This is a genomic window from Amycolatopsis sp. NPDC006131 (genome assembly GCF_040614175.1).
GTDB lineage: Bacteria > Actinomycetota > Actinomycetes > Mycobacteriales > Pseudonocardiaceae > Amycolatopsis_E > Amycolatopsis_E tucumanensis.
Genome location: NZ_JBEXTX010000012.1, coordinates 55,869 through 108,854, shown reverse-complemented (window position 1 = coordinate 108,854; position 52,986 = coordinate 55,869). Strand labels below are relative to the sequence as shown.

Genomic DNA, 52,986 nt, shown 5'->3' with positions numbered 1-52,986 from the left:
GACCTGGAGGCGCGGACGGAGGTCGTCGGGTTCGTCGACATGGTCGGCTACACGCGGGTGACCCGCCGCGCCCCCACAAAACACGCGAAACGCAAACGGCTCGCGCTCTCCGCGAGCACGAGCCTCCGATGCGTGGAGCTGAGGGGAATCGAACCCCTGACCTCTGCCTTGCAAAAGCAGCGCTCTACCAATTGAGCTACAGCCCCGGACGCGGGCCCCCAAGCCCGCGGGAAGTTCAGTTGTTCGTGCCTGCCTCGGCGGCCTTCGCCGGCGCGCTGCCGTTCGTCGAGACCGCGGCCAGCGGGCGCTCGGTCGGGGCGGTGGCCTCGCGCCACAGGTCGGCCTCAGCCTTCGCGTCTTTGTTGCGCTTGATCACGAACAGCACCCCACCCGCGACGACTGCGAGCGCCAGCAGCTTCTTCACGTTCAGGCCCCTCTTCGACGGTCCGGCTGACCTCACGATGCTACTGCACCCGCCAGGGGGAGGTTCGCGCGGTGCGGACGGCCGCGAGCTGTAATGCAGGTCACATCCACTTCGACTTCCTCTGGTGGTTCGCGCCACGTCCACCGTCCGCCCGCGAAAGCAGGAAGTCATGAACCCCTTCGACGTGGAGACCTTGCGGCGGTCCCTCGACGGCGCCGCCCTGACACCCGGCGATCCGGGCTACGACCAGGGCCGCGCCGTGTGGAACGGCCTCATCGACCGCCATCCCGCGGTCATCGTCCAGCCGTCCGGCCCGCGGGACGTCGCCACGGCGCTCGCGACCGCCCGGAACTCCGGGCTGGAGGTGGCCGTGCGCGGCGGCGGGCACAACGTCGGCGGGGCCGCGGTCGCCGATGGCGGCCTGACCATCGACCTGAGCAGCCTCGACCAGGTCGTGGTCGACCCCGGCAGCCGCACCGCGCGGGTCGGCGGCGGCGCGCGGTGGCGACAGGTCGACACCGCCACCCAGGGGCACGGCCTGGCGACCGTCGGCGGCACCGTCAGCGACACCGGCGTCGCCGGCCTCACCCTCGGCGGCGGCTTCGGCTGGCTCACCAACCAGTACGGCCTGGCCTGCGACAACCTGCTCTCCGCGGAGGTCGTCCTCCCCTCCGGCGACGTGCTGCGCGCGTCGGACACCGAGAACACCGACCTGTTCTGGGCCCTGCGCGGTGGCGGCGGGAACTTCGGCGTCGTCACCGAGTTCGAGTTCCGGCTCCACCCGGTCGGGCCGATCATCCAGCTCGGGCTGTTCTTCTGGGAGGACGACCGCGGCGCCGAAGCACTGCGGCACATGCAGGGGATCGTCGAATCGTTGCCGCGGAAAGCCGGCGCCATCATCGCGGCGCTGAACGCCCCGCCCGCCGATTTCGTGCCCGAGGAACACCACTTCCGCCCGGGTTACGCGCTCCTCCTCGCCGGTTTCGGCCCGGAACCGGAATTCGGCGAAGCCGCGCAGCAGGTCCGCACCGGTCTCGCGCCGCTGTTCGAGTTCACCATCCCGATGCCCTACGTCGCGCTCCAGCAAATGCTCGACGAAACCGCGTTGCCGGGCATCCTCGCCTACGAGAAAGCGCTTTACCTGGACCGCTTCTCGGAGCCGGTCATCACCGCGGTCACCGAACGGATGCCGCTGCGGAGCTCGCCGATGTCGTTCCTGCCCAACATGTTCGCGGGCGGCGCGTTCACCGAGGTCGCCGACGACGCCACGGCGTTCGGCGGCGCCCGGAACCCCGTGGTGCTGTTCAGCATCGCCGCGCTGGCCACCGACGCGGACCTCCTCGCGCGTGACCGGCAATGGGCCCGGGATCTGTGGGACGCCGTGGCGCCGCATTCGTCCGGCACCGGCGGCTACGTCAATTTCATGACCGACTACGAGGACGACCGCGTGCGCACGAGTTTCGGGGCCGCGAAATACGCGCGGCTGGCCCGGATCAAGGCGCACTACGACCCGGAGAACCTGCTGCACCGCAACCCGAACATAAAACCCGCACTCGCACCCGCGTGAGTGATTAGCGCCCCTGCCACCCGGGTAGCCGATTCGTGACGGTGACGAAGGAGGGGCAGGAATGACCGACAAGGAAGACCGTCAGGAAGGCATCAAGGGCGCGGTCGAGGGCCTGAAGGGCAAGGTCAAGGAGACCGCGGGCACGTTCCTGGGGAACGCCTCGGCGCAGCGGGAAGGCCGCGCGCAGCAGGAGAAGGCGGACGCGCAGCAGCGGGTCAGCGAGAAGGAAGCCGAAGCCGACCGGGCGCGGGAGGAAGCGGCCCTCGGTGAGGCGCGGCAGCGCAGCGAGCAGTAACACACCCCGAGACACGGCCAGGTCAGACGCGGCACAGTTCCCCGTCTGTCCTGGCCGTTCCACGTGGAACCAAGGTTGACCTTGTCCCTGGGGCAAGCCCCACAGTCGCTTCCGCCGGGCAAAATGCCTGGTACGAGGAGGGCGACATGGGACTGCTCACAATCGGGGCGTTCGCCCGCGCGGCGGGACTGTCCCCGAAGGCCTTGCGGCTCTACGACGACCTGGGCCTCCTCCGGCCCGCGTCGGTCGACCCGGTGTCCGGCTACCGGCGGTACTCGCCGGACCAGCTGGAGCGGGCCCGCCTGATCGGTTTGCTGCGCCGGACCGGGATGCCGCTGGCGCGGATCTCGCTGGCGCTGTCCAGCCCCGATCCGGCAACCGAGGTCCTCGCGTACTGGCGTTCGGTCGAGGCCGACGTCGCGGCGCGCGGGCGGCTCGTCGCCTTCCTCGTCGAGCAACTGTCCGGAAAGGACACTGCGATGACGGGACTCATCCACGCCGCACGCGCCGACCGTGGTCTGGTGCGGGAATCGAACCAGGACGCCGCCTACGCCGGGCCGCACCTGCTGGCCGTCGCCGACGGGTTCGGCCAGGGCGGGCACCAGGCGAGCGTCGCCGCGATCGAGGCCGTGCGGCCGCTGGACTCGCTGACGAGCGGCGATCCGCTGGCGGCCCTCGGCGAAGCGTTCCGCGTGGCCGGCGCCGCAGTCCGAAACCTCGAGGACGCCGGCACCACGCTGACCGCGCTCCTGTGGTCGGGTTCCCGGCTCGGGGTCGTGCACGTCGGCGATTCGCGCGCGTACCTGCTGCGCGCAGGCGAGCTGCACCAGCTGACGCAGGACCACGTGCAGGGCACCGCGATCCCGGCGACGCTGGTCAAGGCCTTGCACCGGCAGCCGGCCGAGCCGGATCTGCTGCTGCGCGACGGCCGGAACGGCGACCGGTACCTGCTGTGCTCCGACGGCCTCTACAACGCGGTGCCGGCCAACGTGCTGCACGCCGAGCTGCGGGCGGCCGCCACCCCGGGCGACGCCGTCGGCACGCTGGTCGACCTCGCGAACCGGCGTGGCGGCCCGGACAACATCGCCTGCGTGGTCGCCGACGTCGCGGCTTAGGCGCCGCGGACGGCCTGGACGTCGAAGCGGAGCTCGACCGTCGAACCGACCACGACCAGGCCCTTCGCGAGCGTCTGCTGCCAGTTGATCGTGAAGTCCTCGCGGTGCAGCTCGGCCTTCGCGACCGCGCCGAGGCGCTCGCCGTTCCACGACCGCAGGCCGAGGTAGCTCGCGTCCAGGCGCACGCCGCGGCTCGCGCCGCGCAGGTTGAGCGTGCCGTCGATCTGCCAGCGGTCCCCGGCCACGCGCTGGGCCCGGTCGCTGAAGAAGTGGATCTTCGGGAAGCGTTCGACGTCGAGGAAGTCGGGCGAGCGCAGGTGCTCGTCCCGCTTCTCGGCGGCGGTGTCGATGCTGGCCGCGTCGATGACGACCTCGATCGACGAGTTCTCGATCCGCTCGCCGACGGTGACGCTGCCGTGGAAGCGCGTGAACCGGCCGTGGACGCGGGACAGACCGATGTGCCGCGCCACGAAGCGGATCGACGTGTGGTCCGGGTCGATCACCCAGCGGCCCGGGCCCGGCAGGCGGACGCTCGCGTCGGGGTGCAGCTCGACGTCACCCAGGGAGGTGTGGTCGCCGCTGGCGACGTCGACGGTGTGGGTGGCCTCGCGGTAACCGCCCGCGGTGATCGTCACCTGGTAGGTGCCGGTGGCCGCGGTGACGACCACCAGTCCGTAGTCGTCGGACACCGCCCGGAACACCCGCGGGCTGCGCTTGTGTCGGAGGACCATCTCGGCGCCGGCCAGCGGGTTGCCCGTCTCGTCCCGCAGCCGGGCGCTCACCAGGCCGGCGCCGGCCGCGAAGGTGACGGGCTCCCCCTGCCGGCCGTCACGTCGACGCAGGCGGCTGAACATCGGAGGCGCTCCCATCGGTCGGTGGTCCGCAGGCGACCATAACCAGCCGAACGGCGTTCCGTGACCCGGTCGTTACCAGAGTCACCGCTCCGGCACCGCTGAATCACCCCATCCAGTCGAGGCAGATGACGCAGGCGTCGTCCTTGGGGTGCCCGGCGGCGGCATCGACAACGGCCCTGGTCATCGCCTGCACCACGGCACGCGGGTGCAGGTCGGCGGTCTCCCGCGCCAGCCTGCGCAGGTCCACCGACGCCGCCTCCCGCTCCAGCATCCCGTCGGTCAGGAGGAACAGCCGGTCACCCGGGCGCAGGTCGACGACCTGAACCTCGTGCGGCTTGTCCTGCAGGCCGGTGCCGAAGGGGGTGTCGCGGTGCAACGGCAGCTCGCGGACATGGCCGTCGCGCAGGAGCAGCGGGAGCGGGTGCCCGGCGTTGACGACTTCGGCACGGCCTTCGGCCAGCTCGAAGCGGAACAGCTGACCGGTCGCGTAGGGGATCTTCGCGTGCTCCCGCACGGCCCGGTCGGCCTCCGCCGCCTGGTCGGCGAGGGACCGGTTGGCGCGGCGGGCGCCGCGCAACGCGCCCATGAGCAGGGTCGCGACCAGGCCGGACTGGACGTCGTGGCCGACCGCGTCGGTGATCGTCAGGTTCAACGTGCCGTGGTCGAGGGCGTAGTCGTAGGTGTCGCCGCCCACGTCGTCGGCGGGCACCAGCGCGCAGGCGAGCGTGAACTCCGGGGCCTCGCAGCACGGGGCAGACGGCAGCAGCTGGTGCTGGATCTCGGCGGCCAGGCTCACCTGGGTGGTGCGCTCGCCCCACTCGTAGAGATCGGTGAAGCGCCGGTCGGTGACGATGAGGTAGGCGAGGGCGTGGGCCACCTCGCCCACCTGCTCCACCACGTCGGGGCGGGGGACGGTCGTTTCGAGCAGACCGATGGCGTCGCCGCGGTGCGTGACGGGCACGATGACGCGCCCCTGGTCGTGGAACGGCTCCTGGCTGTAGAGGACGCGCTCGTAGACGGTGCCGGCCAGGTCGACGCGGTCGGCGTCCGCGCCGTGCAGGGCTGTGCCGTGAAGCCGGACGAGCGCGCGGGCCACGAGGTCGACGAGCAGGAACGAGGTGTCCGAGGCGGCGAACCGCTCGGCCAGGTAAGCCGCGACCACGTCGACCGAGCGAACCGGAGAGGCCCGCTCAGCGGCGGCGAGCACCGCCGCAAGACCGGACGGGACATCGGACATCGCCGGCTCCCTCCCTCGGTGGCGGTGGATACCCGCTCAGACCGGCCGGTTAACCCTCCAGCGGCGGGTCCTGTCGGATGCACGGTGGCTCGTTCGTAGAAGATGTGAAGCTCGGCACCAGGCCGGGCCACGTGGGAGGAGCTCCACCGATGACGGGTGGTTCGACACACGAGATCAGGCCGTTGCGGTTCGGCGTCGTCGCGCCGATCAGCACTGACATGCCGGCTTGGCGTGATCAGTTGCGCGGGCTGGCCGACAGTGGTTTCTCGACGGTCCTGATGCCCGACGTGCCGCAGTGGCAGCCGGCACCGGGCCCGGCGCTCGCCATGGCGGCGACGATCACCGGCCTGCGCGTGGGCACCTGGGTGTACGCGTCTCCGGTGCGGCCCGCGTGGATCACGGCGTGGGAGGCGCACTCGCTGTCCGTGCTCACCGAGGGGCGGTTCGAAATGGGCATCGGCACCGGCCGGCCCGGGATCGCCGACCAACTCCGTGAGCTGGGTCTGCCGCTCCCTCCGGAGGGCCAGCGGTGGAGCCAAGTGCGTGACGTCGTCGCCGCCCTGCGCGAGCTCGACGGTCCGGACCTGCACACGCCGGTGGCCATGGCCGTGCGCGGCCCGAAGGCACAAGCGCTGGCGGCTGAACTCGCCGACACGGTGACCTTCGTGATGCCACAGATCGAGACGCGGGCGGCGACGGTGCAACGGGTGGAAAGCTTCGACAACCGTCGCGGTGCGGAACTGGCGTTGCACGTACCCGTGGTCGGCGACTCGGTCGCCGCGTTCATGGCCGGACCCGACACCGACCCCGCCGCCGTCCGGGCCGCGGACTCGCTCGCGTTCCTGCCCAGCGATCCCGCCGCCGCGGCCGAGGAAATCCAGCGGCGACGCGAGGAGATCGGCTTCTCCTACTTCGTGTTCGGCGCTGACGCCGCCGGTGCCCTCGCGCCAGTGGTCGCCGAGCTGGCGGGACGGTAGGCAGCCAAAAAAGCTCAGCCCCCGTTTCCTCTGGTTGGGAGACGGGGGCTGACCTGTTGTGGGCCCAGGAGGACTTGAACCTCCGACCTCTTCGTTATCAGCGAAGCGCTCTAACCGCCTGAGCTATGGGCCCTCGAACGGAGAGAAGACTACAACATGCCTTCTACTCGCGTTCCGACAGGGTCACCTCTAGGCCTCCGGCCAGGTCGGCGGACACGTTGTAGATGAACGCGCTCACCGTGGCCAGCGCCGAGAGCAGCACGATGTTGATCGCGCCGAGGATGGCCGCGATGCCGAACACCCGGCCGGCGCTGATGAGCGGTTCGTTGGTCACGCCGGCGCCCTCGCCGGACACCAGGGACGAGTAGGTGCCGTTCAGCTTGTCCCACACGCCCATGCCGTCGAGCACCGTGTACAGCACGCCGACGGCCACCAGCCACACGAAGAACAGAGCGACACCGAGAACCAGCGACAGCTTCAGCACCGACCAGGGGTCGAACCGCTTGATCTGCAGGCTCGCCCGGCGCGGGCCGCGGCCGGGGCGGCGCAGTGCGCTGGGCGTCGAACGTCCCTTGGTGCCGGCACTGGCGACGCTCACCGTTTCCTGCCCCCTCAACCCTGACAACGCGTCGTCGCGCGCCGCGGGGTTGCCGAACAGACCCTGCGCCGCCGAACCGGTGACGGCCGGCTGGTCGTCACCGTTCGAGTACAACACAGTTTTCTCGGCCTGGCCTTCCGACGACCACCCGTCCCGGTAACCGCCTGCCTTGGGGTCGGTCGTCGTGCCCTGACCGGCGTCGCGGCTCAGCCGCTGCCAGGGCGGCGTGCCCGCGTCACCGGTCTGCGCACCGTGCTGTTCGGGGTTCTCCGGTGTCGTCACTTAGCTCTCTTCCGAGACGGGTTCTTCGGTTCCTCCGTTGCCTTCACCATTACCGACGCCCGAGGGCTCATCAGCGTTGCGTGCGACCGCGAGAAGAGTCGTACCCTCGCCCAGGTTGATCAACCGCACGCCCTTCGTCTGCCTGCCCGCCTTGCGCACCTGGTCCGCGGGCGTGCGGATGACGCCGCCGCTGGAGGTGATGGCGTAGAGCTCGTCGTCGGCGTCGACGATGAGCGCCCCCACCAGCCTGCCACGCTTGCGGTCGTGCTGGATGGTCAGCACACCCTTGCCGCCGCGGCCCTGCACCGGGTAGTCCTCGATCGGCGTCCGCTTGGCGTACCCACCGTCGGTGGCGACCAGCAGGAACTTGTCCGGCTTGACCACGTTCAGCGCGAGCAGCTCGTCGCCGTCGTTGAACCGCATGCCGAGCACACCCGACGTCGGGCGGCCCATCGGGCGCAGCGTCTCGTCGGTGGCGTGGAACCGGATCGACTGGCCCTCGGCCGACACCAGCAGCAGGTCGTCCTCCGGGCCGGCGAGCACCGCCCCGACCAGCTCGTCGCCCTCGCGCAGGTTGATGCCGATCAGGCCGCCGGAGCGGTTCGAGTCGAACTCGCTCAGCCGTGTCTTCTTGACCAGGCCCTTCTTCGTGGCCAGCACCAGGTACGGCGCGACCTCGTAGTTCGGGATCTCGATGATCTGCGCGATCGTCTCGTCCGGCTGGAACGCCAGCAGGTTCGCGACGTGCTGACCGCGGGCGGCGCGGTTGGCCTCGGGCAGCTCGTACGCCTTCGCGCGGTAGACGCGGCCCTTGTTCGTGAAGAACAGGATCCAGTCGTGCGTCGAGCACACGAAGAAGTGCTGGACGATGTCGTCCTGCTTGAGCTGCGCGCCCTGCACGCCCTTGCCGCCGCGGCGCTGCGAGCGGTACAGGTCGGTCTTGGTGCGCTTCGCGTAGCCGGTGCGTGTGATGGTGACCACCACGTCCTCGACCGCGATCAGGTCCTCGACCGAGACGTCGCCGTCGAACGGGATGATCTGGGTGCGCCGGTCGTCACCGAACTTGTCGACGATCTCGGTCAGCTCGTCCTTGACGATCTGCCGCTGGCGCTCCGGCTTGTCCAGGATGTCCTGCAGGTCGGCGATCTCCAGCTCGATCTTCGCCAGTTCGTCGACGATCTTCTGGCGCTCCAGGGCAGCCAGGCGGCGCAACTGCATGTCCAGGATCGCGGTGGCCTGGATCTCGTCGATGTCCAGCAGCTCGATCAGGCCGGTGCGCGCCTCGTCGACCGTCGGCGACCGGCGGATCAACGCGATGACCTCGTCCAGCTGGTCCAGCGCCTTGACCAGACCACGCAGGATGTGGGCGCGTTCCTCGGCCTTGCGCAGGCGGAACCGGGTCCGCCGGACGATGACCTCGATCTGGTGCTTGACGTAGTGCCGGACGACCTGGTCCAGCCGCAGCGTCCGCGGCACGCCGTCGACGAGCGCCAGCATGTTGACGCCGAAGTTGTACTGCAGCTGGGTGTGCTTGTAGAGGTTGTTCAGCACGACCTTGGCGACCGCGTCCCGCTTGAGCGTGACCACGATCCGCATGCCGCGACGGCTGTTGGACTCGTCGGCGATGTCCGCGATGCCGGTCAGCTTCCCGTCCCGCACCAGGCTGGCGATGTTCTCCACCAGGTTGTCCGGGTTGACCTGGTAGGGCAGCTCGGTGACGACCAGCGTCGTGCGGCCGCGGGCGTCCTCCTCGACCTCGACCACCGCGCGCATGCGGATCGAACCGCGGCCGGTGCGGTAGGCCTCCTCGATGCCGGAGGTGCCCAGGATCAGGCCCTTCGTCGGGAAGTCCGGGCCCTTGATCCGCTGCATCAGCGCGGCCAGCGTCTCGTCGTCGCCGGCCTCCCAGTTGTCCAGCGCCCACACGACACCCTCGGCGACCTCGCGCAGGTTGTGCGGCGGGATGTTGGTCGCCATGCCGACCGCGATGCCCGACGTGCCGTTGACCAGCAGGTTCGGGATCCGCGACGGCAGGACGTCCGGCTCCTGCGTGCGGCCGTCGTAGTTGGGCGAGAAGTCGACGGTCTCCTCTTCGATGTCCCGCAGCATCTCCATGGCCAGCGGGTCGAGCCGCGACTCGGTGTACCGCATGGCCGCCGCGGGGTCGTTGCCCGGCGAGCCGAAGTTGCCCTGGCCGTCGATCAGCGGGTACCGCAGCGCCCACGGCTGGGCCAGCCGCACGAGGGCGTCGTAGATCGCCGAGTCGCCGTGCGGGTGGTAGTTGCCCATCACGTCGCCGACCACGCGCGAGCACTTGTTGTACCCGCGCTCCGGCCGGAACCCCGAGTCGTACATCGAGTAGAGGACGCGGCGGTGCACCGGCTTGAGGCCGTCCCGCACGTCCGGCAGCGCGCGCGACACGATCACGCTCATCGCGTACTCGATGTACGAGCGCTGCATCTCATGCTGGATGTCGACCGGCTCGGTGCGGTCGTGTTCCGGCGGCAAGGTTTCCGTCATGGGGTCCTTCTACTGACGAATGGGAAAAGGAGGCGGGGGCGCGCTACACGTCGAGGAAGCGGACGTCCTTGGCGTTGCGGGTGATGAACGAGCGCCGGGCTTCGACGTCCTCGCCCATCAGGACGCTGAACAGCTCGTCCGCCGCGGCGGCGTCGTCCAGCGTGACCTGCAGCAGCAGACGGCGGGACGGGTCCATCGTGGTCTCCCACAGCTCTTCGGCGTTCATCTCGCCGAGACCCTTGTACCGCTGGATGCCGTCTTCCTTCGGCACCTTGCGGCCGGCTTCGGCGCCGGCCGCGAGCAGACCGTCGCGCTCCTTGTCCGAGTACGCGTACTCCGGCTCCGACCGCGGCCACTTGATCTTGTAGAGCGGCGGCTGCGCGAGGTAGACGTGGCCGTGCTCGATCAGCGGGCGCATGAACCGGAACAGCAGCGTCAGCAGCAGGGTGCGGATGTGCTGGCCGTCGACGTCGGCGTCGGCCATCAGCACGATCTTGTGGTACCGCAGCTTGGAGAGGTCGAAGTCGTCGTGGATGCCGGTGCCCAGCGCGGTGATCAGCGACTGGACCTCGTTGTTCTTGAGCACCCGGTCGATGCGGGCCTTCTCCACGTTGATGATCTTGCCCCGGATCGGCAGGATCGCCTGGAACCGCGACTCCCGCCCCTCCTTGGCCGACCCGCCCGCGGAGTCACCCTCCACGATGTAGAGCTCGCACTCCTCCGGGTTGGTCGACTGGCAGTCCTTGAGCTTGCCGGGCAGTCCGCCGATCTCCAGCGCGCCCTTGCGGCGCACCAGGTCGCGCGCCCGGCGGGCGGCCATCCGCGCCTGCGCGCTGGACAGCGCCTTGTTGATGATCGTCTTGGCTTCGCTCGGGTTGCGCTCGAACCAGTCGGACAGCCACTCGTTGGTCTTGGACTGGACGAACGACTTGGCCTCGCTGTTGCCCAGCTTGGTCTTGGTCTGGCCCTCGAACTGCGGCTCGGCCAGCTTGATCGAGATGATCGCGGTCAAGCCCTCGCGCACGTCGTCGCCGGAGAGGTTCTCGTCCTTCTCCTTGAGGAGTTTCTTGTCCCGCGCGTACGCGTTGACCACGCGGGTCAGCGCAGCGCGGAAGCCCTCCTCGTGGGTCCCACCCTCATGGGTGTTGATGGTGTTGGCGAAGGTGTGCACCGACGGCGTGAACGAGTTGTTCCACTGCATCGCGACCTCGACCTCGAGGCCGTCGCCCTTGGCGTCGAAGCAGATGATGCTGGAGTGGATCGGGTCCTTCGAGCCGTTGATGTGCTTGACGAAGTCCTCGAGCCCGCCCGGGTAGTGGTAGACGCGCTCCTTGACCCGCGCCTGCTTGCCGTCGGCGTCGGCCTCGGTCTCCGCCTCGGTGACCCGCTCGTCGCGCAACGTGATGCTCAGGCCCTTGTTCAGGAAGGCCATCTCCTGCAGGCGGCGCGAGACCGTCTCGGTGTTGTACGTCGTGGTCTCGAAGATGTCCGGGTCGGCCCAGAAGGTGGTGGAGGTGCCGGTGCCCTCGGCGGGGCCGACCTCCTCCAGCGGGCCGGGCTTGGAGTGGTCGTAGTGCTGGCGCCACTTCTTGCCATCGCGGGAGACCTCGACGTCGAGCGCCCTGGACAGGGCGTTGACGACGGAGACACCGACGCCGTGCAGACCGCCGGACACCGCGTAGCTCTCGCTGTCGAACTTGCCGCCCGCGTGCAGCACGGTGTGCACGATCTCCAGCGTCGACTTCTTGTGGACCGGGTGCTCCTCGACGGGGATGCCGCGGCCGTCGTCGACCACGCGGACGCCGCCGTCGGCGAGGAGGGTGACCTCGACCTTCGTCGCGTAGCCAGCCATGGCCTCGTCGACCGAGTTGTCGACGACCTCCCAGATCAGGTGGTGCAGACCGCGTTCACCGGTGGAACCGATGTACATGCCTGGCCGCTTGCGGACCGCCTCGAGACCCTCGAGCACCGTGATGGAGGACGCGTTGTAGTCGTTCTGCTGAGCTGCCACGAGCCTGCTTTCTCCTCAGTCTTGCCCAAGGGACTCCCCCACTGCCCTCCAGTCTACTTGGCCAGCTCCGCTGACATGCCGCAAGGACACCCCTGATTTCGTCACAGAGGCCCGAACGCGAGCGTCGCCGGGTCCGGCGCTATCCGGCGGGGGTCGAGCCGCGATACGACGCGCTCAGTCACCCATAGGTGTCGCGCGGCCCGCGACCGGGCACGTGCCGCGGGCCCTTCCGCCAGCTCGGGGCGGTCGGGCCGTGGATGCGCATGCGCTTGACCACACCGTGCCCCACCCCGGCGGCGATCTTGGCGATGAGCTGGCTCTGCAGCAGGCGCAGCTGCGTGGCCCACGCTGTCGAGTCGGCGCGGACGGTGAGCTCGCCGTCCTTCAGCGTCACCGGCTGGGCGTGCTCGGCGACGTCCTCGCCGACCAGGCGGGCCCACTCGCCGAAGACCCGGCTGCTGGTCACGCGCTCCTGCCAGCCGCGTTCGGCGACCAGCCGCCCGACGAGGCGGCCGAACGGCTGCGGGTCGCGGGCGTCCGGACCGGCTCCCGACCAGCGGCGCCGGCGCGGGCTCTGGCCGCCGAGCTCGAACTTCCGCCTGCCCGGCTCGGTGCCCCTGGCGTCGGCCTTGGCGCGAGCGGCGGCCAGTGCGGAGCGGACGAGATCACGTCCGGTAGTGTTCCCGTTCGGCCCAGCCGGGACGTCACCGTCCGTGTCTGATCCACTCTTCTGGGGAGTCTGCGCCGCTTGTGGCGCGGTTGAAGATCGCTCGTTTGGCCGCTTGGTCACGCGGGGCGATAACGCGTTCACCGTGTTATCCACACTATCCACAGAGTTGTCCCCAGATCGGTGGGTAACTCCTGTGTCGCCGGTCACTCGCCGTGGCTCATCAGGCCGTTCGTCATCAGGCACTGCGCACCTCCCCGTCGGCGACGGTGAACCGGACCCCGGCGAGTTCCGCTGGCACGTCCTCGTCCACCGCCGCGGTGACCAGCACCTGTTCGGCACTCGCGGCCACCTCGGCCAGCCGTGATCGGCGCCGCCGGTCGAGCTCGGCGAAGACGTCGTCGAGCAGGAGCACCGGCTCACCCGCTTCCCGCCGCAGCAGCTCGTAGGACGCCAGCCGCAGCGCGAGGGCGAACGACCAGGATTCCCCATGGCTCGCGTAGCCCTTCGCGGGGGCCTCGCCGAGGATGATTTCCAGCTCGTCGCGGTGCGGCCCGACCAGGCTGATCCCCCGTTCCAGCTCCTGCTGCCGGACCTGCGCCATCGCCTCCACCAGGATACCGGTGAGGACCTCCGGTTCGGCGCGTTTCCCGTCCGGAACCCCGTACCCCTCGGGCAGTGCCGCGCCGAGGCTGGACCGGTACGAGATCTTCGCCGGCCGCGAGTCGGGCGCCACCCCGGCGTAGGCCGCGGTGGTGTGCGGCCCGAGGTCGGCGACCAGGTCGAGCCGCGCGGCGAGCAGCTGGGCGCCGACCACCGAGAGGTGGTTGTCCCACACCTCCAGGGTCGACAGCGCGTACGGGTCGTCGCGCGCCGCGCCCTTCTTCTTGCCCGCCGTCTTCAACAACGCGTTGCGCTGCTTGAGGATCCGCTCGTAGTCGGCGCGCACCCCCGCGTATCGGGGCGCGCGCTGCACCAGCAGCTCGTCCATGAACCGGCGGCGCTCACCCGGGTCGCCGCGCACCAGCGCCAGGTCCTCCGGGGAGAACAACACGGTGCGCAGGATCCCGAGGATGTCCCGCGGCTTCCCGACCGCGCCCCGGTTGACCCGGGCGCGGTTCGCCCGGCCGGGGTTGATCTCCAGCTCGACGGTCAGCTCGCGGTCCTCGTTGACCACGGCCGCCCGCACGAGTGCCCGCTCACAACCGTGCCGCACCAGCGGGGCGTCCGTCGCGACCCGGTGCGACCCGAGGGTCGCCAGGTAGCCGATCGCCTCCAGCAGGTTGGTCTTCCCGCGGCCGTTCTGGCCGACGAGGACCGTCGGTCCGGGGGTGAGCGGCAGGTCAGCGTGCTCCCAGGAGCGGAAGTCGGTGACCTGCAGGTGCCGTATGTGCACGGCTGGGTGCCTACTCGCCGGCCTTCTTCACGGCGTGGCCGCCGAACTGGTTGCGCAGCGCCGCGACGGCGCGCATGGCGGACGAGTCCTTCCGCCGCGAGGCGAACCGCGCGAACAGGGCGGCCGAGATGACCGGCGCCGGCACCGCGTGGTTGATGGCCTCCTCCAGCGTCCACCGGCCCTCGCCGGAGTCCTCGACGTAACCCTCGAGGTCGTCCAGCTCCGGGTCCTCGTCCAGCGCCCGCACCAGCAGGTCGAGCAGCCAGGACCGGACGACGGTGCCGCGCTGCCAGCCCTTGATCACGGCCGGCACGTCCTCGACGACCTTCGCGGCCTCGAGCAGCTCGAAGCCCTCGGCGTAGGCCTGCATCAGGCCGTACTCGATGCCGTTGTGGATCATCTTCGCGTAGTGGCCCGCGCCGACCGAGCCGGCGTGCGAGAAGCCCTCCTCGCGCGGGCCGTCCGGGCGCAGCGCGTCGAAGATCGGCATGGCGCGCTCGACGAGCTCCTTGTCGCCGCCGACCATCAGGCCGTAGCCGTTCTCCTTGCCCCACACGCCACCGGACACACCGCAGTCGAGGTAGCCGATGCCCTTCGCGGACAGCACCTCGGCGTTGTGCTTGTCGTCGGTGAACCGGGAGTTGCCGCCGTCGATCACCAGATCGCCCTCGGCGAGCAGCTCACCCAGCTCGGCCACCGTCTCGCGGGTCGGCCCGCCCGCGGGGACCATCACCCAGACGATCCGCGGGGCGTCCAGTTTGGACACCATGTCGGCGAGCGAGGTCGAGTCCGAGACCGCCTGGTTGCGGTCGAAGCCGACCACCTCGTGCCCGGCGGCGCGCAGCCGCTCGCGCATGTTGAAGCCCATCCGGCCGAGGCCGACCAGTCCCAGCTGAACCATGGAACTCCCCTTCGTGCTTTCTCCGTCGCGGTCAGCCGGGTAGGCGGACCGGCATCAGTAGATAGAGGTAACCAGGAACGACCTGGCCCTGCTCATCGGCCGGCTTGATCAAAGCCGGACGGTTCGGGGTGGTGAAGGTCAGCTCGGCGCGGTCGTGGTGCAGCGCGCCCAAGCCGTCGACGAGGTAGCCCGGGTTGAACGCGATCGTCACCGGCTCGCCTTCGTACTCCACCGGCAGCTCCTCTTCGGCGCTGCCCTCGTCGTCGCCGCCGGCCGACAGGCGCAGCGAGTTGTCGCCGAACTCCAGCCGGACCTGGGTACCCCGCTCCGCCACCAGCGACACACGTTTGATCGCCTCCGAGAGCGGGGACACCTCGATCACCGCGCGGGAGGAGTGCTGGTTCGGGAGGAGCTGCCGGTATGGCGGGAACTCGGCGTCGAGCAGCCGGGTGGTCGTGTAGCGGCCGTTGCCGGACAGGCCGAGCAGGCCCTCGCCGCTGGCGAGCCCGACGGACACCTTGTTGCCCGCGGTGCCGAGCGACTTGGCCGCCTCGGCGAGGGTGCGCGCCGGGACGAGCACCGCGGCGTCGGCCAGACCCTCGGCGGGCTCCCACGCGAACTCGCGCATCGCCAGGCGGAAGCGGTCGGTGGCGACGAGGGTGAGCGAGTTGCCGGAGATCTCCAGCCGCATGCCGGTCAGCATCGGCAGGGTGTCGTCCTTGCCCGCCGCGACGGCGACCTGGGTGACCGCCTGGCCGAACGCCTCACCGGCGACCTCGCCGGCGAACGTCGGCTGGGCCGGCAGCTGCGGGTAGTCCTCGACCGGCATGGTCGGCAGGCTGAACCGGGCGCTGCCGCAGGTGATGGAGGCGCGGGAGCCCTCGACGGAGATCTCGACCGGCTGGGCCGGGAGCGCCTTGGTGATGTCGGCGAGCAGCCGCCCGGACACCAGCAGCCTGCCGCCGTCGGCGATCGTCGCCGGGACGCCGACCGTCGCGGAGACCTCGTAGTCGAAGCCGGAGACAGTGAGCGCGTCGGTGGAGCCGTCGGATCCGGCGTCGAGCAGCACCCCGCCCAGGACCGGGACCGGTGGCCTCGACGGCAGGCTGCGTGCCACCCACGCGACGGCGTCCGCGAGCCCGTCGCGCTCGACGCGGATCTTCATGTGCCCATCCTTTCGACAGCCGAGCCCCTCATCGCGGCCCGAGAAGATCGACAAACGTCCCCGGGCAGGCCTCGAGCAGCGCGCTGGCCAGGGATCTCGCAGTGTGGTGTGGCCCGGTGCCGATGTCGCCAACGACGAGCGGGCTGGGTGTGGATACCCACGTTAGAACGTGAGCGGCACCGGCGTCACTCGGGGCAGCCCATCGATTTGTCGATAAGACGATCTCGTCCGGAGCTCTGTCCCCATGTCCACAGCCCCCTGTTTTTCTCCGAAGGACTTCTTGAGAAAAAACCAAGGGCAGTGACAGTAATAGGGGCTGTGGATTCTGGGGACTACTGCCGTCGTCGCAGGTCCGCTCGCGCGGCGGGGTGTGGACATCTGTGGAGTACTACCGGTGGACAACTCGGGCCGTCCGTGGACAACTTCGGGCGCTCCCCAACTGATCCACAGTTGTCCCCAGCTGTCCACAGAACTGTCCCCAGTTGTGGGGATGTTCGTCCCCATGGCCGCGCACAGACGCGGTCGCCGTGGAACCAACCCAGTGGGTGACCGCGCTCGCGTCGATCGATGCGTTCTCGTTACTGGGATCACAGATTCCGCGCCGCAGCGCGGCCCGCCGCGGCCGCACTCGCTGTCACACAAGCGATCCCGGCCCACGCGGCGAACGGCAGCCGCTCGCCGAGAACAAGCGCGCCGGCCACTCCCGCCACTGCCGCTTCGAGGCTCTCCAGCACCGCGACCGTGCGCGGTGGAACCCGGCGCAGCGCGGCGAGATCGAGCGAGTACGGGATCACGGCCGACAGCACCGCGACGCCGAATCCCGCCAGCAGCAAGGAAGGCCGCCACACCGGCGCGGTCACGCCGAAGGGCAGCGCGAGGATCGCGGCCACCGTCACCGCGAGCGCGAGCATCGATCCATCCGGGACACTCGCGCCGACTTTCCGGCTCAGCACCAGGTATCCGCCCATCGACACGGCGGACAGCAGAGCGAGCGCGACTCCGGCCGCCGGAAGCGTCGTCCCGGACGGCGAATGGAACAGCCACACCCCGAAGGCCGCGACCAGAGCGAAACCGACGTCACGCGCACGCCGTGCCGTCGCCACCGCAACTCCCAGCGGACCGAGCAACTGCAACGCGCTCGCCACGCCCAGTGGCAGGAAACCCAACGCCGGGTAGATCAGGTTCATCCCGGCGATCGCCACGCCGAAACCCAGCACCGGCGGCAGGTTCCGGCGCGACGGCAACGCCGGGCGGTGGATCGCCAGCAGCACGAGCGCGGCGAAGGAGAGCCGCAAGGCGACCACCCCGCCGGGGCCGGCCGCGGCGAAGAGCTGCTTCCCGAACGCCTGCCCGGTCTGCACGCTGACGACGCTGCCGAGGACGAGAAGTGCGGCTCCCATGCCGTCGAGTCTTGGCGCGGACCCGGTGAAGATCCATCGAGACTTCGTGCACGGAACTCTTTAGCCTCCACTACATGATCGACCTCCGGCGCCTGAGCGTCCTCCGGGTACTGGCCGAGCACGGCACCGTCACGGCCGCCGCGGAGGCGCTGCACCTGACCCCGTCGGCGGTCTCGCAGCAACTCCGGTTGCTCGCCAAGGAGGTCGGTGTCGAACTGCTGCGCCGCGATGGGCGGCGCGTCCGGTTGACCCCCGCCGCGGTGGTGTTGCTCGAGCACGCGGATTCGCTGTTCGCGCAATGGGAACGGGCGCGGGCCGACCTGACCGCGGGCGAAGAGGTCGGCGCCGTGCGCATGTGCGGCGTCTCGTCGACGGTCGCCGCGTTGCTCGGTCCTGCGGTCACGCGGCTGCGGCAGGAGCACCCGCGGCTGACGGCGCGCGTAATAGAAGAGGAAAGCGCTGACTGCTACGAGCTGTTGCTCGCCGAGGCGGCCGACATCGCCGTCGTGCTGCCCACGCCCGAAGCGCCGCCCGTCGACGACCCCCGCTTCACGCAGTGGCCGCTCCTCGACGACCCGCAGGACCTCCTCGTCGCCGCCGGGCATCCGCTGACGCGGCAGGACGCGGTGGAACTCGCCGACGCCGCGCGTGAACCGTGGATCGTGAAGCCGCGCCACAACGACACGTACACGCTCCTGCAAGCCGCTTGTGCCGCCGCCGGTTTCACGCCGCGCATCGCGCACGAAGCCAAGGAGTGGTTCGCGGTGTCCGCGCTCGTCGCCGCCGGGCTCGGGGTGTGCCTCGTGCCGCGGCTCGCTCCCCTGCCACCGCAGCACGAGGTGGTTCGGATTCCGTTGCGCGGCAACCCGCGTCCGTCGCGGCGCATCGTCGGCTGCGTCCGGCGCGGGAGCGAGGAGCAGTGGTCGATCGCCCGCGCGATCGCGGCGATCGAAGCGGTGTGCGCGGAGCGGGCTACTGACGGGCGCGCTGTTTGATGCGCGCGGTGAGTTCCTGCACCTGGTCGTAGATCCGCCGGCGCTCGGCCATCTCCTTGCGGATCTTCTTGTCCGCGTGCATGACCGTCGTGTGGTCGCGGCCGCCGAACGTCTGCCCGATCTTCGGTAGCGACATGTCCGTCAGCTCGCGGCACAGGTACATCGCGATCTGCCGCGCCGTGGCAAGGGCTTTCGTCTTGCCGGGGCCGCACAGGTCGTCGACCGTCACGTCGAAGAACTCGGCCGTGGTGGCCATGATCGTCGGCGCGCTGATCTCCGGCGCCTGCGAGTCCGGGATCAGGTCGCGCAGCACGATCTCGGCGAGACCGACGTCCACCGGCTGCTGGTTCAGCGACGCGAACGCGGTGACGCGGATGAGCGCGCCCTCCAGTTCGCGGATGTTCGCTTCCACGCGCGAGGCGATGAACTCGAGCACGTCACCCGGCACGGCCAGCCGGTCCTGCGCCGCCTTCTTGCGGAGGATCGCGATGCGCGTCTCCAGTTCGGGCGGCTGGATGTCGGTGATGAGGCCCCACTCGAACCGCGTGCGCAGCCGGTCCTCCAGGGTCTCCAGCCGCTTCGGCGGCCGGTCCGAGGACACCACGATCTGCTTGTTCGAGTTGTGCAGCGTGTTGAAGGTGTGGAAGAACTCCTCCTGAGTACCTTCCTTGCCCTCCAGGAACTGGATGTCGTCGACGAGCAGGATGTCGATGTCCCGGTAGCGCCGCTGGAACGCCACCTTCCGGTCGTCGCGCAGCGAGTTGATGAAGTCGTTGGTGAATTCTTCGGTCGAGACGTAGCGCACGCGCATGCCGGGGAAGAGCCGCTGAGCGTAGTGCCCGACGGCGTGCAGCAGGTGCGTCTTGCCCAGCCCGGATTCGCCCCAGATGAACAGCGGGTTGTACGCGCGGGAGGGCGCCTCCGCGACGGCGAACGCGGCCGCGTGCGCGAAGCGGTTGGACGCGCCGATGACGAACGTGTCGAACGTGTACTTCTCGTTGAGCCGCGTCTTCGACGTCTCCGGCTGGGCAGGCGCGGTGTAGGGCTGGCCCGCGCTCGGCTGGCCGGAGAACATCGGCCAGATCTCGTGCGCGGCGGCCAGGGCCTCGCCCTCTTCGTCGACTTCCTCGTCGCCGTCGTCCTCGGGCAGGACGGCCTTCACCGGTTCCGGCGGGTGCGCCCGGACCCGCCGCAGCGGCGGGAGCATGCCGTCGTCGAGCGGCGGCATCTTCGGGGGCATCACCGGCGCCTCGGCCGCGGCGACGGGCGCCGTTTCCACCCGGGCGGGTGACGGGTACGGGGCGGGCGGCGGAGGAGGCGGGGTCACCTCGGCGGTGTCGACCTTCACGGCCAGCGAGACGGGACGGCCGAGCCGGCGCGAGAGCGCGTGCGTGATCGGGTCCCGCAGGGCGCGCTCGATCGCTTCCTTGGCGAAGTCACTCGGGGCGGCGAGCAGGGCCGTGCCGTCGAGCAGGCCGATCGGGCGGGTGACTCGCATCCAGGCCCGCTGCTGAGGCGAAAGCGTGCCGTCCGACAGCTCCCGGACCACCTGGTCCCAGACCACGCCCAGATTCAACTGGTGCTCGGACACCGACTTCGTCCCCTCCCCTCGTCACCCCGGACGACCCCACCGACCTCGAAGAACACCCGAGCCGGGCGCCTGGCTCACTCACACGAGCGGCGCCTCGCAGCCCCCTGGTCACCGCGCGCAGCAAGTATCCACAGAGTTGTCCACAACTGTGCACTAATGTACGGCGGCCCGCAGTCACTCCACCTGCGGGTGCGAACCTACGCCAGCCAGAGCCTCCACACCTTCTTACGGCGGCGCCGAGCACCTCGAACGGGTGACCCAAGAGGAGACACGCTAACAAAGGCCCGTGCCGTGCCACAAGGCACCGCGGGAGCCAGGATGGCATGCCTCACGTGGCGTCGCCACTCGGTCCCCCGCTGTGGTTGAGGGGGCCGGTTGCCGGGCCGGTGAGCGGGGTGCGTACTCTCGATAAGTCTCCCGCGCGCGACGGGTTTGTTCGCATGCGCGCGATTCGAGACACCCCCGAGCTGATCGGTGGCTCCAGCTTGCCGCCGAGTATGTCGAGACCAGGAGTTAGCAGTGAGCAAGGGTAAGCGCACCTTCCAGCCGAACAACCGTCGACGCGCCCGGACCCACGGCTTCCGGCTGCGGATGCGCACCCGCGCCGGTCGCGCGATCCTGTCGGCCCGCCGTCGCAAGGGCCGCGAGAAGCTGTCCGCCTGATAGCGCCGTTCCGAGGCGCGACGTGCTGCCCCGTGCCGCCCGGTTGCGGCGCAGTGAGGACTTCCGCGAGGTCATGCGCAGGGGTGCTCGGGCAGGTCGGCGCCGCCTCGTGGTGCACGCGGTTCAGTCCACCGACCCGTCCGCGGGAACGCCGCGGGCGGGTTTTGTGGTGAGCAAGGCCGTGGGCAACTCAGTTGTGCGCCACCGGGTGACCCGGCGCCTGCGGCATCTCGTCATGCAGCGCCTCGGAACCGTGCCGCCCGGCAGTTCGTTGGTCGTGAGGGCCCTGCCGCCGGCGGCCACCGCGTCCAGTGCCGAACTCGGTGCCGATCTGGACGCGGCGCTGAAACGGCTGAGCCTGCTCCCGGGCCGCCCATCCGACGGCCCGGCGACACCCCGGCCGGACACGGCCGCGGACATGAGGGGCCACGCCGGTGAATGACGCCAGCACCGATGCACCGCGGAAGGTCGAGCGCCCTGGGCCGGTCGCCCAGGTGTTGTTGCTCCCGCTGCGGTTCTACCGCCGTTTCATCTCGCCCTACCTCCCGCCGAGCTGCCGCTTCTACCCCAGCTGCAGCACGTACGCGGTCGAGGCTCTGACCCGCTTCGGCGCCGCGAAGGGCAGTTACCTCGCCCTCCGACGGCTGCTGCGCTGCGGCCCGTGGACGATGCCCGGCCGCGACCCGGTGCCTGAGGTGTTCTCGTGGCGCCACCAGAGACCTGGTTTGTCAACCGAGGAGTAGCTCAGTGCTCGACTTCATCTACTACCCCGTGTCCTTCATCCTGTGGTGTTGGCACAAGGTCTTCGGGTTCGTCTTCGGGGCCGACAACGCGATCACCTGGCTCCTGGCGATCATCTTCCTGACCTTCACGGTTCGCGGCATCATGTTCAAGCCGTTCGTGAACCAGGTCCGGTCGATGAAGAAGATGCAGGAGTTCGCGCCGGAACTGAAGAAGATTCAGAAGAAGTACGCGAACGACCGCCAGCGCCAGGCGATGGAGATGCAGAAGCTCCAGAAGGAGCACGGCGTCAACCCGCTGGGCAGCTGCCTGCCGATGCTGCTGCAGATCCCGGTGTTCATCGGTCTGAACTGGGTGCTGCGCGCGTTCTCCATCCAGCCCGCGGACGGCAGCCCGAAGACGGAGAACTACTTCTTCGACCAGGCCGGCGTCGAGTCGTACGTGCACGCGAAGCTGTTCGGCGTCAACATCGGCGACGCCATCCACAACGCTTCGATGCTGGGTGGTCAGGGCGGCGGCTGGCACTGGCACGTCGCGCCGGTCGCGATCCCGCTGATGATCCTCGCGTCGGTCCTGACCCACCTGACCGCGCGGCACTCGGCGCAGCGGCAGAACCTGAACCCCGAGGCGATCACGCCGCAGACGCAGATGATGCAGCGGCTGACGATGTACATCTTCCCGCTCGGTGTTCTGGTGTTCGGTGCGTTCTTCCCGATCGGCCTGCTCGTCTACTGGCTCGCGAACAACGGCTGGACCCTGATGCAGCAGCGCCTGGTCTACACGCGCATCGACAAGGAAGAGGCGCAGAAGAAGGCCGAGGCCGCCGAGAAGCGCAACTCGCTGGCGCCGCGCCCGGGTGCGAAGCCGAAGCCGGGCCAGAAGCCGGTCCAGCCGAAGAAGACGGACGACGGTGACGGCGCGGCCGACAAGCCGGCCGCCGACGGCAAGGCGACCGGGCAGAAGCCGGGCTCGAAGGCCGGCTCCCCGCACCGCTTCCCGCAGCAGGGGCAACGCCCGCAGAACGGCTCGGCGCAGAAGCGCAAGAAGCCTTCGCAGGGCGGCAAGAACTCAGGACAGAAGGGCTCGGGGCAGAAGCGCCGCTGAGCGCTGGAGCCCGGTGAAAGGAGATGACGATGGCGGAGACGGTCGAAGCGATCGACGCTGACGACGAGGCGCCGGCTGCGGAGGCGACGGGTTCGTCGACGGAGGACCTGCTGGTCCGCGAGGGCGACATCGCGGGCGACTACCTGGAGCGGCTGCTGGACCTGCTCGACTACGACGGGGACATCGACCTCGACGTGGAGAGCGGCCGCGCGATCGTGAGCATCGACGGCGGTGACGATCTGGAGAAGCTGGTCGGCGGACGCGGCCAGGTGCTCGAGGCGCTGCAGGAACTGACACGGCTCGCGGTGCAGCAGGAGACCGGCACTCGGAGCCGGCTGATGCTCGACATCGCCGGCTGGCGGGCCGGCCGCCGCGCCGAGCTGAGCGAGCTGGGCCGCACGACGGCCGAGACGGTCAAGGCGACGGGCGAGAAGGTGCGGCTGCAGCCGATGAGCCCGTTTGAGCGAAAGGTCGTCCATGACGCGGTGGCCGCCGTGGGCGGCGTCAAGAGCGAAAGCGAGGGCGAGGAGCCCAAGCGACGTGTCGTGGTGATGCCGGACGCGTAGGCGTTCAGGTTTCTCGGAAGGCGGCCCACTTCGGTGGGCCGCCTTTTTTATGTCCGCGATTTGGAGCGGTGGTCTTTGGCGGTGGCGACGAGGTGTGCCGCCGTAGGCGCGTCAGAGCGGTGGCTCTTCCTGTGCCCGCAGTCCGATCGGCGGCCCGCTCGCGGCTCGCTGCGAAACGGCCGCGGCGGTGGTACCGCGCGGGTTGGCGAGTCTCGCGGTGGCTCCGCTCGACACGGCGCCGCGCATTGCGCGGATGCGAGACGCTCGGAAGGTTGCTCACTTCGTGCGGGTCGGGCGGCGGCAGGCGGGCGGGGTCGGGTCTATGACTGTGCGTTGGTTTCACGTGGAACCAGCCGCTGACACTCCTCGGGGCAGTTTCACGTGAAACCCTCCACAGTTGCGGTCCGCCTCCCCGCGATGATGTTCGCGTCGTGGAGAATCGGGGGCGTTGGTCGTTTCACGTGAAACCCGAGGAGTGCTAGTGGTGCCGGTGCCCGACGTGGCGGGGCGAGTGTTCGGCGATGGCCTCGATAAGGCCGTCGCCTTCGCTGAGATGCTCGAGCGGTTCGGCGTCGAGCGGGGGTTGATCGGGCCGCGTGAGGTGGAGCGGCTTTGGGATCGGCACCTGTTGAACTCCGCCGTCGTCGGTGAGCGGATCGCGAACGGCGTCCGGGTGATCGACGTCGGGTCCGGCGCCGGCTTTCCCGGGGTGCCGCTCGCCATCGCGCGGCCGGATCTGGAGGTCGTTCTCGTCGAGCCCATGGCTCGGCGCGCCGACTGGTTGAACGAAGTCGCCGAGACCATCAAACTGGACGTCACCGTCGTCCGCGGCCGGGCGGAGGAGAAGGCACTCCGGGATCGCGTCGGGACCGCGGACGTCGTCACCTCACGGGCCGTCGCTCCGCTCGCGCGATTGGCGGGCTGGTGCCTCCCCCTCGTCCGGGAGGGTGGCATGATGCTCGCAGTCAAGGGAGCTAGTGCCCGGGACGAAGTTGCCCGTGATGCGAAGGCGGTTGCCCGCGTCGGTGGGGGTGCTCCAACGGTCTCTGAATGCGGGGTCGGCGTGCTCGAAACGCCGACGACCGTGGTGCGGGTGGAGCGCGTACGAAGTGCCCGTCGCCCGCGCCGTGCGGGATGACAGGATGGCGTACTGGATGGCTTGTGGAGGCCAGATCAGCATGATGCGACCCATGTTCCACGTGAAACCAACAGCGTCGATTGCGGAAAGGTGGCTCGGCCGGTGACCCCGCCTGCGTCAGACTGGACCCCCATTGCCGAAGAGGCCGAGCGCGCCGCCCGCGTGCTGCACCCGGACCCCAACTCCCTCCCCCGGCCCGATCAGCGCCGCGTGCTGACCGTCGCCAACCAGAAGGGCGGCGTCGGCAAGACGACCAGCGCCGTCAACCTCGCCGCGGCCCTCGCGGTGCACGGGCTCAAGACCCTCGTCATCGACCTCGACCCGCAGGGCAACGCCAGCACCGCGCTCAACGTGGACCACCGCTCCGGCACCCCCTCCATCTACGACGTCCTCCTCGGCGACCTCCCCCTGGGCGAGGCGATGGCCGTCAGCGAGCAGTCCCCCAACCTGTTCTGCGTCCCCGCGACGATCGACCTTGCCGGCGCCGAGATCGAGCTCGTCGAGATGCCCTCCCGCGAATCGCGGCTGAAGGAGGCGCTCACCGGGGAGGTGGTCGACCAGCTCGGCGTGGACTACGTCTTCATCGACTGCCCGCCCTCGCTCGGCCTCCTCACGGTCAACGCGATGGTCGCCGCCCGCGAGGTGCTCATCCCGATCCAGTGCGAGTACTACGCACTCGAAGGCCTCGGGCAGCTCCTCAGCAACATCGAGCTGGTGCAGAAGCACCTCAACCCCAGCCTCTCCGTCTCGACGATCCTCCTCACCATGTACGACGGCCGCACCAAGCTGGCCGACCAGGTGACCGCCGAGGTGCGCGACCACTTCGGCGACGTCGTCCTCAAGACCGTCATCCCCCGCAACGTGAAGGTGTCCGAGGCGCCCAGCTACGGCCAGACCGTGCTGGCGTACGACCCGGGTTCGCGGGGCGCGATGAGCTACGTCGATGCGGCTCGCGAACTCGCGGAGCGTGGCAGCAGCAACGGATCGAGGAGGGGCACGTTATGACCGAACGCAGGGGTGGCCTGGGGCGTGGCCTGGCCGCGCTGATCCCGACCGGACCGCCCGCAGGCGAGAACACCCCCAGTGCGCCGGCTCGCCCGGAGGCGCCGTCTCGCAACGGTGACAAGGACTGGTTCGCGGCCAACAGCGAGGTCGTCCCCAGCGGTGAGGTGGCCGGCGCCGTCTACCGCGAGATCCCGACGAGCTCGGTCAAGCCCAACCCGAAGCAGCCGCGGCAGGTCTTCGACGAGGACGCCCTCGCCGAGCTGGAGCACTCGATCCGCGAGTTCGGCCTCATGCAGCCGATCGTCGTCCGCGAACTCGGCGGCGGCGAGTACGAGCTGGTCATGGGCGAGCGTCGTCTGCGTGCGTCCCAGCGGGCCGAGCTGGAGAACATCCCGGCCATCGTCCGGCAGACCGCCGACGAAGCGATGCTGCGGGACGCGCTGCTGGAGAACATCCACCGCGTCCAGCTGAACCCGTTGGAAGAGGCGGCCGCCTACCAGCAGCTGCTCGACGAGTTCGAGGTGACGCACGAGGAGCTCGCCTCCCGCATCGGCCGCAGCCGCCCGGTCATCACCAACACCATCCGGCTGCTCAAGCTCCCCCTCCCCGTGCAGCGCCGCGTCGCCGCCGGGGTTCTCTCCGCCGGGCACGCCCGGGCGCTGCTCTCGCTCGAAGATCCGGAGCAGCAGGAGGAGCTCGCGACGCGCATCGTCGCCGAGGGGCTCTCGGTCCGCGCGACCGAGGAGGCGGTGACTCTCAAGAAGAGCGAGGCGCCGGCCAAGCCGAAGGCCGCTCCCCGCAAGGCGATGCAGGCGCCCGGTCTCCAGGATCTGGCGAACCGGCTGTCGGACACCTTCGACACCCGCGTCAAGGTTGACCTCGGCCGCCGGAAGGGGCGCATCGTCGTCGAGTTCGGCTCGATCGACGATCTGGAGCGAATCGTCTCGATCATGGACCCGAATCGGGCAAATCAGGCGCTGCGAACCGATGAGGAATGACACCAGGTCGTTTCGTCACGGTGATGATTTGATCTGACAACACTGAGGGCCACCTCCCGCTCGGGAAGGCGGCCCTCAGTGGTTCCGGGGACGTGTCAGGCGGACCGGCGGATCGCCCGCGCGACGAGATCGGCGAACACGGCGCCGAGCGACGTGCCCGCGGTCTCGATCGCCATCGGCACGGTCGACGTCTCGGTGAGGCCCGGCGACGAGTTAACTTCGAGGAACTGGACCGTGCCGTCGGCGGTCACGATCGCGTCGGTCCGGGAGATGTCCCGCAGACCGAGCAGCTTGTGCGCGGCGACGGCCAGCTCGCCGACTGCCTTGGCGGACGGCTCCGGCAGCCGGGCCGGGGCGAAGAAGTCGGTCAGCCCCGCGGTGTAGCGCGAGGTGTAGTCGTAGACACCGCTCTCCGGCACGATCTCCACGGCGGGCAGCGCCTCCGGCTCCCCGTCCCGCTCGACGACCGCCACCGCGACCTCGACACCCTCGACCAGCCGCTCCGCCAGCACGGTGTCGCCGTACGCGAAGCAGCCCACCATCGCGGCGGGAAGCTCGGCGGCGTCCCGCACGACCTGGGCGCCCAGCGCGGACCCGCCCTGGTCGGGCTTGAGGATCAGCGGAAGGCCCAGGTGGTCGACGATCGCATCCAGCACGCCCTGCGCGCCCAGCTCCCGGAAGGTGCTGTGCGGCAGCACGACCCAGTCCGGGGTCGCGTACCCGGCGGCGGACAGCACGGCCTTCGCGGTCGGCTTGTCCCACGCCCGGCGGCACCCGCGCGAGCTGGTGCCCACGTACGGCACCTTCAGCATCTCCAGGACGGTCTGCACCGATCCGTTCTCGCCCTGGCCACCGTGCAGTGCCACGACGGCCGCGTCGGGCCGCTCGGACCGCAACCGGTCGAGCAGGCCCGCGTCGGTGTCCCACTCCTCGACGGTCAGCCCCTGCTCCCGCAGCGCGGCGGACAGCCTGCGGCCGGACCGCAGCGAGACATCGCGTTCATGCGAAAGCCCGCCCGCGAGAACGGCGACGGTCGGCATAACCACGCCGGCACTCTCCTCAATCAACAGTCTAAATAGGACTCAGCAGCGCGGCGATCAGGCCGTGTCCGGCGACGGCGTCTCCGGGCCGGGGATCGCGCGCATGCTGACGTTACCGAACGTGCGCACCAGGTCCATTTCGGACTCGAGCACCGCGGCCAGGCGTCGCACGCCCTCCTTGATCCGCTCGGGCGTCGGGTAGCAGTACGACAACCGCATCTGCCTGCTGCCGAAACCGTCGGCGTAGAAACCGGTTCCGGACGCGTACGCGACCCGGGCAGTGACGGCGCGCGGCAGCATCGCCTTGGTGTCGACACCCTCCGGCACCGTCACCCACACGTAGAAACCGCCATCCGGGTGCGTCCAGCTGCAGCCGGACGGCAGGTGCTGCTCCAGGGCGGAGAGCATCGCGTCCCGCCGCTCCCGGTAGTTCTCGCGGAAGGTCTTAATCTGGCCCTTCCAGTCGTGCGTGGCCAGGTACCGCGACACGATCATCTGGTTGAGGCTCGGCGGGCACAGCGTGGCCGACTCCGCGGCCAGCACCAGCTTCTCCCGCACCGCGTGCGGCGCCAGGACCCAGCCGACCCGCAGGCCGGAGGCGAACGTCTTGGAGAACGAGCCCAGGTACACGACGTTGTCCGGGTCGAGCGACCGCAGCGCCGGGTAGGTCTGGCCGTCGAAGCCGAGCAGTCCGTACGGGTTGTCCTCGACCACCAGCACGCCGTGCGCCCGGCAGATCGCGAGGATCTCGGCGCGCCGCTCGACCGCGAGCGTCACGCCGGCCGGGTTGTGGAAGTTCGGGATCGTGTAGAGGAACTTGACCCGCTGCCCGGCCTTCTCGGCGGCCGCGAGTGCCTCCCGCAGCGCCTCCGGCACCAGTCCCTGGTCGTCCATCACGACGTGCACAACCTTCGCCTGGTACGCGGCGAACGAGCCCAGCGCGCCCACGTAGGACGGCCCCTCGGCCAGCACGACGTCGCCCGGGTCGCAGAACAGCCGGGTGACCATGTCCAGGCCCATCTGGGAGCCGACGGTCACCACGACGTCGTCGGAGTGCGCGTTGATGCCCTCCATCGCCATGACCTCGCAGATCTGCTCGCGCAGCACCGGCACGCCCTGCGCGGAGCCGTACTGCAGCGCGACCAGGCCGTCCTCCGCGATGATCTCCCCCACCTGCGAAGACAGGCTGTCCAGCGGGAGCGCGGCGAGGTTCGGCATGCCGCCGGCGAGCGAAACCACCTCCGGGCGGCTGGCCACCGCGAAGAGAGCTCGGATCTCCGACGCCGTCATGCCTGCCGTGCGGGCGGCGTAACGGGCGAGGTGGGGATCGAGGTCTCGGCGGCCAGTGTGCTCGGGTGGATTCGCAGTCATCGCACTTCGCTCTGTCGAATGGTCAGTTTCCCGAGTGTAACCACTCGTCCTTGTGATATTCCCGGCCTTCCGGCGCGGGTCACAGACGCCTATCCTCAAATGCGGCCGAGCAGGCTGCGGCGGTACGCCACGCCCTGCTCCACGTCGGGCCGGCCGCCGCGAAATCCGGGGAGGGGATCAGGTGTCGCGTCGAGTCGTGGGCGTCACCCTCGACAACCTGGAACACCTGCCCAAGAACTGCCGCCGGTGCGTGTACTGGGAGCTCGCGCCGCACCTGCGCGCGCAGGCGGAGGAGTTCGGCCAGACCGAGGTCGAGAAGGAGGCCTGGGTCTCCTCGGTGCTGCTGGAGTGGGGCTCCTGCGGCCGCATCATCTACAGCGACTCGCTGCCCGTCGGGTTCGTGTTGTACGCCCCGCCGAACCTGGTGCCGCGCTCGGTCGCCTTCCCCACGTCCCCGCCCAGCGCGGACGCGGTGCTGCTGACGAGCTTCCAGGTGCTGCCCGAGTTCCGCGGTGGCGGGCTGGGCCGCACGCTCATCCAGGCGGTCGCCAAGGACATGACGCGCCGCGGTGTGCGCGCGATCGAGGCGTTCGGCGACGCGAGCCCGGACGACGCCGACAACGAGCTGCTGGGGCACACCTGCGTGGTCCCGGCCGACTTCCTCACCGCGGTCGGGTTCAAGACCGTGCGCCCGCACCCCAAGTGGCCCAGGCTGCGCCTGGAGATCCGGTCGGCGCTGTCCTGGAAGGAAGACGTCGAAGCGGCGCTGGAGCGGCTCCTCGGCCAGGTGACCATCACCACAGCCGAACCCAGCACAGCCCGCGCGTAGACGGAGTTATCCACAGAAACGGTCCACAAGGCAGCAGTTGTCCACAGGCTTCTGTGGACAACTGCTGTGAACGAGTGGGCTTATTCGGCCTTCGCCAGCTCGTGGGCGAGCACGTCGGCGAACGTGAACGTGCCGGTCGGCTGGTCGCCCTCACCGAGCAGGTACAGGCGCTTGACGGCGATCAGGATGCCCTCGGCGACGATGTCGCGGAACGTCGGGTCGGACAGCTTCGCCCGGTCGCCGGGGTTGCTCAGGTAGCCGATCTCCATCCGCACCGCAGGGCACCGCGTCAGCCGCAGGATGTCCCAGGTCTTGGCGTGCGTCCGGCAGTCCAGCAGACCGGTGCGGGCGGCCACCTCGCGCTGCAGGTAGCCGGCCAGCAGCTCACCCACCGTCGACGTGGTGCCCAGGCCGTTGCCCCAGTGGAACGAGGCGACGCCCTGCGCGTGCGGCGAGGAGTTACGGTCGCAGTGCAGCGACAGGAACAGGTCGGCGCCCGCGTTGTTGGCGAACGCGGCGCGCTCCGCCTCCGCGGGCCCGGTGTCCGGGCCACGCGAGATCAGCGCCTCCATGCCGGTGGCCTTCATCCGGCCTTCCAGACGGCGCGCCAAGTCCCACACGATGTCGGCCTCGCGCAGGCCGCCGATCTCCACACCCGGGTCGGCGCCGCCGTGACCGGGGTCGATGACGATCCGCTTGCCACGCAGCCGCGGCCCGGACTGGCGGACCTGCTCCTGCTCGCGCAGCAGCACCGGGCGGCCACCACGGGCACGCGGGGAGAGCTGCCGCAGCGCGCGGACGGTCGCCGGGCCGCAGATGCCGTCGATCACCAGGCCGTAGTCGCGCTGGAAGTTGCGCAGTGCGTGCTCGGTCTTCGGGCCGAACATGCCGTCCGGGCGGCCGGCGTCGTAGCCCAGCTCGGTCAGCCGGTCCTGCAGCGCGAACACGTCGTCGCCGTGCACCGGCGAGGAGATCAGGTAGGCCAGCGGCCTGCTGCCAAGGTGGAAGGTCGCGCCGCGCAGCACGTGGTAGGTGGCCGGGCCGACGACGCCGTCGATGAGCAGCCCTCGGCGCTGCTGGAACCCGCGGACGGCCCGTTCGACCTCGTGGTCGAACAGGTTGCCGGCATCCGGCCGGAGCAGACCGATCGAGGCCAGCATCGACCTGATCTCAGCGACGTCGTCCCCGACGTCGCCGCGGCGGAGCACCCGCATGCACTCCTCGCTCTTTCCTTGGGCATCGATCAAAAACCGATGCGGCACAAACAGTCTCGGGCTAACCTCGGGTACCCATTCTGCCCTGAGGACTCTCCGTGACCGCGTAGGGCCGGTCGGTGCGTCATCCGGGCGGGTGAGCATGGAAAAACCCGGGGGCCGTCCGTAGAAGACGTTTACCCCCGGGTCCGGGTTGCCTTCGTCAGGCGAGAACGTCGGACAGATCCGACAGCAGCGCGGCCTTCGGCTTGGCGCCGACGATCTGCTTCACCGGCTTGCCGCCCTGGAACAGGATCAGCGTCGGGATCGACATGACCTGGTAGTCGCGGGCGGTGCCCGGGTTCTCGTCGATGTCCAGCTTCGCGACGGTCAGCTTGTCCTTGTGCTCGGCGGCGATCTCCTCGAGCACCGGGGCGACCATCTTGCACGGCCCGCACCAGGTCGCCCAGAAGTCGACCAGGACCGGCTTGTCGCTGGTCAGAACGTCGTCGGCGAAGGACTTATCGGTCACCTTGACGGTGTCGGACATTTCATCTCCCTACTTGGTACGAGCTTGGAGTTCAGTTCGCGGAGCCGTAGCCGCCGCCCACCAGTTCGGGCGCGATCTCGGCTTCGGGGTTGCCGGCGTGCTCGGCCAGCCAGCGCTCGGCGTCGATGGCCGCGGAGCAGCCCGAGCCTGCGGCGGTGATGGCCTGCCGGTAGGTGTGGTCGACCAGGTCGCCCGCGGCGAAGACGCCCGGCAGGTTGGTGTAGGAGGTGCGGCCCTTGGTCAGGACGTAACCCTCGGCGTCCAGCTCGACCTGGCCCTTGACCAGCTCGCTGCGCGGGTCGTGGCCGATCGCGACGAAGAAGCCGGTGACGTCGAGCACCGACTCCTCGCCGGTGACGGTGTCCTTGAGCTTCAGGCCGGACACGGTGGTGTCGCCCAGCACCTCGACGACCTGCTTGTTCAGCGCCCACTTGATCTTCTCGTTCGCGCGGGCGCGCTCGAGCATGATCTTGGAGGCGCGGAACTCCTCGCGCCGGTGCACGATCGTCACCGACCGGGCGAACTTGGTCAGGAAGGTGGCCTCCTCCATGGCGGAGTCGCCACCGCCGAGCACGGCGATGTCCTGGTCGCGGAAGAAGAAGCCGTCACAGGTCGCGCAGGCCGAGACACCGCGGCCGAGCAGCTCCTGCTCACCGGGCACGTTGAGGTAGCGCGCGGCCGAACCCATGGCGAGGACGACGGCCTTGGCCGCGTAGCGCGTGCCGTGGGCGGTGACGTACTTGACGTCGCCCTCCAGCTCGAGCTTCTCCACGTCCTCGGCGCGCAGCTCCGCGCCGAAGCGCTCGGCCTGCTTGCGCATCTCCTCCATCAGGTCCGGGCCCTGGATGCCGTCCCGGAAGCCGGGGTAGTTCTCGACCTCGGTGGTGGTCATGAGCGCGCCGCCGAACTGGGAACCCTCGAACACCAGCGGTTCGAGCTGGGCACGCGCGGCGTACACCGCGGCCGTGTACCCGGCCGGACCCGACCCCACGATGATGAGGTTCCGAACGTTTTCCGCTGCCACCCGTAGACCTCCGCTCGTCGTGACCTGCGTACCAGGCTCAACACGATCGTAGGGTCCAGTGTTCCCGGCGTGACACGCGTCGCCCGTGTCGCGGAAATCCACAGGTCGTGGCTTGCTTGGCGGTGCGGGTGGCGGAACCTCAGAAGCCCCCTCGCTGTGGGATCGCCTCCTCATGAACGCCGGTTCACCACGTCGGCGCTGTCCTCGCGAGGGGGCTCCTGAGAACCCGCGGCGGTGCCGGCCGGCGGCCGCCTCAAAAAGCAGATCAGCCGATCACCTTGTCCAAGAGCACCCCGGCGTTGCCCGCGCCGCAGGTCGGGGCGAACGCGACCAGCCGGAACTTCGCCAGCTGACCGGTGGTCAGCAGGGTCAGCACGGCCGGCTGCCCGTCGATCGAGCCCTGGCGGACCCCGATCGGCTTGGCGGTGTCGGCGAAGCCGGCGGCGGTCAGGCACGTCTGCAGCGCGTCCGCGTTGCGCAGCGGGCCGTAGTCGAACGTGCCCTGCATCTGGCCGACCGCGCTCGCGGCCTGGTCGCTGCGCAGGTTCAGCGGCGGCTGCGGCGCGCTCTGACCGGGCGGGGGCGCGGCCACGTTGCTGCCCGGCGACGGCGACGTGCCACCCGGGATGGCGATCGCGACGGCGGCCACCGCGGCGGCGGCCACGGCCACCACCCCGCTGATCCAGCCGATGCGCTTGTTGCGGCGACGGCGGGCCGCGTCCAGGCTCACCACCGGCGCCACGCCCGGCTGCTGCTGCTGCGGGAACGCGCGGCGCGACTCCTCGGCGATCGCGGCGTCCAGGCGAGCCGCGAACTCGGCCGGCATCGGCGGGACGTCCGCGCTCAGCTCAGCCAGGTCGGCGGTGGTCGCCTCCAGCGCCTCGATGATCGCGCGCGCCTCGGGATCGGCCTGCACCAGCGGCCACAGGCGGGCGGCTTCGTCGTCGTCCAGGACGCCGGCGTGCAGGTCCGCGAGCAGGTCGACAGACCAGGGCGGGCCGGCGGCCTCGATCCCCCGACTCTCGTCCGTCATCGTCCCTCCCTCTCGCGCTGTGCCCCAGACCGGCCGCCGCGCTCCCGTTTGCTTTCGGGAGTTGGGACGTTCGCTAATGCATCCGGGTTCCGGAGATGGCCGAGAACTTTGGCGAGTTTGGCGCGGCCGCGGGCGCAGCGGCTCTTCACCGTGCCCTCCGCGATGCCGAGCATCTTCGCGGTCTCGCTGACCGAGTACCCCTCGACGTCGACCAGCACGATCGGCATCCGCTGGTCCTCCGGCAGCTGCGCGAGCGCCTCCTTGATGACCAGCCGGGTCTCCCGGTCGGCCATCGAGTCCCGCGGCGTGGCCGGCTCGTTCACGCCGGTCTCCGGCAGCGGCACCGTCGGACGGGCCTGCCTGCGCCGGACCCGGTCCAGGCAGGCGTTCACCACGATCCGGTGCAACCAGGTGGTGACCTGGGATTCCGCGCGGAAGTTCGCGGCGGCGCGGAAGGCGGAGATGAAGGCGTCCTGCAGGGCGTCGGCGGCTTCCTCGGGGTCGCGCAGGGTGCGCAGGGCCACCGCCCACATGCGGTCCCGATGCCGCCGGACCAGTTCGCTGAACGCGTGCGGATCCCCCGACGCGTGCGCCGCGATGAGGTCGGCGTCCGTTGGTGCAGCTGCGGTCACCCGCAGCACCCTACTGGGCGGGGAGGAAGGTCAATTCGCCTATCTGGGACTGGTAGCCCTTGTCCGTGTCACTCAGCTGAGTGATCCAGATGATCACGTACTGCCCCTGCTGGGGCTGCGGAAGGGTGATGTCGGTGGTCTGCCCGTTCAACGTGGCCGTGCCGATCACGCGAGTGTCGGCCAGCTCCGGGTTGCGCGAGTCGGCCAGCCGGACCTCGATCGAGGTGCCCGGGCTGTCCGCGGCCACCGTGATCTTCGCCAGGTTGATCGGCTTGTCGAAGCTCGCCAGCAGCCCGACGCCCTCCTTGATGGCCGGGAACTGCTGCCGGTACTGGTCGGTCCGCCAGATCGTGGTGGGGTCGCCGTCCACGGTGTTGCGGGCCCGGCTGGTGTTGTCGCCGTTGCCGTCCGGGTTGTAGACCGTGACGCTCTCCGGGCCAACCGCGGCGCCGATCTGCGCCTGCCCGCCGGGCGACGGCGGCGGGTTCGGCGACGGGTTGACCGGGGCCGACGCGGACGCCGTCGGGGTCGGGTTGGCGACGTTGATCGGCGGGCCGCCCGAGCTGGGGTCGTCCTGGAAGAAGCTGATCGCCAGCATGCCGAGCCAGGCCAGGATCGCGACCGCGGCGACGACCAGCACGGTGACGCCGAGCGCCAGCTTTCGCCGCCGCGCGCGGTCCTTGACCGGCTTCTTCGTCGTCCAGATCGTGCCGTCGCCGTCGGCCTCCATCTGGGCCTTGATCAGCTGCGTCCGCTCCTCGGCCTCGGCGGCCATCTCCAGCGCGCGCACGATCGCGGCGCTGGTGCGGATGCCGCCAGGGCCGCCGTCCTCGACCGTGCGGACCGCCAGCGACGACAGCTCCTGCGGCACCGACGGCTGCAGCGAGCGCGGCGGCACGAGCCGTCCGTTCGGGGCGTGCGGCGCGGCCGGGATCGCGGCCGGCCCGCCCGGCAGCGGCCAGCGGCCGGTGAGCAGCAGGTACAGGATCCCGCCGATGGCCTTCACGTCGTCGCGCAGCGTCGCGTCCGGCAGCGGGCCGGGGAACGCCAGGCGGAGCGAGCCTTCGGTGGTCAGGCGCAGGCGCTGCGGGTGGTCCAGGCCGAGCACGAGACCGGAGTGGTGGGCCCGCTCGACGGCCTCGGCGAGCCGCTGGACCATCCGGGCCGCGGCGAGCGGCTGGACCGGGCGGTCGGCGACCAGATCGATCAGGTCGGTGCCCTTGGTCCACTCGGTGACCACGACGCCCAGCAGGCCCTCACCGGAGGTGATGCCGTTGCCGAGGGTGAGCACGTCGAGCACCCTGGCGACCGCTTCGTGGTTGAACTTGGCGGCGTGCGTGGCGCGTTCGAGGGTCTTGCGGGCCTGACGTGCGGCTTCGGCGTCCGCGGGGTCGCCGACGAGCAGCGTCAGCGCGACGTCCCGCCGCAGCTGGCCGTCCCGCGCACGCCACAGGTGGGCGCCCGCCCGCTCGTCGATGCCGAACTGGGCGAGCAACCGGTACCGGCCGTCTCCGACCACGCTGCCCGGCGCGAGGGAGCCTCCCCTCGCGCGGACACCCGTCCGGATCGGACCGGACTGCTCGCTCCGCTTCTCGTTCACCCCACGCTCTCTTTCCCGCGCCCTGTGGTCGAGGGTACGTGAACACACGGGGTGAGACAGGGTTATCCGTGAGTGGTTCGTTACCCGCGCTTGATCAATCGGGTGATTCTCTTCGTGGCCGGGGACAGCTCGTCCACCCTGAGCAGCGCCAGTACGCCGAACGACACACCGAGGCCGACGATGCCCTGCAGGATCAGCTTGATCCACGCGGTCAGCCGCTCGCCGAAGTCCGGGACCACCCACCCGACCGCGACCGCGGCGAGCACACCCAGCCCGCTCGCCACGACGGTGAACAGGATGACGCCGAGCACGCGCTTGCTGCGCAGGTTGCCCAGGCTGACCCACAGCCAGACCTGGCCCATGATCGCGCCGACCACGAACGTCAGCGAGTTGACCATCATCGCGCCCAGCACGATGTTCTGGTCCGACAGCAGCACCGGGCACAGGTACAGCAGCGGGATCTTGACCAGGGTCATCACGACCATGATCAGCGTCGGCGTGCGGGCGTCCTTCATCGCGTAGAACACCCGCAGCTGCAGCATCACCAGCGCGTACGGCAGCAGGCCGAACGCCGAGATGGCCAGTGCCTCACCCAGCCGCGACGCGTCCGCGGTCGAGTTCTCCCCGCCGCTGAACAACGCCACACCGACCGAGGTGCCGATCACCGACATCACCGCGGCGATCGGCACGAGCATCACCGTCGAGATGCGGGAGGCGTAGGACAGGTCGGCGACCACCTTGCGGGTGTCGCCGTCGGCGGCGTTGCGTGACAGCCGCGGCATGATCGCGGTGAGCAGCGAGACGCCGATGACGCCGTACGGCAGCTGGAACAGCAGCCAGGCGTTCGAGTAGATCGTCACACCGCCCGGGTCACCGCTGGTCAGCACGCGGGTGTTGACGGTGAAGCCGATCTGGCTGACCGCGACGTAGCCGAGGATCCACAGCGCGAGGCCGCCGAACTCCTTCATGCGCTTGTCGATGCCCCAGCGCCACTTGAACCGGAACCCGCTGCGCAGCAGCGGCGGCACCAGCATGATCGCCTGCACGACGATGCCCATGGTCACGCCGATGCCCAGCAGCAGCAGCTTCGGCTGGCTCATCTCGACCGGGTTGAACGTGATCTCGCCGGGGGTGAGCATGAACACGGCCAGCGTGAAGATCACGACCAGGTTGTTCACCACCGGCGCCCAGGCCGGCGGCCCGAAGATCTGCTTGGCGTTGAGGATCGCCGAGAGCAGCGCGAACAGGCCGTAGAACAGGATCTCCGGCAGCAGCAGCCTGGCGAACGCCGTGGTCAGGTCCGAGCTGGTCTTGCCTGGTTCGCCGTCCAGGTAGAGCGAGGTCAGCCACGGCGCGGCGGCCACCGCGACCACCGTGCCGATCACCAGCAGCACGAACGCCACCGTCAGCATGCGCTGGGTGTAGGCCAGGCCGCCGTCCTTGTCGTCCTGCGACCGCACCAGCAGCGGCACCACCACACTGCTCAGGACGCCGCCGAGCAGCAGCTCGAAGACGATGTTGGGCAGCGTGTTGGCGATGTTGAACGAGTCGTTCACCACGCCGGTGCCCACGGCCCAGACCAGCATGATCTTCCAGAGGAACCCGGTGATCCGGCTGATCAGGGACGCGATGGCGATCCGGCTGCTGGACTTCGCCAGCGACGGCGCGGCCGGCTTCTCCGGCGCCTCGACGGGCGCGTGGAAGCCGGTGGCGTCCAGGCCGGGACCCTCGCCGAACGAGGTGGACGGCGACGCCGTGATGCGCGGCATCATCCGCGTCGCCAGCGCGTCGTAGGGCCGCAGCACGTCCGGGTCGGCCACCGGCCAGCGGTTGCCGCCCTGCACGCCGCTGATCCGCGGGATCAGCATGGTCGCGTCGGGGTCGTTCGGCGGCAGCGGCGGCGCGCCGAACGGCATGCTGTCCTGGTGGCGCTGCCGCTCCTGGCGCCACGGCCGGACCGGCTGGCGGCGGTCCGGCGGGGCCTGCCTGCCCGTGGGCGGCGGCTGCCTGCGATCCGGCGGCGGCTGGCGGCGCGGCGGCTGCGGCAGCCGGTCCGGCGGCAGTTGTCCCTGCTGGCGAGTCGGCTGCGGGGGCCGCGGCCTGCCGTTCGCCGCAGGCGGGATGCGGCGGGTCTGGTCCTGCCGAGCGCGATCAGGCGGCGGCGGGCGCCGTGTTCCGCGGTCGGCGGGACGCTCGGGTGGCCACCCCGGGTCTCTGTCCAACGCGCGCGCCCAATCCTCGCCGGTCCGGTTCTGGCACCCCAGAGTAGTCGGTCAGGCCTTGCGGGCCCGGACGCGACGGTAGATCTGGCGCGCGGAGAGCAGGACCAGGGCCGCCGCGCCCGCGATCGTGAGGACCAGCGTCACGACGCCGTACTCGTTGGACCGCAGCTCGAACCGCGCCGGGTTGCCCAGCGGCGTGCCGCCGGGGGTGGTCAGCGAGACGGTCAGGTTGAACACGCCGGCGCGCAGGGCCTCGGCCGGGATCCGCTCGCTGCCGCCGAGGCCGGCCGGGACCAGGCGGTCCGGCACCTGCTCGACGCGCAGGCCGGGCGTGTTGCTCAGCTGGATCCGCACCGCGATCTGCACCGGCAGCCGGTTGTTGAACGACACCGGCAGCGGCGCCGACCCGGACGCCATCGAGATCGGCACCGGCGGGGTGTCCACCGTCACGCGGCCGAGCAGGCCGTCCAGTTCGGCGCGGGCGTCGGCGGCCGAGGCCTCGGCGGCGCCCTGCCGCGCGCGCCAGGCCGCCGACGTGCTGCGGACCAGCGCGAACCGCAGCGGTTCGAGCAGCTCGGCGGGCTCCACCTGCGCGGCCGGGTCGATCTGCATCGCGCCCTGCAGGTCGGCCATCGTGGTCTCGATGGAGCTCATCTCGTCGGTGACCGACGTCGGGGTCGCGGTGGCCAGGTCCTCGGCCGTGTAGCTCATCTTGGCGCTGCCCGTGCTCGCGGTCGCCAGCAGCGCGGGCAGCGACTGCGGGGTCAGCATGTTGCGGTCGACGAAGTCGCCGACGTTGCGCAGGAAACCGGTCAGCTCGTCCTGCGTCGCCGTCCACCGGCGGGGCGGGGCGACCAGCACCGGCCGCGAGGCGCCACCGGCAAGGCCGCCGCGGAACGCGAGGGCGGCCAGGCCGTTCTGCGTGGCGATGTCCGGGTCGTCCACCGGCGTCGCCGCGGTCGCCTCGGTGCTGCCGGACGCGCCGGCCAGGCCGGACAGGACCAGCGAGTCGACCTGCTGCGCCCGCAGCGCGGTGCCGTCCAGCGTGACCGCGCCGGACGACTGGCCGCTTGTCGACGAGTCGACCGGGTCGGTGATCAGGGTGCGCACGCCGGCGCCGCTCAGCGCGGCCAGCGTGCTCTGGTCCAGCGCGCCGCCCGCCCACAGCACGCCGTTCTGCGGGGTGACGCCGAGCAGTTCCTGCACTCGCGCGCCGGTGTCCAGGGCGAACGGCAGCAGGTCACCGCTGCGGACCTTGGTCAGCGCGGTCAGGTCGGCGTCGGCGTAGGGCAGCTGGACCACGCACTGCCCGGTGACCAGCTCCCGCAGCGACTGCAGCCACGCCTTCGCGGCCTCCGCGCCGGTGCCGCCGGTGGTGCCGGTCGAGGTGCGGACCTGGTAGCCGCGGGACATCGCGTCCACGGTGTCGAGCAGGTCGGGGTCGATGGCGTAGCAGAGCGCGCGGGTCAGCTGCGGGTCGTCGCGGACCGCGCTCGCCGACTCCACCAGCCCGTACAGGCGGCCGCCGGGCCGCAGCTCGGTCGCCAGCACGTCGTCGGACAGCACCGCGGTGCCGCCCAGCGGCGCGGCCACGATCCGCGGGCGGGTGTCGGCGATCGGCCACAGCATCGTGAACGGCGACGGCGAGGTGTTCTGGCTGGTCGCGCTCTTGCCCGGCGCGGACAGGACCGGCAGCAGCATGCTCATCGACGCCAGCCGCGCCGCGCCGCCGTAGTCCGGCGTGCCGTTGACGTTGACCAGCATCGGGTACACGCCGGCGCTGTTCACGCGCAGGTTTCCGCGCGTCCCGTCGAGCCGGACGGTGACGCTGAGCTGGGCGGTCTGCCCCGGCTCCAGGGTCGACGGCTCGACGTCGACCCAGTCGGTGCTCGACGCGGCGGCCGCGGCCGCGCCGCTCATCGCGGTGCGCACCTGGCGCTCGGTGGTGAGCCGCTCGCCCAGCTCCAGCCGGACCTGCAGGTCGCTGATCCGCCGGTCGCCCACGTTCGTCACGGAGCCGGTGACGTTGAGCGTCACCGAGTTCGTGGTGATCACGCGCGGGTTGAGCTGCGCGACGTCCAGCCGCAGGCGGCTGGGCGCGTCCGACTGGGCACTCGCCGTGACCGGGGTGAACATCGCGAGGAGGAACGCAACCAGCCCGGTGGCGGCGAACCGCTTCACTCCGACGCTCCTTCTGTCGCTCGCGTGTCGTCGTCGAACAGTTCCCGCGCCTTGCGCACCAGGGACCGCTCGTCGGTGTAGGCGAGCCGGGTCTCCAGATCGGCGATCGGCACCCAGGCCACCTCGGTGACCTCCGAGTCCTCGTCGGACAGCTCGCCGCCGGTGGCTTCCAGCAGGAAATGATGCACCGTCTTGTGCACCCGCCGTCGCTCGGCCACGAACCAGTAGTCGATGGTGCCGAGCGGCCGCAGCACTTCCGCGGAGATCCCGGTCTCCTCCTTCACCTCGCGCACCGCAGTCTGCTCGATCGTCTCGCCGTCTTCGATGTGGCCCTTCGGCAGCGACCACAGCAGCTTCCCGTGGCGGTCCAGCCTGCCGATGAGCACGGCGTTCTCCCTGGCGGGATCGACCACGAGGCCGCCGGCGGAGGTCTCCACGGAGGTCGTCATCTTCCGGCCGCGGCGGCGGCGTGACCGGCGTCGCGGCTTACCCCCGCCGGAGCGACCGGCCGATCCAGACATGCTGCGATGCTAGTGCGTGGCGGCCCCTTCCGGCCGCTACTGCGTAGTTGACTGTTCACTCCTCGTCGATCGGTAGGCTGGTTCCTCGTGTCTGTCATGGTTGAGTCGACTCCCGAGGCGGTTCGATCCCGGTGAACGAACTGACCGCGAAGCGGAACGCGGTGACCGAGCTGATGCGGATCTCGCCGCTGGCCGACGAGCTGGCCGGGCTGTTCGCGAAGGCCGGGCGCCGGCTGTACCTGGTCGGCGGCAGCGTCCGGGACGCGCTGCTCGGCCGGCTGTCCGCCGACCTCGACTTCACCACCGACGCGCGGCCCGAGCAGATCCTGAAGGTCGTCCGCGGCTGGGCCGACGGGGTGTGGGAGGCCGGCATCGCCTTCGGCACCGTCGGCGTCACCAAGCGCGGCTCGACGCTGGAGATCACGACGTTCCGCGCGGACGTCTACGACCGGGTGAGCCGCAACCCCGAGGTGACCTTCGGCGACTCGATCGAGGGCGACCTCAAGCGCCGCGACTTCACGGTCAACGCGATGGCGATCGACTTGTCGACCAAGCAGTTCGTCGACCCGCACGACGGGATGGACGCGCTGCGGCGGAAGGTGCTCGACACCCCCGCCACCCCGGAGGAGTCCTTCGCCGACGACCCGCTGCGCATGCTGCGTGCCGCCCGGTTCGCCGCCCAGCTCGGCTTCGAGCCGGCGCCCCGCGTGGTCACCGCGATGACCGAGATGGCCGGCGAGATCCAGCGCATCACCGCCGAGCGGGTGCAGACCGAGCTGTCCAAGCTGATGCTCGGCCGGTACCCGCGGCGCGGGCTGGAGCTGATGGTCGACACCGGGCTCGCCGAGCACGTCCTGCCCGAGGTGCCCGGCATGCGGCTGGCCATCGACGAGCACCACCAGCACAAGGACGTCTACCAGCACTCGCTGACCGTGCTGGACCAGGCGATCGCGCTGGAGCGCCGGGACGACCCGGACGCCGAGCCCGACCTGGTGCTCCGGCTGGCCGCGCTGCTGCACGACATCGGCAAGCCCGCCACCCGCCGGTTCGAGGAGGGCGGCGGCGTGAGCTTCCACCACCACGAGGTGGTCGGCGCCAAGATGGCTCGCAAGCGTTTGCGCGCGCTGAAGTACCCGAAGCAGGTCATCGAGGACGTCGGCCAGCTGGTGTTCCTCCACCTGCGGTTCCACGGCTACGGCAAGGGCGAGTGGACCGACTCGGCGGTGCGCCGGTACGTCACCGACGCTGGTGAGCTGCTGCCCCGGCTGCACAAGCTGGTCCGCGCCGACTGCACGACGCGCAACAAGCGCAAGGCGGCCGCGCTGCAGCGCACCTACGACGAGCTCGAGGAGCGGATCGCGCGCATCCAGGCCGAGGAGGACCTGGCGAAGGTGCGGCCCGACCTGGACGGCAACGAGATCATGAAGATCCTCGGCCTGCCGCCGGGGCCCATGGTCGGCAAGGCGTGGAAGCACCTGAAGGAGCTGCGCCTGGACCGCGGGCCGCTCGACCACGACGAGGCCGTCGCCGAGTTGCGCCGCTGGGCCGAGGAGAACGGCCTGTAACTTCAGGGTGCGTCGAGACGACCGGGAGGTCGTGATGTCCCCACCGCGAGCGGCGAGTTACCTGGGCACCCTGCTGCGGCGGGGCGCGCCCGCGATGGCCGGCGCGACCGGTGGACTGGACGACGAGGTCGCCGACCCGGCGCCGGTGTCCCCGCTCGCGCGGATGCGGCGCATGGTGGGGCCGGTCGACCTCGCGGCGCAGGACAACCTGCTGCTCCGCGCCACCCGGTACGTCGCGATGGTCCCGCTGATCTACCGCGTGCTGGCGGTGGCCGGGGCGCTGGTCGCGTTCCTCGCCGGCGACCACGGTGGCGTGGCGCCGGTGGTGGCGGTCGCGGTGTGCTCGATCGCGCTGAACCTGTACGGGCTGCGCTGGCTGTTCCGGTCGACGCCGTTCCACGGCGGTGGCGCGGTGCGGCTGCTGGTGCTCGACGTGGTGTTCACGCTCGCGGCCAACCTGGTGGTCGCGGCGACGGTGCCCGCGCCGGCCTTCACGGCCGCGATGCAGGTGCCGGGCAAGCACCTGCTCGGCGGGGTCGCGTTGCTGACCCTCGCGCTGGGAGTCGGGTACGGGCTGGGGCTGACGGTGCTGAGCGTGCCGCTCGCCGGGGCGGCGTGGTGGCTCAACAGCGGCGTGTTCAACGTGAAACAAGCCTTCGCCGGGGTCGGGACGATCATCGGCGTGCTGGTGACGGCGACCGGCGCGCTGGTGCTGCTCGGCCTTGGCACCCGGCTGGCGCTGGCGTACGGGATCAGGCACGGCCGCGAGGCCGAACGTGCGCGGCAGCACCGGATGCTGCACGACACGGTGCTGCAGACGCTGGAGACGATCGCCCTGCCGGGCTCCGGCAGCAGCGAACACCAGCTCAGCGAGATGCGGCGGCTGGCCCGCGCGCAGGCGATCGAGGTGCGGCAGACGATCGAGGGCGCGGAGGGCAGCGGCCCCCTCGGCGAGAAACTGGCGGCCCTGGCAGCGGAAATGGCCCGTGACGGCCTGCGCGCCCAGCTGGTCATGGCGGAGCTCGACCCGGACACCCTGACGGAGGTCCGGCAGGTCGCCATCCGCGACGCGGCCCGCGAGGCCCTGCGGAACACGCTGAAGCACTCGGGCACCGACCGGGTCGTCGTGCGCGCCGAGGAACGGGACGGCGGGGTGGCGGTGGTGATTCGCGACCACGGCGCCGGCTTCGACGAGGCGGACCGCCCACCGGGCTTCGGAATCAGCGAGTCGATCACGGCGCGGCTGGCCGAGGCGGGCGGCCAGGCGCGGGTGGAGTCCAGCCCGGGCAGCGGAACTCGCGTGACGCTCTGGATGCCGCGATGATTGCCGGGGTATCGCGCGGCATGGCGCGTTCGCGCTGAAAGGAGCCGATTTCGGGTGGATAACTTGCCGCGCATGACCGAAGAACAGAACGACACCCGGAGGCTCGCCATCGAAGCGCTGGAGACCGCCCGCGAAGCCCGTGTGCTCGCCGTCGCGGCCTCGAAGGAGGTCGGTGACGTGTCAGCTCAGCTGAGAGGGCACATCACGGTGCTCCACGCGCTGCGTGAGACCCAGCTCGAGCAGGGGGCCCGGTTGGATCGACTCGAACGGAGGGTGGACGAGGGCTTCGCGCGGGTGGACGCGAGGTTCGAGCAGGTGGACCGGCGGTTCGAGCAGGTCGACGCCAGGTTCGAGCAGGTCGTCGACCAGATGAACGCGCGGTTCGATCAGCTCGTTGCGCTGATCAAGAGCAGCAAGCGCTAAAGCCGCTCCAACCCGCCTGTCTCGACGTGGTGCCCGACGGGGTGCGGCAAGAAGTACGCCACCGCCCCGCCGGGCATCGCTCCCCATGGTTGTGTCACGCCGGTCAGCACGCGCACCGGCCGCGCCACCCGGTACAGCGCCCGCTGCCCCTCCCGCTCCGGCAGCAGCGACGTCTCCGGGAACCGCGCCGTCTCGTCGTGCACCAGGTTGCCCGCCTCGCCGCCGAACCGCACCAGCGTCGTCCCTGCGGGCAACGTGATCAGCCGCTTCGCGCGGTAGAACGTCAGCGGCGGCTCGCCCCGCTGCGGTGTGATCGGCCAGTCGCCCTCGTCGTCGACCACCCGCACCGGGTACAGCAGCAGCGATCCGAGCAGGAACCGCGCCGCCTCCTCGACCCGCGCGAACGCCGCCGGCTCCGCGCCGTCCGGACCGGTGACCTCCCAGCTCGACTCCGTCCGCTGCAGGCTCCACGCACCCTCGGCCCGCGCACCGATCCGGTACGCCGAGGGCGCGATCCCGTACTCCGCCAGCCGCCGCTCCAGGACCGTCAGCACCTCCGACGCCCGCAGCCCGTACGGCGGATCGCCGCCGCGGTCGATGAGCGTGACCGCGTCCACCTCACCCGCGTCGGGCTGTGGCGGCAGCGGCCTGCCCAGCAGCTCCGCCTCCGCGGCCGCGAGCAGGTGCGCCGGCACGGTCGGCGCCCGGTAACCCTGCGCGCGCACGTGCTCGACCAGCTCCGGCTGCGGCGGCAGACCGTATTTCCGCAGGTAGTGCGGCACCGCCGCGGCCCAGATCCAGGTGCCGTCGGTGTGGAACGCGTCGGGCACGTCCGGCTGCACCGCAGGCGCGAACAGGTCCGGCAGCCGGTTCGGCCTGGCCACCGCGACCGGCGCCCGGTACAGGTAGTCGAACAACGCGCGGGCCTCGTCCGGCGGCAGCGCCTGCCGGTTGACCACGGGCGGCTCGCCGGGCCCGTCGACGACCGCGGCGTGCCGGAACGCCGCGTCCACCGGCAAGCCGGCCTTCGCCGCGAGCCAGTCCGGGACCTGCTTCCGGTCGCGCGGGAAGTGCTCCAGCTCGGCCTCGTACGCGCGGGCCGTCGGCCTGCCTGAGGGTGACTGGCGCCAGTTCGGCTCGGCCGACGAGTCGTAGTCGAACGTGAAGTCGGCGGGCGCGACCAGCGTCAACGTGCCCTTGAACCACGTCCCGGCGCCCGGCTGGTACATCGCGGCCCGCAGGTCGCCGAACAGCTGCCCGAGCCGCGGCGACGCGGGCAACGACACCGACTCGCCCTCGCCCGCGGCGCGGACCTCGATCTCCGCGTAGTCCCCGACCTGCCGGAACTGCGCGGCGATCCGCTCCCAGCCGTCGGGCACGACGTCCCGCAACAGCCGCGCGATCTCCCGCACCAGCTCCTGCGGATCCCCGGCTCCGAGCTGCCGCACACCGGCGGCGAAGTCGTGCCGCTCCTGCCAGATCGCGGTGATCTCGGCCTCGGTGGCGTCGACGGCGAAGTCGTGCAGGCCGAGCTGCCGCGCCCGCGTCTCGTCGGTGCCGTTCCAGCGCAACGTCAGCCCCTCGCCGGGGGCGACGCGGTAGATGTCGTCGTCGAACAGGCAGTGCGTCTGCAGGCTGAAGGTCGCGGCGACCTCGGCTTCCGGCAGCACCTTCGCCGGCCGCCCGTCGAACTCCTTGTCGAAGTCGGCGGGCGCGTCCTCGCCGGGCGGCGTCACGAGCAGGACGGTGCCGTCCGCGCTGGAGCGTTGCGCCGGGAAGACGCGCCCCTGCCACACGGCGTACAGCCCGTCGGGGCGCTCCGCCAACTCCACTCGGTACCGCACGACTTCCCCCTGCGTCCGGAAAACGGGCCCGTCAAACTTAGCCGGGCGGGTACCGGCGCGCCCAGTCCTCCTGCAGCGACCGGCTGCGCGTGACCCCGTACAGGTTGAAGTGCAGGTAGATGTCGCCGGCGATGTTGTCCAGCAGTCCCAGCGGCGCCAGCGCCCCGACCAGGTCCGCGGGCAGGCCGGGCACGCCGAGCCGGGCGCCGACCAGCGCCCCGGTGAGCGCGGCGGTCAGCGGGGGTTCGGCCGACTGCAGTCCGGCGGCCTGGATGGCGGCGAACGGGTCGTGCTGCCGCTTGGCGGCGGCGAACACGGCGCGCCCGGCCACCGCGAGCGGGCTCGCCGGGTCGCCAAGCGTCTCGATCTGCTCGGTGTCCGGGATGTCGCGGCCGTCGCGCATCGCGAGGACGATCGCCGCGATCTCGTCGAACGGCGCCTGCCCCGACTTCCGCAGCTCACCCAGGACGGCGTGGAACGGCCACGGCGGCTCGCCGTTGACCAGCACCTTCGTGAGCAACCGCACGACCAGCTCGATCGCGGTGGCGGCCTCGCCGTCCGCGCCGGTCAGGGCTCGCGCGACGGCCATCTGGTACGGCAGCCCGGCGTTTTCGAGCTCAAAGCCCGCGGTCATGGTCGCGGCGAGCACGGCGGCCAGCGGGTTCGGCGGCGCTTCCGGGCCGTCGCCGAGCGCGACCGAGAGCCAGCTGTCCGGCTTCGGCGCGGGCGGGAACCCCTCGGGCACCTCGCCGGTGAGGGTCATGAACGGCAGGCCGCGCATGACGGCTTCGGTGTGCCGGAGGGCCTGCCGGGTCATCGGACCGAGCACTTCGCCGTTGCCCAGGGCGAGGCACTCCCCGACCGCGAACCCGACGTAGGCGCCGACGACGCGGTGCCACGCGAACAGCCCCGAGGGTGTCCCGGCGTCCTGGAACTTGCCCAGCGTCCACGGCCTCGGTTCGGGCCGCCCGGTGTTGTCGTAGTGGTTGATCAGGCCCGCCCCGGCGAGGTCGGCAGGCCACTCGACCGGCCGGCCGTCGTGGCGCAGCCGCAGGTTGCGCACCCACAGGCCGTACGCGCGCGCGTAGCGCTCGCATTCGTCGGCGCTGAGTTCGTACCCGTTCTTCCTGGCCCAGCCGCCGACCGCGCGGAGCCGCTGCGGAACGAGGTCGCCGAGCCCGGACTCGGCGGCGAGCTCCGCGATCCGCGGGGAAACCTCGGGCGCGACTTCGTCGGTGTACCGGCCCGGGTTCTGCTCGGCCCCGTCGATCTCCGCCGCCAGGTCGACGCTCACGGACAGGACGTGCCCGGGGTCCAGGTCCAGCCGGGTCTCCCCCGCGCCGGGGCGCAGCAGGTCGCGGGGCCGGATCCGGCGCCACCGGTGCACACCGGGCGGGACCGTGCCCGTCGCGGTGTACGCGGGGACGACGACCTGGCCGTCCCGCGTGCGGTTGCGGACGGGCTCGCCGTCCGCACCGAGCGGAACCAGGACCTCGCAGTCCAGCAACAGCCCGCGCATGGTCGGCCCGTCGATCCAGCCGACGCGGTGCATGCCCAGCAGCCTCCCCGCCGGAGTGGTGGCTTTCGGGCTGCCGAACCACTCCGGGCCGGGCCGGTGCGCGGGGTTCTCCCGGACGTTGCCGGTCGGCTGCTCGCGCTCGTCGACCTCGATCCACCGCACGATCGCCGGCTCCGGCGTGCCGAGACCGGGGAACTCGTTGCGCCGGAACTCGGGGTCCGGCACGGCCTTCCAGTCGGTGAAGCGCTGAGCCGTCACGGCCGGATCGCCGGATAGCGCCGAAGCCATCGCTGTCCTTCCTCCCCCTCCGGGATCCCCTCGAACCGGCGGGCGACGTCCGTGACGACCCGCTCGATCAGCGGTTTGAGTTCGAGCTGGTCCACCCACTTCTGCGGCAGGCCGGGCACGCCGTTGCGCGCGCCGGCCAGCGCGCCGGCGATCGCCCCGGTCAGCGCGCTGCGCCCGGAGTGGTTCACCGCACGCAGCAGTGCGACCTCGGGGTTGTTCTCGAACCCGCTCACCGCGGCGAGCGCGCGCCCGAGGACGGACGCCGTGTCGTGGCCGTCACCGATCTCCTCGGGCTCGGGCAGGTGGTACAGGCCCTCCTCCGGGATGGCGATCAGGGACCGCGCGGCCAGTTCGCGCACCGCGTCCCACCGCTCTCCCTCCCGGCCGGCCAGCACCGGGCCCGCCGACACCCACAGTGCCGGGCTGAAGGCGCGGTCCAGCCCGCGTTCCAGCAGCAGGCCGAGGAAGACAGCGAAGGTCACCTCGTCTTCGCCGGACTCGGGCAGCGCGCTGAAGGCGCGCACGGCCTCTTCGGACGCGCCGAACGGCACCTCACCGGGGCCGCCGATGGTCAGCACACCGGGCAGGGCGCCGAGCAGGACCGTCGGCCCGGACCGGAGGTCAGCCGGGTCCGGGTCGCGCACCGAGTGCAGTTCACGCAGGTGCGGCAACCACCCTTCGATGCCCGGCACCGTCTCGCCCTGGGTGTGCAACCAGCGGGACGTCGCCTCGGGAACCGCTGCTGCACCGCCGCGCAGGACGGCCTCGGTGAGGAACAGCAGGCGCTGGGTGAGCGGGCCGACCGGACCGGGCTCGGTCCCGTCCGCCGAGTTGCCGAGCGCTTCCCCGAGCGCGAACCCGGTGTAGGCGCCGAGGATGCGTTGCCAGCTGAAGTTGGTGTCCTGGCCGACGTCGGCGAACTTGCCGAACGAGTCCACCCGCAACACCGGGTCGCCGTTGTCGTCGTAGCCGTGGGCCAGGCCGAACGCGGCGGGGTCGTACGGGGGTCGCGGCGGCAGCGCCATGCCCATGCGCCGCACCCAGGACCGCCCGGTGACCACCCGGTAGCACTCGTCCGCGGTGAGCTCGAAACCGTGGGCGCGGGCGCTGTCCCCCGCGTCGACCGGCAGCTCCACCGGCTCGGGCAGCCCGATCCGCGCCGCGGTGTCGGCGGCCCAGCGCGTCAGGTCCGCCGAAGCCTCCACGCATTCGCCGGTGACCTCGATCTTGTCGCTGTACCGGGGGAACTCGGCGTTCGCCGCGCGGATCTCCTCGGTGGTGACCTCGACCGGGAGCTGCCACGGGCCGTGGATGACCAGGTCGGCTTCCGGCACGTGGGACAGCAGGGTCACCGGGTCCAGCCAGAACCACTCCCGGCTGCCCGGCGGGAAGAAGCGGGTCGACGTCCACAGCTCCACCGTGCGACGACCGTCCTTCGTGGACTGGTGGCGCACCCGGCCGTCGGACAGCGGCACCAGCACGCTCTCCTCGAGCAGGCCGATGACGAACTTCCGCTGGTCCAGCCAGCCGAGGTGGCGGAACTCGACGAGGTGGTCGAGCGTGGTCCACGGCATCGGGTAGCCACGCCGGCTCGGACCCGTCCGGTACCCGGGGTTCGGGCGGAACTCGCCGGTGTCCGTGCCGTCCGGCAGGTAGCGCTGCCAGCCCGTGATCGCGGCGAGCGGCACGCCGAGGCGGCCGAGGCCGGAGGCGGCGTACTCGGGGTCGATGACCTCGGCCCAGTGGTCGCGGCCCGGGTACTGCGCGGGGATGCTGAAGCCACCGCTGATGGGCGACGCGTGGCGCAGGTCGCACTCCGGGTCGCGGACGATCAGCGCGGGTGGCGGGATGATCTGCTCGCCGAGGTCGCCGCCGTCGAGGTAGGCGGTGGTGTTGTAGGGGACGTACCAGCCTTCCGGGCGCCGCACGAGGTTCGCCTGGTCGGCGCGCAGTCCGGCGCCGGGGTGGACCTCGCGCAGCCACTCCTCGACCTTCGCGACCGCTTCTGCCGCTTCCACTACTCGATCCTTTCCAGGCTTGCGTCCGCCACGTGCTCGCTCAGCGGTTTCGGCAGGACGTACGCGACACCGCCACCGGGCAGGTTCGCCCAGGGGATCGCGATGCCGGTCACGACCGCGAGGCTGCGCCGGAGCCGGTAGCGCCGCTCCTCGCGGTCCCGCTCGATGGGCAGCGAGGTCGCGGGGAACCGGGTTTCGTCGTGGTGGACCAGGTTGCCGGTCTCGTCGCCGAAGCGCTGCACGACCGTGGCCGCGGGCAGCCGGATCAGGCGTTTGTTGCGCAGCAGGGTCAGCGGCGGGTCGCCCTCGGCTGGCTGGATCGGCCAGTCCGCGAGTTCGGCCGAGGTCTCCAGCGGTGTCTCGGCGCCGCCCGTGGTCCGCGCCGGGTGCAGCAGCAGGGCGCCGAGCAGGTGCTGCGCCGCGTCCTCGGCGCGCTCGAAGTACTGCGGGCGCACCGGCGCCCCACCGGCGTAGCGCGCGACTTCCCAGCCGCGGTCGGTCGGGTTGAGGCACCACGCGCCGTCGGCACGCGAAGCCAGCCGGTAGGCCGCGGGCCAGATGCCGTGCTCGGTCAGTCGCTGCGCCAGGACGACCAGCAACGCCGGGTCCTCCAGCGCCGGATCGGTGCGGGTCTCCAGTTCGGACGCGATGTCCCCGGTGGTCGGCAGCGCCTCGCCCGGATCGGCCTTCGGACGGGACCGGCCGAGCAGGTCGGCCGCCGCGGTGCGCCGGGTCAACTTGTCGACGTAGGGCGGCTGGAAGTCCTGGTCCCGGATGTGCGCGAGGAAGTCCGGCTCCGGCGGCGTGCCGTACTTGCGCAGGTAGTGCGGCACCGACGCGTGCCAGATCCAGGCGCCGTCGGTGTGGTAGCTCTCCGGCACGTCGGACTCGGTGCCGCCGCTGAAGATGTCCGGGCCCAGCCCGCTGCCGACCAGCACCGCGGGCTGGCGTTCGAGGTACCGCAGGAGCGCGGGCACCTCGTTCTCGGGCACCGGCGGACGCCCCATGACGGGCGCGGCGCCGTCCTCGTAGGTGTCGACCACGCGGGCGTGCCGGAACTTGACGCCGAGCGGCAGGCCGGCCGCGCGGCGCCACCAGTCCGGCAGGTGCTCCGGATCGCGGGGAAACGCTTTCAGCTCGGCTTCGAGCGCGGCGGGCAGGTCGTCCGGGGGCGTCCGCCACCACGGTTGGGCCGTGGTGCTGACGTCGAGGTCGAACTCACCGGACGGGTGCAGCGCGTAGCGGGCCCGCAGCCAGGCCCCGACGCCCGGCTCGTACATGGCGGCACGGAGCTCGGTGAAGAGCTCGGCCAGCTCGGGCGCAGCCGGGTAGCGCCCGCCCGAACCGCCCTCGAACGCGAGGGTCTCCAGCTCCGCGTATCCGCCGAGCTGGCGGAAGTGCAGCTCGATGCGCTCCCACCCGGCAGGTGCGTCGGCTCTGGCGAGCGTGCCGATGCGGACCAGCAACGGGCGGTGCGGCTCCGGCCGGGGCGCGGTCACCGGTCGCCGCGGGTCATCCAGGTGTCCGGCATTTCGTCGTCGTCACCGGCGGGACGTGGGCGGCGCGTGGTGGGTTTGGGCGCTGGCGGCGCCGGCGGCGTGTCGCGGCGCAGGATCGACTCCGAGTCCTGGGCCGGCGCTGGTTCCGGTTCCGGCTCGGGTTCGGTGAAGTCGGGGATGTCCGGCATGAGACCGGCGAGAGACGGCGCGCCCTCGATGAAGTCCGAGAGGTCCGGCATGCCTGCGGTGAGCGGCCGGAACAGCTCCGCCTGCTGCTGCTTGACCTGCAGCATCCCGCGGCGCACCAGGTCGCTGATCGTGCGCGCCAGCGCCTCCGGGCGGGTGCGGTCGAACGTGGTCGGGGCGAGCTTGAGATCGGCGAGGGTGCCCTGGGCGTCGATCGTCACCTTCACCAGGCCGTCCGGGGAGGACAGTTCCGCGCTGAGTTCCGACGCGGCCTGCTGCGCTTCGTGCAGTTGCGCGGTCTGCCGGTTGAACTGCTCGAGCAGCTCGTCGACGGTGTTGCGCATCGCCGCGTTGCGGGCTTCCATCCGTGCCTGGTCGTCCGGGGTGGTCACGCTGGGCCACTCTAGTGGGCCGGGCTCCGCCGGAGGCGAGTTCGGGCCAAATGGCTCACTCGGTGCGGGCGCGCCGCGCGATCACCAGGTACCCGGCCGCGCCGAGCAGGTACAGCGCGGTGGCGACGAGCAGCAGCGACACGGACCGCCCGGTCAACGGCACGACCGTCGCGGCGAGGGAGACCGCGATCACCTGCGTGATGTTGAACAGCGTGTCGTACAGGGAGAACACCCGGCCGCGGGCCTCGTCGCGCACGTCGTGCTGGATCGAGGAGTCCACGCACAGCTTGACGACCTGGCCGGCGGCGGTGATGACGAACGACGCGACCAGCACGGTCGGCAGCTGCATCGGCAGGCCGAGCCCGGCCTGTGCGACCGCGGCGACCACCAGCGCGCCGGGGATCGCGCGGCGGCGGCCGAGCTTGCGCACCAGCCGCGGGGTGAGGAAACCGGCGAACAGGATCCCGGCGCCCGCCATCGCGGCGAGCTGCCCCAGCCCGGGCAGCCCGGCCTTGAGCAGCCCGTGGTCGGTGAAGCTGAAGCGCAGCAGCAGCACCGTGATCAGCAGTGAGATGCCGTAGGACGCCCGGTGCGCGAGCAGGGCGACGAACCCGGCGACGACGCTGGGCGCGCCGAGCGCGGCCTTGGCGCCGTCGACGAGGCCGCGGGCCACGGCGAGCACCGCGTCACTCGGCTCGTCGACCGTGTCCGGCCCGAGCGCGCCCCGGGCGAACCGGCGCGCGATCGCGGCGGAGACGAGCGTGCCGAGCACCGCGACGGCCGTCGTCCAGCCGGAACCGGTGTTCCCGGCGCCGATCAGCGCCCGCAACCCGATGGCGACCCCGCCGCCGAGGACCGCGACCAGCGAGCCGAGCGTGGTCGCCACCGCGTTGGCCGTCACCAGGGTGCCCGGTGGGACGACGTGCGGCAGCGACGCGGACAGACCGGACCCGACGAACCGGGAGATGCCCTCGACGATCAGCGCGAGCACGAACAGTTCCAGTCCGGCGAACCCGAGCCCGACCGCGACCGCGGTCGCGACGATCGCCGTGCCGCGCAGCAGGTTGGCCACGATCAGCACGCGCCGCCGGTCCCAGCGGTCCAGCAGCGCGCCGGCGAACGGCCCGATGAACGAGTACGGCAGCAGCAGGACGGCGAACCCGCCCGCGATGGTCAGCGGGTCGGCGCCCCGCTCGGGGTTGAACAGCACCGCCCCGGCCAGCCCGGCGCGGAACATGCCGTCGGAGAACTGGGCGGCGAAGCGGGTGAACAGCAGCGTGCGGAAGCCCGCCATCGCGAAGAACGCTCGCGGTGACACCTTCTCGACGGAGTGTGCACTCGCTGTCACGGCTCACCAGCTTACGGTGCCGGGCGCGCCGGAAGGAGGGGAAGATTTCGAGGGCCGGCGCACTTGGTCGCCTCTCGGCGGCATTGCGCAGTGTGGCTCCTGCCGAACGGTATTCCACAAAGGCTTTTCTTCAGTGAGCCCGGGGGACACGGAGTGCGCCGGCCACCCCGTTCA

Annotated in this window: 46 protein-coding genes and 2 tRNA genes; 17 read left to right on the top strand and 31 right to left on the bottom strand. The window is 71.0% G+C overall.

Features of this window, described 5'->3' with window-relative positions; genetic code table 11:
* Positions 1-133: 133 nt before the first annotated feature.
* Both ABZ215_RS09890 and ABZ215_RS09885 read right to left on the bottom strand, forming a co-directional pair.
* Positions 134-206, bottom strand: a tRNA-Ala gene (locus tag ABZ215_RS09890).
* 29 nt (positions 207-235) lie between these two features.
* A complete protein-coding gene (locus ABZ215_RS09885) occupies positions 236-424 on the bottom strand; it encodes a DLW-39 family protein (protein WP_017985983.1) in 189 nt (62 codons plus the stop codon).
* Between the two features lie 169 nt (positions 425-593).
* On the opposite strand from ABZ215_RS09885, the gene ABZ215_RS09880 reads away from it, so the two are divergent.
* From ABZ215_RS09880 to ABZ215_RS09870, 3 genes are all read left to right on the top strand, one after another.
* The gene (locus tag ABZ215_RS09880) at positions 594-1,991 is read left to right on the top strand and encodes an FAD-binding oxidoreductase (protein WP_354949095.1); all 1,398 of its coding nucleotides are present in this window, start codon (positions 594-596) and stop codon (positions 1,989-1,991) included.
* A 61-nt stretch (positions 1,992-2,052) separates the two neighbouring features.
* Positions 2,053-2,286 (top strand): CsbD family protein, encoded by a 234-nt coding sequence (locus ABZ215_RS09875; protein ID WP_354949093.1) that lies wholly within the window; start codon positions 2,053-2,055, stop codon positions 2,284-2,286.
* A gap of 146 nt (positions 2,287-2,432) precedes the next feature.
* The gene (locus ABZ215_RS09870) at positions 2,433-3,401 is read left to right on the top strand and encodes a MerR family transcriptional regulator (RefSeq protein WP_354949091.1); all 969 of its coding nucleotides are present in this window, start codon (positions 2,433-2,435) and stop codon (positions 3,399-3,401) included.
* On the opposite strand, the gene ABZ215_RS09865 is transcribed toward ABZ215_RS09870, so the two are convergent.
* Complete coding sequence (locus tag ABZ215_RS09865) at positions 3,398-4,255, bottom strand: YceI family protein (protein WP_020416242.1); 858 nt, start codon at positions 4,253-4,255, stop codon at positions 3,398-3,400. The genes ABZ215_RS09870 and ABZ215_RS09865 overlap by 4 nt on opposite strands.
* Positions 4,256-4,358: 103 nt before the next feature.
* Positions 4,359-5,492, bottom strand: a complete 1,134-nt coding sequence (locus ABZ215_RS09860) for a PP2C family protein-serine/threonine phosphatase (protein WP_354949089.1) — start codon at positions 5,490-5,492, stop codon at positions 4,359-4,361.
* A 149-nt stretch (positions 5,493-5,641) separates the two neighbouring features.
* Between ABZ215_RS09860 and ABZ215_RS09855 the strand changes: the two genes are divergently transcribed.
* The gene (locus ABZ215_RS09855) at positions 5,642-6,469 is read left to right on the top strand and encodes an LLM class flavin-dependent oxidoreductase (RefSeq protein ID WP_354949087.1); all 828 of its coding nucleotides are present in this window, start codon (positions 5,642-5,644) and stop codon (positions 6,467-6,469) included.
* A 59-nt stretch (positions 6,470-6,528) separates the two neighbouring features.
* On the opposite strand, the gene ABZ215_RS09850 is transcribed toward ABZ215_RS09855, so the two are convergent.
* From ABZ215_RS09850 to ABZ215_RS09810, 9 genes are all read right to left on the bottom strand, one after another.
* Positions 6,529-6,602: transfer RNA gene (locus tag ABZ215_RS09850), tRNA-Ile, on the bottom strand.
* Between the two features lie 30 nt (positions 6,603-6,632).
* Positions 6,633-7,349, bottom strand: coding sequence for a DUF3566 domain-containing protein (locus ABZ215_RS09845; RefSeq protein ID WP_354949085.1), 717 nt, complete (start codon positions 7,347-7,349; stop codon positions 6,633-6,635).
* Entirely contained in the window at positions 7,350-9,869 is a 2,520-nt protein-coding gene (gyrA, locus tag ABZ215_RS09840; RefSeq protein ID WP_020416239.1) for a DNA gyrase subunit A, read from the bottom strand.
* 43 nt (positions 9,870-9,912) lie between these two features.
* Positions 9,913-11,880: a DNA topoisomerase (ATP-hydrolyzing) subunit B gene (gene gyrB / locus ABZ215_RS09835; protein WP_354949082.1), complete on the bottom strand. Its 1,968-nt coding sequence runs from the start codon at positions 11,878-11,880 to the stop codon at positions 9,913-9,915.
* A 178-nt stretch (positions 11,881-12,058) separates the two neighbouring features.
* Positions 12,059-12,529 (bottom strand): DciA family protein, encoded by a 471-nt coding sequence (locus tag ABZ215_RS09830; protein ID WP_039791185.1) that lies wholly within the window; start codon positions 12,527-12,529, stop codon positions 12,059-12,061.
* Positions 12,530-12,785: 256 nt separating this feature from the next.
* Positions 12,786-13,943, bottom strand: coding sequence for a DNA replication/repair protein RecF (gene recF, locus ABZ215_RS09825; protein ID WP_354949080.1), 1,158 nt, complete (start codon positions 13,941-13,943; stop codon positions 12,786-12,788).
* Positions 13,944-13,953: 10 nt separating this feature from the next.
* Positions 13,954-14,844 (bottom strand): phosphogluconate dehydrogenase (NAD(+)-dependent, decarboxylating), encoded by an 891-nt coding sequence (gene gnd / locus ABZ215_RS09820; protein ID WP_020416235.1) that lies wholly within the window; start codon positions 14,842-14,844, stop codon positions 13,954-13,956.
* A 31-nt stretch (positions 14,845-14,875) separates the two neighbouring features.
* The gene (gene dnaN, locus ABZ215_RS09815) at positions 14,876-16,009 is read right to left on the bottom strand and encodes a DNA polymerase III subunit beta (RefSeq protein WP_017985951.1); all 1,134 of its coding nucleotides are present in this window, start codon (positions 16,007-16,009) and stop codon (positions 14,876-14,878) included.
* A gap of 587 nt (positions 16,010-16,596) precedes the next feature.
* A complete protein-coding gene (locus tag ABZ215_RS09810; protein WP_020416233.1) occupies positions 16,597-17,409 on the bottom strand; it encodes an EamA family transporter in 813 nt (270 codons plus the stop codon).
* 74 nt (positions 17,410-17,483) lie between these two features.
* Here ABZ215_RS09810 and ABZ215_RS09805 point away from each other — a divergent pair, with 74 nt between their 5' ends.
* Positions 17,484-18,404, top strand: a complete 921-nt coding sequence (locus tag ABZ215_RS09805) for a LysR family transcriptional regulator (RefSeq protein ID WP_354949078.1) — start codon at positions 17,484-17,486, stop codon at positions 18,402-18,404.
* Here the strand turns inward: ABZ215_RS09805 and dnaA are convergent.
* Positions 18,382-19,995, bottom strand: coding sequence for a chromosomal replication initiator protein DnaA (gene dnaA / locus ABZ215_RS09800; RefSeq protein ID WP_020416231.1), 1,614 nt, complete (start codon positions 19,993-19,995; stop codon positions 18,382-18,384). The genes ABZ215_RS09805 and dnaA overlap by 23 nt on opposite strands.
* A gap of 519 nt (positions 19,996-20,514) precedes the next feature.
* Here dnaA and rpmH point away from each other — a divergent pair.
* The 8 genes from rpmH to ABZ215_RS09760 all read left to right on the top strand — a co-directional run bounded on the left by rpmH (position 20,515) and on the right by ABZ215_RS09760 (position 26,210).
* The gene (gene rpmH, locus ABZ215_RS09795) at positions 20,515-20,658 is read left to right on the top strand and encodes a 50S ribosomal protein L34 (protein ID WP_017985946.1); all 144 of its coding nucleotides are present in this window, start codon (positions 20,515-20,517) and stop codon (positions 20,656-20,658) included.
* A gap of 22 nt (positions 20,659-20,680) precedes the next feature.
* On the top strand, positions 20,681-21,100 hold the full coding sequence (rnpA, locus tag ABZ215_RS09790) for a ribonuclease P protein component (protein ID WP_081617639.1): 420 nt from the start codon (positions 20,681-20,683) through the stop codon (positions 21,098-21,100).
* Complete coding sequence (yidD, locus tag ABZ215_RS09785; RefSeq protein ID WP_027935580.1) at positions 21,093-21,401, top strand: membrane protein insertion efficiency factor YidD; 309 nt, start codon at positions 21,093-21,095, stop codon at positions 21,399-21,401. The genes rnpA and yidD overlap by 8 nt, the downstream gene beginning before the upstream one ends.
* Positions 21,402-21,405: 4 nt before the next feature.
* A complete protein-coding gene (yidC, locus tag ABZ215_RS09780) occupies positions 21,406-22,503 on the top strand; it encodes a membrane protein insertase YidC (protein ID WP_354949076.1) in 1,098 nt (365 codons plus the stop codon).
* Between the two features lie 29 nt (positions 22,504-22,532).
* Complete coding sequence (locus ABZ215_RS09775; RefSeq protein ID WP_020416228.1) at positions 22,533-23,069, top strand: R3H domain-containing nucleic acid-binding protein; 537 nt, start codon at positions 22,533-22,535, stop codon at positions 23,067-23,069.
* Positions 23,070-23,550: 481 nt separating this feature from the next.
* The gene (gene rsmG / locus ABZ215_RS09770; RefSeq protein ID WP_354949074.1) at positions 23,551-24,207 is read left to right on the top strand and encodes a 16S rRNA (guanine(527)-N(7))-methyltransferase RsmG; all 657 of its coding nucleotides are present in this window, start codon (positions 23,551-23,553) and stop codon (positions 24,205-24,207) included.
* A gap of 102 nt (positions 24,208-24,309) precedes the next feature.
* Positions 24,310-25,212: a ParA family protein gene (locus ABZ215_RS09765; protein WP_354949072.1), complete on the top strand. Its 903-nt coding sequence runs from the start codon at positions 24,310-24,312 to the stop codon at positions 25,210-25,212.
* Positions 25,209-26,210: a ParB/RepB/Spo0J family partition protein gene (locus tag ABZ215_RS09760; RefSeq protein WP_237335835.1), complete on the top strand. Its 1,002-nt coding sequence runs from the start codon at positions 25,209-25,211 to the stop codon at positions 26,208-26,210. The genes ABZ215_RS09765 and ABZ215_RS09760 overlap by 4 nt, the downstream gene beginning before the upstream one ends.
* 95 nt (positions 26,211-26,305) lie before the next feature.
* Here the strand turns inward: ABZ215_RS09760 and ABZ215_RS09755 are convergent, their stop codons facing one another.
* Positions 26,306-27,256: a D-alanine--D-alanine ligase gene (locus ABZ215_RS09755; RefSeq protein WP_237335836.1), complete on the bottom strand. Its 951-nt coding sequence runs from the start codon at positions 27,254-27,256 to the stop codon at positions 26,306-26,308.
* A 51-nt stretch (positions 27,257-27,307) separates the two neighbouring features.
* Positions 27,308-28,621, bottom strand: a complete 1,314-nt coding sequence (locus ABZ215_RS09750; protein ID WP_354709841.1) for a PLP-dependent aminotransferase family protein — start codon at positions 28,619-28,621, stop codon at positions 27,308-27,310.
* Between the two features lie 181 nt (positions 28,622-28,802).
* Between ABZ215_RS09750 and ABZ215_RS09745 the strand changes: the two genes are divergently transcribed.
* Entirely contained in the window at positions 28,803-29,450 is a 648-nt protein-coding gene (locus ABZ215_RS09745) for a GNAT family N-acetyltransferase (RefSeq protein ID WP_027935576.1), read from the top strand.
* Between the two features lie 80 nt (positions 29,451-29,530).
* On the opposite strand, the gene ABZ215_RS09740 is transcribed toward ABZ215_RS09745, so the two are convergent.
* The 9 genes from ABZ215_RS09740 to ABZ215_RS09700 all read right to left on the bottom strand — a co-directional run bounded on the left by ABZ215_RS09740 (position 29,531) and on the right by ABZ215_RS09700 (position 40,406).
* Positions 29,531-30,664, bottom strand: coding sequence for an N-acetylmuramoyl-L-alanine amidase (locus ABZ215_RS09740; RefSeq protein ID WP_354949069.1), 1,134 nt, complete (start codon positions 30,662-30,664; stop codon positions 29,531-29,533).
* A gap of 202 nt (positions 30,665-30,866) precedes the next feature.
* The gene (gene trxA / locus ABZ215_RS09735; RefSeq protein ID WP_017985934.1) at positions 30,867-31,193 is read right to left on the bottom strand and encodes a thioredoxin; all 327 of its coding nucleotides are present in this window, start codon (positions 31,191-31,193) and stop codon (positions 30,867-30,869) included.
* A 31-nt stretch (positions 31,194-31,224) separates the two neighbouring features.
* A complete protein-coding gene (gene trxB, locus ABZ215_RS09730; protein ID WP_020416220.1) occupies positions 31,225-32,217 on the bottom strand; it encodes a thioredoxin-disulfide reductase in 993 nt (330 codons plus the stop codon).
* A gap of 265 nt (positions 32,218-32,482) precedes the next feature.
* Positions 32,483-33,250 (bottom strand): hypothetical protein, encoded by a 768-nt coding sequence (locus tag ABZ215_RS09725; RefSeq protein WP_354949067.1) that lies wholly within the window; start codon positions 33,248-33,250, stop codon positions 32,483-32,485.
* A complete protein-coding gene (gene sigM / locus ABZ215_RS09720) occupies positions 33,247-33,882 on the bottom strand; it encodes an RNA polymerase sigma factor SigM (RefSeq protein ID WP_027933195.1) in 636 nt (211 codons plus the stop codon). The genes ABZ215_RS09725 and sigM overlap by 4 nt, the downstream gene beginning before the upstream one ends.
* A gap of 10 nt (positions 33,883-33,892) precedes the next feature.
* Positions 33,893-35,482, bottom strand: a complete 1,590-nt coding sequence (locus ABZ215_RS09715; protein ID WP_020416217.1) for a protein kinase family protein — start codon at positions 35,480-35,482, stop codon at positions 33,893-33,895.
* A gap of 80 nt (positions 35,483-35,562) precedes the next feature.
* Positions 35,563-37,398 carry a murein biosynthesis integral membrane protein MurJ gene (murJ, locus tag ABZ215_RS09710; protein WP_157358404.1) on the bottom strand — a complete coding sequence of 612 codons (1,836 nt, stop codon included), beginning with the start codon at positions 37,396-37,398 and terminating at the stop codon, positions 35,563-35,565.
* A gap of 357 nt (positions 37,399-37,755) precedes the next feature.
* Positions 37,756-39,885 carry a DUF6049 family protein gene (locus ABZ215_RS09705; RefSeq protein ID WP_237335841.1) on the bottom strand — a complete coding sequence of 710 codons (2,130 nt, stop codon included), beginning with the start codon at positions 39,883-39,885 and terminating at the stop codon, positions 37,756-37,758.
* Positions 39,882-40,406 carry an NUDIX hydrolase gene (locus ABZ215_RS09700; RefSeq protein WP_026153651.1) on the bottom strand — a complete coding sequence of 175 codons (525 nt, stop codon included), beginning with the start codon at positions 40,404-40,406 and terminating at the stop codon, positions 39,882-39,884. The genes ABZ215_RS09705 and ABZ215_RS09700 overlap by 4 nt, the downstream gene beginning before the upstream one ends.
* Before the next feature lie 131 nt (positions 40,407-40,537).
* On the opposite strand from ABZ215_RS09700, the gene ABZ215_RS09695 reads away from it, so the two are divergent.
* From ABZ215_RS09695 to ABZ215_RS09685, 3 genes are all read left to right on the top strand, one after another.
* Positions 40,538-41,971 carry a CCA tRNA nucleotidyltransferase gene (locus ABZ215_RS09695; protein WP_354949065.1) on the top strand — a complete coding sequence of 478 codons (1,434 nt, stop codon included), beginning with the start codon at positions 40,538-40,540 and terminating at the stop codon, positions 41,969-41,971.
* A 34-nt stretch (positions 41,972-42,005) separates the two neighbouring features.
* Entirely contained in the window at positions 42,006-43,295 is a 1,290-nt protein-coding gene (locus ABZ215_RS09690; RefSeq protein ID WP_354949063.1) for an ATP-binding protein, read from the top strand.
* Positions 43,296-43,367: 72 nt separating this feature from the next.
* On the top strand, positions 43,368-43,718 hold the full coding sequence (locus tag ABZ215_RS09685) for a hypothetical protein (RefSeq protein WP_354949061.1): 351 nt from the start codon (positions 43,368-43,370) through the stop codon (positions 43,716-43,718).
* On the opposite strand, the gene ABZ215_RS09680 is transcribed toward ABZ215_RS09685, so the two are convergent.
* Genes ABZ215_RS09680 through ABZ215_RS09655 form a run of 6 tightly spaced genes read right to left on the bottom strand, consistent with a single transcriptional unit; the run spans position 43,715 to position 52,758 of the window.
* A complete protein-coding gene (locus ABZ215_RS09680) occupies positions 43,715-45,562 on the bottom strand; it encodes a TNT domain-containing protein (RefSeq protein WP_354949059.1) in 1,848 nt (615 codons plus the stop codon). The genes ABZ215_RS09685 and ABZ215_RS09680 overlap by 4 nt on opposite strands.
* Positions 45,563-45,599: 37 nt before the next feature.
* The gene (locus tag ABZ215_RS09675; RefSeq protein WP_354949057.1) at positions 45,600-47,369 is read right to left on the bottom strand and encodes a hypothetical protein; all 1,770 of its coding nucleotides are present in this window, start codon (positions 47,367-47,369) and stop codon (positions 45,600-45,602) included.
* Positions 47,336-49,387 (bottom strand): YrhB domain-containing protein, encoded by a 2,052-nt coding sequence (locus tag ABZ215_RS09670; RefSeq protein WP_354949055.1) that lies wholly within the window; start codon positions 49,385-49,387, stop codon positions 47,336-47,338. Before ABZ215_RS09670 ends, ABZ215_RS09675 begins: the two co-directional genes overlap by 34 nt.
* A complete protein-coding gene (locus ABZ215_RS09665) occupies positions 49,387-50,886 on the bottom strand; it encodes a TNT domain-containing protein (protein WP_354949053.1) in 1,500 nt (499 codons plus the stop codon). Before ABZ215_RS09665 ends, ABZ215_RS09670 begins: the two co-directional genes overlap by 1 nt.
* Entirely contained in the window at positions 50,883-51,464 is a 582-nt protein-coding gene (locus tag ABZ215_RS09660) for a YbaB/EbfC family nucleoid-associated protein (protein ID WP_354949051.1), read from the bottom strand. Before ABZ215_RS09660 ends, ABZ215_RS09665 begins: the two co-directional genes overlap by 4 nt.
* 55 nt (positions 51,465-51,519) lie before the next feature.
* Positions 51,520-52,758 carry an MFS transporter gene (locus ABZ215_RS09655; RefSeq protein ID WP_354949099.1) on the bottom strand — a complete coding sequence of 413 codons (1,239 nt, stop codon included), beginning with the start codon at positions 52,756-52,758 and terminating at the stop codon, positions 51,520-51,522.
* Positions 52,759-52,986 lie beyond the last annotated feature (228 nt).

Bases quoted from the DNA above. Each gene is read 5' to 3' on its own strand.
- ABZ215_RS09880 (WP_354949095.1), top strand. From the start codon at position 594: ATGAACCCCTTCGACGTGGAGACCTTGCGGCGGTCCCTCGACGGCGCC.
- ABZ215_RS09875 (WP_354949093.1), top strand. From the start codon at position 2,053: ATGACCGACAAGGAAGACCGTCAGGAAGGCATCAAGGGCGCGGTCGAG.
- ABZ215_RS09870 (WP_354949091.1), top strand. From the start codon at position 2,433: ATGGGACTGCTCACAATCGGGGCGTTCGCCCGCGCGGCGGGACTGTCC.
- ABZ215_RS09865 (WP_020416242.1), bottom strand. From the start codon at position 4,255: ATGTTCAGCCGCCTGCGTCGACGTGACGGCCGGCAGGGGGAGCCCGTC.
- ABZ215_RS09860 (WP_354949089.1), bottom strand. From the start codon at position 5,492: ATGTCCGATGTCCCGTCCGGTCTTGCGGCGGTGCTCGCCGCCGCTGAG.
- ABZ215_RS09855 (WP_354949087.1), top strand. From the start codon at position 5,642: ATGACGGGTGGTTCGACACACGAGATCAGGCCGTTGCGGTTCGGCGTC.
- gyrA (WP_020416239.1), bottom strand. From the start codon at position 9,869: ATGACGGAAACCTTGCCGCCGGAACACGACCGCACCGAGCCGGTCGAC.
- gnd (WP_020416235.1), bottom strand. From the start codon at position 14,844: ATGGTTCAGCTGGGACTGGTCGGCCTCGGCCGGATGGGCTTCAACATG.
- dnaN (WP_017985951.1), bottom strand. From the start codon at position 16,009: ATGAAGATCCGCGTCGAGCGCGACGGGCTCGCGGACGCCGTCGCGTGG.
- ABZ215_RS09810 (WP_020416233.1), bottom strand. From the start codon at position 17,409: ATGGGAGCCGCACTTCTCGTCCTCGGCAGCGTCGTCAGCGTGCAGACC.
- ABZ215_RS09805 (WP_354949078.1), top strand. From the start codon at position 17,484: ATGATCGACCTCCGGCGCCTGAGCGTCCTCCGGGTACTGGCCGAGCAC.
- ABZ215_RS09775 (WP_020416228.1), top strand. From the start codon at position 22,533: ATGGCGGAGACGGTCGAAGCGATCGACGCTGACGACGAGGCGCCGGCT.
- ABZ215_RS09760 (WP_237335835.1), top strand. From the start codon at position 25,209: ATGACCGAACGCAGGGGTGGCCTGGGGCGTGGCCTGGCCGCGCTGATC.
- ABZ215_RS09750 (WP_354709841.1), bottom strand. From the start codon at position 28,621: ATGACTGCGAATCCACCCGAGCACACTGGCCGCCGAGACCTCGATCCC.
- ABZ215_RS09740 (WP_354949069.1), bottom strand. From the start codon at position 30,664: ATGCGGGTGCTCCGCCGCGGCGACGTCGGGGACGACGTCGCTGAGATC.
- trxA (WP_017985934.1), bottom strand. From the start codon at position 31,193: ATGTCCGACACCGTCAAGGTGACCGATAAGTCCTTCGCCGACGACGTT.
- ABZ215_RS09725 (WP_354949067.1), bottom strand. From the start codon at position 33,250: ATGACGGACGAGAGTCGGGGGATCGAGGCCGCCGGCCCGCCCTGGTCT.
- murJ (WP_157358404.1), bottom strand. From the start codon at position 37,398: ATGCCGTTCGGCGCGCCGCCGCTGCCGCCGAACGACCCCGACGCGACC.
- ABZ215_RS09700 (WP_026153651.1), bottom strand. From the start codon at position 40,406: ATGTCTGGATCGGCCGGTCGCTCCGGCGGGGGTAAGCCGCGACGCCGG.
- ABZ215_RS09690 (WP_354949063.1), top strand. From the start codon at position 42,006: ATGTCCCCACCGCGAGCGGCGAGTTACCTGGGCACCCTGCTGCGGCGG.
- ABZ215_RS09685 (WP_354949061.1), top strand. From the start codon at position 43,368: ATGACCGAAGAACAGAACGACACCCGGAGGCTCGCCATCGAAGCGCTG.
- ABZ215_RS09675 (WP_354949057.1), bottom strand. From the start codon at position 47,369: ATGGCTTCGGCGCTATCCGGCGATCCGGCCGTGACGGCTCAGCGCTTC.
- ABZ215_RS09655 (WP_354949099.1), bottom strand. From the start codon at position 52,758: ATGGCGGGCTTCCGCACGCTGCTGTTCACCCGCTTCGCCGCCCAGTTC.